Raw genomic sequence first — 57,671 nt, 5'->3', positions numbered from 1 at the left:
GCGGTAATATTGGTCGGGTCGGAAGCCGCCGTTTTGACGGTGATGCAGTCAAAGCCGTTTGTTACATCTAAGTGAGACGGGTTTATCTGAAAGACAACCAGTTTATGAGCAAGGGTAGCTGAAGTAGTGAAGGCTACTGCATCCGGTTGTCGAAGCAAGGCATCAGAAGAGGCGCAATCTTGATCTGCCCAAATAGGAACGGCAGTGGTTATGACTTTACTGCCGGTGCCTTCAACGTCAGTGGCTTGTTCAATTGTTATATCCACGGCTGTCGCGACTGCCTGATTAATATGGACCAGAACATAACAATCTTCAGCATCCCGCAGGGTTACATAGACTCCGGTAATAGCACCGCCAGCCTGTGGAGTGATAGCTTCAAGGGGTTTATCTTTTTCGGGAATACAACACATAAGTTTTTAACCTCCTGCTTCAATAAAAAATGATTAGCGTGTTTGCAATGCGACGAACGGTGATAGTGTGTTCGATCCACGTGCCGGAGTTAAAACTGTGTTCCACACAGGCTGTCCATCCACGCGGTAAATAAACCGGAAACAGTTCTCATCATACAAAAAACGAACATGGATGGAAGAGGCTGCGCTAAGACCACCCTTGTCGATGATCAGGTACTGCGACAAATCCGCCAGTACAATGTCACCGACAGTACCCAGCGTTTGGCACTGCTCCAAGGGAATGACTGGACGACCATACAGTGTGCTGTAAGGTGAACCGGAAATCCCTCCCGCTGGCATATAGACAGGAATACCGCCTGTCCCAACGGATAAAGCCATCGTGTAGAGCTGAGGTTCAATATCCTGATTAATGAACCATACGGCGTTTTGGCGAGATTGACCCCAACATCGTGACCACATTTTAACGATATTTTGAATGTTAATGGTACCTGAAGCTTGACTGTTTTCTTTGGGTACTGTTACTAAAGCTTTACTATTCATGATCCCCAAAGGCATCCCAGCTCCAGTCCCATTAATAATGCCATCGTCCATTTTAAAACCAAATTCTTCCGCAAACCCCTGAGAAATCACCGATTCCAAGGCAGTGGCATCCGTCAGTAGTTCATCCGTTGCATAACATAGTCCCGTCAGTTTATGAAGGTTCAGTTCCATTTGTCGGAACTTTGGTTTGCTGCCTAAAAGTTGGTCGGATTCACCTTCCCAGTAAGCTTGAATTCCACCCCAACGGGAACCGTTGGCTCGGCTGCTTTCATCAATGGCATTTATTTTTAGTCCCGTGGCATTGGTACTCAGCGGCACTTTATTACAGCGACTGGCCAAAATGCCTGTGTCATAAGCCCTCTTTAGGATCTCTTTCGAAAAGTCATCATCCACTAAGAACCCGCCATCGCTGCCCACGTTTTCATTGAGCCCAGCAGCGGCTTTGATGGATAACCGATTGTCCATAGAACCGCCCGGTCTTGCAGCTTCAATCACAGCACGCAGTTGCTCACCAAAGGATGCGAATTTCTCCTTTTTGGCTTTGGGTTCAGGATAGAGCGGCTGATTGACTGGGTTCGTCATTTCTTTCTGGCGAGCTTCCAATTCTGCAGCGGCTTTAATGGTATTTTCCAGATTTACAATCTCTGCTTGCAAAGTATCAAACTGGGTTTGCTGTTCAGCACTAAATCCTGTTCCACTGACCATCGCTGCATCAATGAGGGTTTGCTGGGCATCAAGTTTTTGTTTGAGTAGAGCTTTAAAATCCATAATCGAGTCTCCTTCTTGTTAAATTTAATTGTGCTTGGCAGAGGGAAACACCAAAGAGTCCAACGTCCTCATCGTCCTCTCCAAGATTCTCTTCCCCATTTGTTTCAGGGGCGTCCGTTCCCATTCCGTCGCCATCCATGCCCATGTCATCGCCGTCAGGTTGTTCGTCTGAGTTGTCCAGTTGACCTAAGACTTCAGCCAGACAATCCATGGCTTGGCGGATCAGAGCTTCGTTGGTGGAGGATATTGTTCGACCGGAGTTTCGTAACTCGGGCAAACGAATAGGCAGTGGTGCGGCTACTTTGCTTTCCACTGCCTGGTTATTTGGTTCTTCCTTCAGCTCTTCGTTTGGTTCTTCTAACGTAGGTATCCTTGGATCTTGGGGAACCTGGGGTTGATCTCCTTTGTTAACGAACTGCGGAGTCTTACGGAACCGGCTTAAGTCCATGGTTTGACCATTAACCATAAGCTGACCATCGGCAATGGATGCTGAAACTTGCTTGCTATCTTCAATCACATCAGCAAAACCAAGTTTTACGGCTTCATCGGCTGTCAGCCATGTTTCAGCATTAACCATTTCTGTAATAGTTTCGGGATCTAAGCCCGTTTTCGCTTGGTAGGTTGTAAGTATACTTTCGTCAATTTTGTCCATATCATCAGCCAATTTACGAAGATCGTTGGCGTTGCCAATGGCCATGGTCCAGGCTTTATGGATCATGAGCATGGCGTTTTTCGGCATAAAAACAACATCGCCAGCCATCGCGATAACAGAGGCGATGCTGGCGGCCAGACCATCAATATAGACATTTTTCTGTGCTGGGTGACGTTTGAGCATGGAATAGATCGCTTGACCCGCGAACACATCTCCGCCGCCACTGTTGATATAAATGTTAAGCTGTGAAATATCTCCGAGATTTTTAAGGTCCTGTGCAAATGCCACAGGGGTCACTTCATCACCCCACCAAGTGGTACTGGAGATATCCCCATAAAGCAAAAGTTCACCGATCAAGGGAGCTTCATTTTTTGCTTGAAATTTCCAAAAGGGTTTTATGGTCATCACCTCCTTGTCATCATCTTGTAAGTCTCTTCTGCCAAGGCTTCCGGCACCGCCGACTCCGTTGTAGAGGGTGCTTTTCCAGCTTCGGTAAAGTTCAGCGGCATCATATAAATATCTCCGTTAGGAATCGGCGGCATATTTTCAAGCTTTCGGATATCGTTCACGGATAACCAGCCCCACTGTCTACCTTGGGCATAAGCCATCGCCCGGCTTTGCATGTCACCCCGGAGAAGCGATGAAATATTAAACTCCAAATAAAACCCTGCTTTGCGTTCCAGAGGTGTCAAAAGCTGCATATTAACATTTTCCTCCCAGCGCTTAAACCAAGGCAACATCGTATACATGACAAATTCTAGACTTTGTTGTTCGATATTTGAAAATGTCGCTCCATCTAAGTTTTGGATCAAGTGAAGGGGTACGCGGTAAATACGGGCGATGTCTTCCAGCTGGAATTTCTTATTTTCAATGAGTTGGGCATCGGCAGGTTTAATAGCGAGCTGACTGAACTTCGCCCCGCCTTCTAAGATGATGGGCTTTCCGGTATTAGCCAGTCCCTGATAACTTTTAGCAAAGTCCTTCTTTAAACGCTCATAAGCCGTGTCAGCCAAGGCTCCGGGGTACTCAATCACTCCGGATGAGTTCGCTCCGTTTTTATAGAAATTAACCCCGAACCGTTCATAAGAAAGGCCCAAGCGAATGGCTGAGGAAAGATACTCAATGGGCGACACTCCCACTACTCCGTCCATACTCAAACCCGGAATGTGGAAAACCTGATCCCGTGCTAAATTCAGTTGTTTGCCGCCGTTAATATCCCGGATTTTATAGACTAACTTATTAGTGATTGGATCTCTGGTGATATCGACCTTGGGCCATTCATAGGGATAAAGCCCAACTAAATCGCCATATTTGTTGACCAACTTTTGGCTGACAGAATTACCTCCCAGGTTCAGAGAGACCATACACATTTCTTTGAAATTAAACGGCGACATTTCTACATTGGGTTGGTTATGCAAAATGTCGTAAACACTTAAGTCATTACGGACTTCACGTTCGCCGGTTTCTTTTTTGCGGTAAAGCATAATTGGAGTTCCGGCCAAGGCTTCAGCAAGGACCCGAACACACGAAAAAACTGCCGAATAGTTCATGGCTGTTTTGGCATCCATTTGACCGGGATAGTCTAAGTCGCTGACATCATCCCCGAGTAAGAAACGCTGGATATAGTCATCGAAGCCTTGGCCGAAGAAGAATTTGGCTCGTTGGAAGAGTTTAATACTGTCTCACCTCCCTCTTACAGACTGCGCATTCCTCGCTGGTTGTACACATCGCTTGAGTCATTGTTTTCATGGCGGAGCGCACGGTCTAAGGCCATAATTAAAGCGACGGCACCATCAATGCGCTCGGTGCTCTTTTCTTTGTCCGGTTTGATATTACCCGCCGGGTCAGTTTTAACGTAGATATTATCCATCATCCAGCGAAGTACCGGGTGGCCGGAGTGGGCCAGTTTTCCTTCCAAGGTCAGCTTCATGAGTTCTTTACTGGAAGGAGACATATCTTTATAGCCCTGACCAAAAGGAACCACGGTAAAGCCAAGGCCCTCAAGGTTCTGCGTCATCTGGACGGCTCCCCAGCGGTCGAAGGCGATTTCTTTAATGTTGTAATTCTTGCCAAGTTCTTCGATGAAGGTTTCTATAAATCCGTAGTGGACAACGTTCCCTTCTGTAGTCTTTAGGAAGCCTTGCTTTTCCCAAGTATCATAGGGAACGTGGTCACGGCGCACTCTTAGATCCAGATTATCTTCTGGCAGCCAAAAGAAAGGCACCACTTGGTATTTATCGCCTTCATATTCTGGCGGAAAAACCAAGACAAACGCTGTAATGTCCGTCGTGCTGGAGAGGTCTAGTCCTGCATAGCACTCCCGGCCTTTTAGGCTTTCCAAGTTAACTGGGAAGGCGCAATGGTCCCATTTCTCCATGGGCATCCAGCGAATAGATTGTTTGACCCACTGGTTTAATCTAAGTTGGCGAAATAAGTTTTCTTCGGCAGGGTTTTGCTTGGCATTTTCGCAAGCAATTTGTAATTTCTCAATATCAACGGTGATACCGAGTGACGGGTTCGCTTTGGCCCATACTTTAGGATCCGTCCAGTCATCATCATCGTCCGCACCATAAATCACTGGGTAAAAGGACGGATCGACTTTACGGCCCTGTAGAATGTCCTCAGCCTTTTGGTGAACCTCCCAGCAGATACTATGACGATCGGTTCCCGCAGTGGTAATCAGAAAATACAGCGGCTGCTTTCTGGCATCACCGGAACCGTGCGTCATGACATCATAAAGATCTCGGTTGGGCTGAATATGCAATTCATCAAAAACAACGCCATGAACATTCAAGCCATGTTTTGTATACGACTCCGCTGATAGCACCTGATAAAAACTATTAAGCGGTTTATAAACCAAACGTTTCTGAGAAAGTACGGGCTTAATCCGGCTCTTCAAGGCTTGGCACTGTTCAACCATTTCAACGGCAACATCAAAAACAATGGAGGCTTGTTGTCTGTCGGCTGCACAGCCGTAGATCTCACCGCCATGTTCAAAGTCGCCACAGGTCAGAAGTAAGGCAATACCTGCCGCCAGTTCACTTTTTCCCATCTTTTTAGGAATTTCAATGTATGCCGTATTATATTGCCGGTAACCATTCGCTTTCATGGTCCCAAAAATATCTTGGATAATGGTCTCCTGCCAAGGGATCAGGTTAAAGGGCTGCCCATACCATTCACCTTTGGTGTGTTTTAGCAGGTTGATGAATTGAATGGCATGTTCGGCTTTAGCCTTATCCAAGTACGGCTCGGTTTTCTTACCAATGGTAGCAGCCTCCTTTCATAGTAAATAGGGCAACCAAAAAAGGAACCTCTTACGAAGTTCCTTGGTAAAATTAATATTCTAATTAAAGTTAAACCTTAACGCGAATTACTATTGCGAAGTTTCTGTTCGATTAAATCACATAGTTCATTAAGCAAGAGACCGTCTTCAATCTTCTTGTCCGCTTTACGTAGATATTTTAATAACTCAATGGGGATACTTTCCTGCGAATTAACCTGACTTGTCATTAAGAATTCATGGATTACAACCTTAATTTCATCTTCGTCTTCTCGGTTAATTAACTGCATATCATTCTCCCCTAATGTCTTTTAGGCTAATTATACTACAATATTCTACAAATTTCTTACCGAGAATCTGGGTAACTTAAAACCTTATAAATCGACCCAATCTTTGTTGTTTTATTACATTACTAAATTATGGTAAAATATTTTTATATCAGTGATTGGAAAAGGAGGGTTAGATATGGCCAAACGAAAATGGACGGATGAGGAAGTTGACGATTTTCGAAGGACACATAACAACTCCCTAATTTACTATAACGAAGAAGATGGAAACTTGTTTGTCCCTAAAGCTTATATCCATGAAGCCTTCAGAATGTGGCCCATAGCAGGAAGGACTGTTAACTGGGCTCATCCAATCGCTCAGATTTTTTTGTTTGTCCTCTTAACCCTCATTATCCTCCCAGTGATTTTCAATATCCTATGGCGGCAATAAAGGAACATCTCTAGCCTGTTGTGCCTAGATTGTACGATAGGCAGCGTTTGGATTTTGATTTTTAAAAGAACTTTCCGGGCTGTCTTTTATTTTTGACCAATATTAGAACGGGTATTTCTCACCAGCAAACAGACCTGAGTAATTGTAGTTTCCGGCTTTGACTTGTTCGAGTTCGGCATCGGCAGCTTCCTGGTAGCGGGGATGGCTTTTTTCAGCTTCCGCGCAGTCCATACATACGATATCTATATTCATTTTCGACATTGTTCGGATCGTCAATGGACTGCCACAACGAGAACATCGTTCCTGACTCAAAATTTTGTCTTTTTCTCGTTGGTTAATCATTAACTCGCCTCCTGTTTTGTTTTACGCTTTGACTCCGCTGCCTGCTGTGCCTCAATCGTACGAAAAGCGGCGTTCCCATCTAATTTTTGAAGAAGAATCTTGCGCTCGGTTTTGAATTCTTCTGTAATAAATCCTAATTTTAAAAGGAAGCAGCGCATGGCGTATTTTTCATTAACAGCTTCTTTTTGCTTTGTTGAGCTAAACTTTTGCAGTTTCGATTGTACGCTGAGCTTATGGCAAAAGGTTATAAAAGCAAGAACTTCGTCAAATTCCAAGGTGGCATTCATGAAGCTAAAACTTACCGTTTGTTCTGCCAGGTCGAAATCCAAGTTGCTGTCGCCAATGATGGTTCCTTGGTCAATGCCATTGTTTACGACCTCGGCAAACTCTTCCATGGTATCAATCGGCACGGCGTTGATTACACCTACAAGACTTTCTGGTACCATGTCGGTCTGCCGATCAAAGGATTTTTTTAATAGACTCTGCTTACACCAAATAAGATTAATCGCGTTTCTCAAAGTGTTTCCAGAATGTCCATCGAGTGGAAGTGTGACGGTTCCGTCTCCTTCGGCAATTACCCCAACAGCTTTCAAAGCAGCAAGTATTTTCCGAAGATTGTCTTTATCATGGAGTGGTGTTTCTGGGGAAGTAATAACGCTGTCCCGGTCAATCGTCCAATCGCCAGCCCTGTAGAAAAAACTTGGAGCACCTGCGTAGCTAATATCCTGCCCGACAGCTTCACCAATAATACAGGCAATCTGCTTACGTTCTAGTCCTGTGACTTTAAATGTTAAGGTGAAGGTTTCGTTCGTCATGGCTCACCCCACCTTTCCGGCAGGAATGAGGTTTGCTGAGCAGGCAGTAATGCCAAGCCAATAATCGTTCGGTTTATAGCCCCAAAATCTGCAAGCCTGGCGTTTGGCTTCCGTTCCATTTTTAGCTGGAACAATCCGTTCGCGACCACCCACATGTCTGACTTTGTAGTTTCTGAGTTCGTTTACCATGAGTACACAACCTTTCATTTTTGGTTGTGTACATTCATCACTCTACCGGGCTGATAAATCAAGTTCTTTTTCTTTGCCGGAAAATAAAAATGACACCAGCTCGGGGGTCTTTGTTGTGAGATCATTTGGGCGAGCGAATTCGTCGAAATATTGCTCTGCGGAGTGATCGTATGCAATGGATGCTTTTTCTATTGTGGAATAGTATCCAAGATGAATATATCTACCATCAACTGTAATATAAGCCCTATATTTTTTACGACGCTTATCAAAATTGACACCTTTAGCCCCAGTACTGTTACTTTTCCGAAGTCCTTCATTTCGTCTATTTTCTTTATTAGTTGCAAGCCTTAGATTAGATTTTCGATTATCAACTTTTATATTATTGATATGATCCACCTGGAGATCGGCTGGAGCATTTATGAGAAACCGATGGAGTCTAATTCGCTGTCCATTAATCTTAGCCCATGCATAACCTTTCTCATTAAGAAACCAGTTGTACGATTTTACTCTTTTTCCTTCCTCAGAATCAATTAGAAGCTCAGTTCCATTCGAAAATGTCATTACCATGTGGTCACCGTCTTCTGATAATCTATAAGTTACCGAGTTACATTTACCACATGTCTTTGTATTTTTCGATGTTAACGCAGTTCCTCTGGCAATATGATCTCTGCCACAGTCACATAGACATAACCAAAGAACACGACCACCTTTATCTCGACCAACTTCAGCTTTTACTGTCAGATTTCCAAATTTTTGATTTCTTAAATCTCGCAGATGATCACATCCTTCATTTATTACGAAATAAAAAAGAGCGTTCAGCCGGACATATCCGTTTTACGCTCCTAAGTTATACTTGTTTTATATCCTTCCAGGCTACCTTCTCACCATTACGAATCAGATAAACATCATCGCTCCCGCCTTTATGCTCGATATACCTCGAAGCACATACATCCACATACTTGGGGTCCATTTCCATACCATAACAAATCCTATGAGTTTGTTCGCATGCTATCCCCGTTGAAAAACTCCCTGAAAAGGGATCGAGTACTAAATCTCCAGCCTTGCTAGAGTTTTCTATATAATATCCAACTAAGCCTAGGGGTTTAATTGTTGGATGAGTACTATTTCTATGAGGTTTATCAAATTCTACAACCGTTGTTTGCTTACGGTCTGAGTACCAACTATGGCTTGCTCCGTCTTTCCAGCCGTAGAGAATGGGCTCGTGCCTCCATTGATAGTCCTGGCGACCTAACACCATGGAGTTCTTTACCCACACTAGGCATTGACGCAAAGTATAACCTGCATGCTTAAAAGCAGCTCTGAAATTGTAACCTTCGCTATCGGCATGAAATACATAAATCGCAGCACCCTTTTTGGAATGCTCATACATCTGGGTAAATGCATCGGTTAGAAACGCTAGGAACTTATCGTCTTCCATCTTGTCATTTTGGATTTTCAACTTATCCTTGGTAGCCCCTTGGTAGTCGACATTATAGGGAGGATCTGTCAGAACAAGGTCACACTGCTGTCCGTCCATCAGTTTAGCCATATCTTCACTTAAGGTCGAATCCCCGCACATCAGTCTATGCTTACCCAATTGCCAAATATCCCCACGCTGGCTGATCGGAGTTTCAATTTTGGCAACAGCAGCATCCGTGTCAAAGTCGTCTTCTTCAACCTCTTGAGATCCTTCAGTGCCTGAGTTTCCAAACAACTCATCCAGTTCCTCTGCTTCAAAACCGGTTAAGGAAACCTCAAAGCCGGACTCATCTAGGTCCTTCAATAAATCCGTAAGTAGCGGCATATCCCATTCACCGGCTACCTTATTCAGTGCAATGTTTAAAGCCTTTTCATGCTGCTCATCCATATCAACCACAACACAGTCAATGTCTTTGACACCTTGTTCTGTCAATATTTTATAGCGTTGATGGCCTCCTACGATGTTGCCGGTTTGCTTGTTCCATATGACGGGTTCTACATAACCAAACTCTTCGATTGAGCGGCGAAGCTTTTCATAATCCGTATCACCCGGTTTTAAGTTTTTACGAGGGTTGTATTTCGCTGGATTTAGTTTTTCGGCAGGTATTTTCTGAATATCCATAGTTCCTCCCAATATGAAAAGCACGCTTGATCAGCGTGCAATATTTTTAAACTTTGATTGATTTACCTGCCACTTAATAATTTTTCCATGGCATCCTCATGAGGGCTATTCGCTCTAAATTCCTTCTGACTATTTTGACTGACCACATTCCAAATACGTGACCATGCTGAATCAGCGGCTTTCAAATAATCAATACTCATGCGAACATAAGGCGAGGCAATCGGTTGTCCGGAGGTGGGATGTTTGGCAAGTAGGCCGTGTTTAGCGTTCATGGCTTCACATTCCAACCATCGTGCTTTAAGCAAACTATATTCTGTAACATGTTCTGGCGGAATCAGATTAACGCAACCAGTTCTTTCTAACCACGTAGTGACATTCTCGAAAATAGTTTCAGCATTAGGACACCTGCCAACCCCTTTAGCCAGATCCACCAAAAACTCGGGTGGTGGTGGCAGAGCTTCTGCTTGGGTCACTGTCTCCGGAAAGGCCAAAACCGTCAATGGGCGTTTACCGGGATTACCTTCTAACAATTTTTCATCCAATGGCTTTTTAGGTCGTCCGGCATTTTTGCGTGCTCCTCCACGAGCCATATATCATTCCTTCTTTGATTTAAATTTGACTATTTAAAGGCCACACGTCAGTGCTCATGTGGCTTTTAGATTTCTTATTCCCCTTTTGAATTCGCGAAATTTCGCGTGTGACCAAGCACCCGGTAATATTTGCCAAGGCTGTAGAGATTATGACCGCCCCTACCCCTTGGATCACCATTCGTTTTCTATCCCCAACGTCCATCCTCTTTTGCCGTCTTTCTGTCATGACACCGTTTACATAAACTTTGCCAATTGGATTCATCCCAGAACTTAACCATATCTCCTTTATGAGGAATAACATGATCGACAACATTAGCTGGCGTGAGTTTGCCGGTCTTTAAGCACTCTACACACAAGGAATGCTCGCGCAAGTAACGCTTGCGGGTCGTAGCCCATCTTGAATCATAACCACGACTAGCTGCGGAACCTCGCCTTAAATCGTATTCTTTGGACACTTGTTTTTGATGCTGCTCACAGTATCGTCCTGCTGTTAGCCAGGGACAACCTGGATAAGAGCAGGGACGCTTTGGCTTGGTCGGCATCAGTCCATCACCTTCTCTTCTTGCTCCAATCCAGGTCCTCGCCATCATTCATCGCCCGAATCAACTCAACTTCCATTCCTTTGACGGAGGTCTCCTGAACACCAAACGCTTTAGCGAGCCCAGCTAATTGTTCTTTACTCAACCCATAAGCATGAATGAGATCTCGTAGTGTTTTAGCCATAAAGCTGCTTTGCCGCGGCGTAAATTTCTGCATTGCGGTGACCTCCGTCTATTCAAAGTCGCTCATCAGCGACATGTTTTAAAAAATGCGGCCCGAAGACCGCTTTATATAAAAAGAGAGGAGTGTATTAAAAAAAGGCACCCTTTCGGAAACGCCTTCTTTAATCATCATAGCGGACCATTAACCCCTTTGTTTTCCCGCATCAAGCGATTGTAGAATTTAAATTCTACGGTGTCCTCGTAACGATTAAAGAGTTGCAGTTCAATCTTACACTCGGTACCAGTCCAACGCTTACAGTTAGCGCAATTAACTCTGCATCCTAGTTTGTTGGGTGAAAAATATTGGCATTTATTCATATCCACTCCTAACTAAAAAAGGCCGCCGTATGGCAGCCATAATTCTCAAATGAGTGATGTAACCAAAAGAAAAAGACGCTCCCATCGGAACGTCTTCTCTTTCTGATACTAGTTTAGCACATCCAAAGTCAAAAAAGTATGCCATCTTTTTGCCACATTAAACGACTCTCATTGCATCAAGTCCAAAGTATCGGACGGCAAATTTTTTTATAGCTTGATCCTTAATACGATACACATTCCGTGAGGATGACTTAATAAGATCCGCTATTTTCTCCTTCGCTGTTCCGTAAATATACCACTCTTTTAAAAGTTGCCCGTAGTACTCACATCCCGGATCCTGACTCAATTCCTCGAGTATTCGGTCGATCTCCTTTAATTCTAATTCGGTCTTTTCCTTGTTTTCTACCATCGTCTTAAGTTTAAACATCATGTTATACGTGTCTTCGACCTTACTGGACCGAACACCCGTCTCCTCCAATTGGATCGCGTTGAGGGGACTCGGTGTTTGGTAACGGATCAATTTGGAAATTTCACGATTCAAATTCTCCACGCTCCGATAAAGATCGTTATAATATAAGAGCAAATTCTCGGCTTCCTCGATGTAATTCATTAGCTTCCTCCTTAGAATCCGAAATAGTTCCTTTCGTGAAGCAAGATTATCCACAAAAACTTACAGTTATTAACATACTTATCCACTTTTTACCTTTGTGGATATGCAGTGTTATTTTAAGGCTTCCACTGGCACAGTTTATTGCAACTTAAACATGGATCACTTTCTAATTCAGCAAGTTTATCCGCCGTGAGGACAGCGTACCGACACTGCAGGCATTTCAATTCATGGGCACTCATTTTTAAATCCAACCAAGGCCAGTGTTCCAGAGACTGAATAAACTTGATGGCCATAGCGCCAATCTGTACGGCTTCTTCCATCAACTTATCTTTGTCGGGATTCTTTTTCTTGATTTCTTCAAAGAGTTCATCCATCTCTTCTAACATCACGGCATAGCCTTCATGAGGAGAATGAAAGCTTGTCCCATAAATTTGGTTGGCTCGTTCGAGTTCTTCAAAAATGAAGGCCGCTCTAACGTTGTTGCTTCGAATCCTCATTACTAATCCCTCCCTTTCTCTACCGATTACTTTTGTTACTCGGTATGCAACTATTTCTACATCTTGGTAATAATAAGCAAAATCGAACGAAGGAGGGTTTGCTTATTATGGATTGTGATTTAGCCTTCTTTGGCAGTTGGATGATACTGTTACCTGTCACGATTGCTACGGCAATAAAATTCATATCTGGTCATACGTTTTAATGCATCTGATTCAATGACAACAAATGACACATAAATTACAGAAAAATTACAGATGATTTGCCCCTAAACGTCTAATCCCCATCTTCTTCCAATCACCAGAGCCCTTGATTTTAGCGGACTTTGAACGTGGCATGATACTTGCAAAGATGTATTATATTAATCTCTATACACTATAATTACTATCTAATGCGCGAGAGCACTCTTGTTTTCGTAAGTTTCCTATAATAAGAAAGCGAAACCCGTTGTCATTTTGTCATTTTAATTCCGAGTCCGTTGAACCATGCCCTTTTCAGAGATTACACATGTTCCTTATTTATTACGGGGATTTGTCATGACATAAACTCGGCTGCTTTCACCCTGGAGGGTGACGGTTTTACTTTTATACCCGTATTTAGCCAGTTCGCGACCGAACATAGGCCGACTTAAGGGTTTGAGATTACACTGACGGCACCATAGGTCGTATCGTAAATAAACATCTTTGACCAGTTCATTGTTGAGTTTCGGATGTTCTTCTAAAAACCCAAGTAACGGATTGTTCTCAAGTTCATAATGAGCTAATGCTTTTTTGACCACTGCCGGTTTGATAAAGTCCTTGGCTGCCAGTACGCGCTTGAGCCCAACAATCCCGATTCGCAGCAGATATTTCATGGCCTTCTCCGAGAGCAATTTATCGATAATAAAGGGATCGAAATCCGCATCACTGCTGCTAAACTTGGCATTGAACGGAATAATGACTAATCGACGTTTTAGTCCATCTGAAAGATCGTTTATCCGAGGCATATCATTGGCTGAGAAGATCAATTTGGCGTAACTTTCAAATTCATAGGGATCTTTTCCTTTTCTCTCCACATTAAGCGTTTCTCCGGTGACCAGTTTCTTTAGGATATCGGTTTCTTCGATATACTTACCGGAAATATCATCTCCCAAATTCGCGAGCTTTCCGAACACTTCTGCCGTTTTAAACCGTTGACCAAGTTCTCCAAGAGCTAAGGCTGAGTAGTTTTCCGGCTTGAGAAAATACTTGAGCATATCAATGAATGTGGATTTACCGTTGGATCCTGAACCTGTTAAAACAAAAAATTTCCCTAACTCGTTTCTGCGCAGTAACAAGTACCCGATGACTTCTTCTAAGTGGATCCTAAGTTCCGTATCTTGACAGCAGATATTACTTAGGGTCTTGTCCACGGTTTCATCATAGGTTTCCGGTTCATAATTAACGGAAATCCGGTTCTTGATCACAATCTCGGGACAGTATTCCCGAAGTTCGTCCATCTCTAGATCGTAGATGCCATTACCTAGGGCGATAAAATTAGGCGGTGACATTTCCACATGGTCTGCAACAAGTTCTAAATAGGTCAAGACTTCTCTTCGCCGAGATTGAGTGAGCTCTGGGATATGGCGGATCATCGCGATTTCTAGGTCTCGTTGCTTGTCAGAGTAAATTCCGTCCTTATAAATGTGCAACACGTTATTGATCCAGACAATGTGTTCTTCTCGCACCAGATACTTAGCAAAGTCTTGATGCTGAAATCCTTGTTTAGTAAAGAAGGATTTTTTCTTAAAGGCTTCATCTCTTAATATGGTGTCAATCTCACGCTGCTCCAAAGGTGCCTTGAGAACATATTTATTGATGATCCCGATCGTTTCAATGATCTCATTTTTATTAAATCCCTCGGATTGCAGAGTAAGGATGTAATTGAACAAGGCTTGGTTCCGTCCATCCCCTTCTTCCAAGATAGAGAAACTAATGCTACTCTTAACGGGCAGCAACCACTTTGGAAGTTCTGCCAATTCATCAGCTTTACGAAGAACAGGTCTTTTGACTCCATCAAACTTTAAAATGTGATAAGAGTTCCTTGAGCCAAGCTTGATATCTACGGTTATACCAATAGCAGTATTCGTGTGGGTCTTGTTAGTGGTCACATCGGTGTTATTAAATAAGAAGTGTTTTCCTCGGGTCGTTCCAATAACAAGGGTTTGGATACTAAGGTCATCGAGGATTCGTAAGACGATATCAGAACTTTCCATGTCGTCTATATCGATGAGAATGACTCCCTCAGCAAGCACTCCGGCATATTCGTCGAGTTTCCTAGCCCAGTCAAGAACTATAAAATTATTGCCGTCTTTAAACTCTTTAAGTGGTTTTTTATTTCTTGTAGGGATATACCCTTTGTAAAACTCCATTCTAACCTCCAATTTTTTGTCATTTGAGAAGCGATTTTCTGGAGGTTCAACCTCCACTTTTTAAGTGAATATCTACATATTTCGAAGGGTGATAAGTTTCAGTTGGAGGTTTTTCCTCCAGTTTTTAATCTAAATAGGGTTTATTTTGGGAGGAACCTCCACTAAGTTTAAATTCCGTACTGATATTTAATGACCAAAAAAATCTTCAATCCGTTTCTTCGCTAGATCGATATACCATCTCCGATCCAGTTTTCTTGGAATCTCGACATCGTTAATATCATGATTCATGATGAAACATCGCTCAGGCGTATTTGCTATCTTCTCAATCCTGAAATCATCCCTCACTTGCTTCCTTTTAAAAACTCCTGGGTCCGTCCTAACTTTTGACGCAAAAACTCTGAGCACTTTTTCCGGCCTTCGCTCATTTCCATGGGTGGCATACGTGTATTTCTCACTGACTTTAACGATTTTCTGAAAATCGATGAGTTTTTCCGCCGCCATTACGGTCTGCTCGACGGGAATGTTATGAATGAAATAGTTCACGATGGCTTTATTGACGATGGCAAGATCATAATCTAAAATGTCGAGTTTTTTGACGTAAGCGCCTTTGGATTTATAACTGCCGTTGTTTTGGATGACGATATAATTGTTAACGTCCTTCTGGAAAATTCGCTCAAACTCATCAAACTCCAAGACCATTCTCGTGCGCTGCTCCCATTCCGCACAAATGGCTCTAACTCGGTCAACGTCTCGCTCCCTCCGAACCTGAAGAAACAATCCATCGGTGTTTGATTGGATCAGCTTACAAGAACCTTCCAAATGCTCGATAAGATCCAACAGTAATAACTGTCCGCCAACACAGACGTTATTGGCCTGCCTAGGATCATAGAGCTGATTGTATTTATCCTTGGAGGCCCCAAACGTACTGTTCAAGACAATTTTCAAGGGGTTGGCCATGGGGTTTTTCTGAGCCTTAAGCCTTAAACGTTCATCCCGAATCTGACGATATTTGGTGGAGTCAGCCACATTGCGGGAAAGAAAATCGTACTCAATCATAATTGCCGGGTAAAATGAGGCCACATCGACATTCAGATAGATCCCTTCGCCCTGGTAGTTTGGTATCGCTCCATGCAGCCCACCCCAGCCAAAAACATGGGGGACTCCGGCTATATCTACCTCGAGCTGTTTCTCATAATCCCGATTTTCCGGTTTCATATACCAGTTTGTGATGTGCCGGTATTTTTGGATTTTCAGAGTGTCCGGCAGGACAATATCAAACTCTTCATTACGATCGACCTTTACGGCTTCTAAAACAGCGGCGGTTAATTGGGCTTTCGTTTTACTGATATAACTCAGTGGGAGTTTGAAGGATTTTATGAGGGCCATTTGAGACTCGAACTCTTCTATTCGGTTCAAAAATACTTCGATCGTTTGCTCAACATCGTGCCGACAGTATTGAATGACACTTTCCAGCTCTTCTGAACTGAGTTTACGGTCGATATCAAACGACACATCGGATTCCTGGATGTCGTTCCCCATAAACCCCTCAAGTTGCTTTAATCCGTGATAGCGAGTCGTCATGACATCAAAGGTATAAAACGGTAGTTTCCGAAAGGCTCCACTATACCCCCAGCCACCTTGTCTATTTGAAATAATCCACTGTGACACTTCATATGGATCAAAATCACAGAGGATCGCTTTAAAAATATACTGGTCATAATGTCGGCTGTTAAATCCGACCCAGACGTTATTATTGTATTGTTCGTAAAGTTGTTTGAGTTTCTCCGGGTCGTTCACGATGACAGTCGTTACTTGGGTATCTGTATTCATGAACACAAACAACCAATCGTAGCGGAAGACTTCGGCATCGAAGAAGATCATTTGGATTGCCTCGTTGGGACAGGCCTCGGTTGCCGTCTGTTTTGATCGATTATTCTCTCTAAAGCAAGGAATGCTGTAAGATCAAAATACCCCTCGTGATTTCGTTGATCAAAATGTTCTTCTCGATTTTTTTTAGAGGTTTTACTCAGCTTTTGTTGACTATTCACGATGCCTATACCCCCTATTATTTCTGTTATACCCCTGAGCGGTATTCTTCTCTTCGTATCTTTAGAAAAAGGGGACTCTTGCGAATCCCCTAATCATGTTGTTAAACTTCAAAGACTTCCTTAATCACGTAGGTGCCATAGCCTTTCTTGTCTTCCCCATAATCAACTTCATATTCGAATTTGTTCTCAATCACCTCTAAGATATTCAGAAGCAATTCATAAAACTGTTTGTAATTATCGAAGGTAACTTCAATACCACTATCTAAGGAACGCAGAAACTCAGTGGCCTTGTGAATGCCAAACCCAACATGAATAACTTGGTTGTAGAATATTAATTGTCCCTTGTACTCTCCACTCAGAATTTTCATCCAGCAGGCCACCATCGGCTTACTCGTTTTCGATTCGACAAGTTCCAGTTTTTCTATTTTCACTTCATAATGGCCCTTCGGAACATCCCGATATTCTTGCTTGTTTTCTTGTGCGGCTAACACGTCTTCCTTGAGTGCCTTTGTATCAATTGCTTTGTCGAATTTTTCCCATATTGTTGCCATGAATAATCCATCTCCTTTTATTGTTGTGTTCTGGTACGGCGGGATCGTTTCGGAGGTTCACTGAGCGAAGGTGTTTCTAGACCTTGGGTTGGCTCAACCTTCAGGCTGGGTTCATCAGATACGGTTTCCTCTGGTGTTTCAATAGTTGCTTGTTGGGTAACCTCTTCTTCCATTGCGTCCTTACTCTTCCGTTCTCGACGGGTCTTTGTCTCGCTGGCTGGAACCGAGTTCTGCACAGCCTCATATAGTTTGACAAATGATTCATATTCCAAGGGTATTTTTTTAGCAATGAGTGTAAGTCTACCACCACCAAACTCTACCTCACTGGTTTTAAAGGTTAAGAACCGTTCATCGTCTTCGTTGATTACTCGGGCCACGATATCCACCATCCCAGCGATTTTGTTGGCAGCTTTCTCTTGAATATTCGGAGCAATCCTTGTGATCTTGTCTCCCGTTCGTTTAGTCACGTCCTTAGACATATCTTCATGGGAAATAAGAACAATGTTATAGTCCAAGTTGATGAGGCGTTTGAGCGTGGATAAGAACTCTGTTCTGACCATATCCCAGGCTTTAAAGCTGTTATCCGATTCATGCTCAATGCCTAATTTGTCATACATAAAAAGTCGGCAATGCTCGTAAGTGTCTTCGAGTAAATCCAAAATAATGGTTTCAAACTCGTTCTGTTTCTTTTCTAATTCGGCAATGGCATCTTTGAAAATATCCCAGGCCAATCTTGTTTTAGTCAGCCGTCCCTCGACCGTTACTTCGTTTCTTATGGCGATATACGGTGCATCTACAAACCTGACATTTCCGTCAGTATTGAGCATCAAAGGACTTGGGAATTTATTAGCAAAGTAAGTCTTGCCGGTAAATGGAGCACCGTAAATCCAGATGACTTTCTTACTCACAGCATCAATTTGGCGACGTTCGGCACTTGGTAATAACATATAGTCAATCCCTTCTAGGCAATATTTCTGAAACTCACACCAGTTACACAGGTTCGTTTGGTTTTTAGGAAACTCGATTGTCTCACCAATCAAATCGCAAGAGTCCCAGAACTCTTTAACTTTTTGGAAATCGTAATCGAGGTAAACCACTTGCACTTCCATTGTGCTGAGGGTTTCTATGAGTCTCTTTCTGAACTGATAAAGATCTTCCGTTTTCTTTTGACGGATAGAGGTTTTGGGGATGAAGATGAACCCGATTCGCTGAACGTTAAACCCTTCCCGTTCGAGATAGAATTTATAGAGATGAAGCTGTTTGGAATCGAGATAGTTATTTACATGATTGGAATACTTAAAGTCGTAGACATCAACGGTTCTATCTGGATTAGTCACGATCAAGTCCACAAAACCTTTAAACTCGGGCCGTTCAAGTTTATATTCCTGCCTAAATTGGCCGGAGATACTGCCAAGATGGTTCTTAAGCTTTCGTAAAAGGGCGGTCAGTTTCATAGTTTCGTTGATGTGCAAATCATCAATCACGGTATAGTTGGAGAAGTAAAACTCCAACATCGCTCGTTCGTCCTTCTCAGCACCCAGATGGAGGGCGTTACCAACAACCAGTGCATCATCGGCTAAGGAGTCGGAGATCGTGGTGAGTTTGTCCAGGTAGCGGAGTTTAAACTGATAGGGACATTTTTCGAAGGTATTGACTCGGCTGTGGCTGAATTGCAGTTTGTTCACTTCCCTTCGATGAACTCTTTAAAGGCTTTGAATCCGCTTGGACGGAGAACAAAAGCTTGTCCACCCGATTCTTGGATTTTAGTGAGATTGTATTCTTGAAGTTTTGATACTCTGCCCGTTTCCGTTTTTAACTCAATGCCGACAAACCAACCGTTGACACAGCATAGAAGATCGGGGACTCCTGCTTTGGTAAACCGTCCTCCACCCCAATACTTCACATACCAAACCCCTTGGCGGCGGAGGAATTCTTGGACTTGTTTTTGGAACTCTGCTTCAGTCATGGTCCACTTCCTTAAATAGCCGATCCGTGAAGTCTTTACGTTGTTGCAGGGTTTCTAAGATTTTTGGTTCAATGGTTCCTTTTGTGAGCAGATAATAATAGAAGCACGTTTGGGTCTGTCCGATCCGGTGAATTCGCTTTTTAGATTGCATCCATAATTCACTGGATAATGGGAGTGAGAAATAGATGATTTTATTGGCTAGCTGTAAGTTTAAACCCATGGCTCCCGCCTGATATTGAACCAGCGTTACCGAATCGGAGTGTTCTTCGTAGGCTTTTAAATCCTTAAGCTTCCCATTGACCACAGAGACTTGCTTACCCGTTTTCTCACAAAGATTCCTAATAACCCCATATTCAAGGTCAAAATTATAGAACACGATCAAGCGATCCCCTGTTGATTGAATTAAATCTGTCAAACGCTCAATCTTGTTCTCGTTGTACATTCCGGCTAACTGCCGGAGATATAAGAGCTGGGTCAGTGGTGTGTCTCCTACCAGCGTTTTACCGTTGATATCGATTACCCGGTCCTTTTTGAAGCGACGGTACTCCTTCGTGATAGCGATATTAACAATTTGATCCATGGTTTTCGGAAGATCCAGAACCTCTTCGGTTTTCATGAAGACAGCACCATAGTCACGAAGCTTGGCTTTTAAACGATCCACATTTTTATACCCAGTAACAACCTTGATGGGACAGCCTCCGACCTCCAATATTTTCGTTTTAACAAACTGCTGCCAATAAAGGCGCTTTGAAATGGCCCAGCCAAGCAGCTGGCATTGACTCCAGAGTTCCTCATATTTCCCCCCGGTGGGAGTACCAGAAAGCAAGATGGCATTGTCCGCTTTCAGTTTGAGGATAAACTTTGATCGTCGCCGTGTCTCATTTTTGATACAAGAGGATTCGTCCAGGATCAGCGTATAGTTGGATAGTTTTAATAACTCCGATCTCCGCCAGGCGAGATCATAATTGATAACGAGCACAGAGTGTTCCGGAATTTCCGAGATAAATTGTTTGTTGAAACTATAAACGTTATAGTCGTAATGCTCTCGAAAATGAGCTGCCCAATCATCAATTTTAGATTTTTGGCAGATCACCAAAGTAAAAGGCGTTTTGAGTTGGTGCATCTTTTCTGAACCAACAAAACTCTTGCCTAAGCCCATATCCAAATAATAGGCGACTCGGTGAAAGGCTTTTGTTTGTTCAAGAACCGATTGCTGATGTGGGAGGAGTTTAATCATCGCGCGTTATTGATATCCACTTCAACCGTGGGTTCACTTCTTCTGATGTCTCCTTCTTTTTTCGCAAACAGATTTATAAAATACGTCTGCCCTTTTACCGTAACCATTGGAGTTTTGGAGATCCGAACGTCCCCATTGGGAAAGGTAAACACATCTTCTTTAACGTCAAAGAGACCCATTTCTATAGACCGCTGAATCGGTGTATTTTTACTGAATCCCGTCATTAGATAACCATTCTGCCTCAGCCACTCAAATAACCGCGCTTGCCCAATATCCGTACCGTTTTTCTTAAGAAGTTTAGCCAAGTCCCCTACATAGATGGTATCGTTTGTTGCTTCAATCGCCTTGGCAAAAGCGACTTTGGACTTGTCCTCTTCGATTTTTTGTTCTAGCCTAGAAATTGTCTCTCGTTCTAATTTAATTTCGTTAAGGAGCCTTATACCAAAATCAGGACTGGTGAGCATGTTTTCTAATGCGGTATCTGTTACATATAGACCGTGCCTCCGAATATCTTTAAGAATCTGCTTAACTTGCCTCTTAAATTCTTTAGCGTTGGGTTTTCGACTCTGAAGGAGAACTTCATAGAGTCCATCTTCGGTGAGGAACCACATTTTGCGTCCCTGACCTGACCACGAAATTGTCTCGGTCAGCTTTTCGTTGTCATCAACCATAGCAACCATCTCATTGACCTTACTGGGATCGTAGTCAATCCACTCCGCTACATCTTTGGCCAGAAACAATGGATTTTCCATGTCTCCGTATATCCTAAAATCATTTCCCAGAAGGTCTCTTTGCTCGATAACCTTTAAATCATCGCTCATGAAGGTTTTTTCTCTCCTTTTCTAACCGATATGGATTCGTTCATGTTCCCGTGGTATACTCTTACTGGTTATATTTTGTATCGGGTCCGTTGGGTGTTGCTGCACCGACGGGCCTTTTTGCTGTGCGCATAAGCTGGATCACCTCCTTTCAATGGGCTCATCTTCATACTGCCACCTGCCTTTTGGTAAGACTCATAGCACTTTCTCCTGGGAATTCCCTGAGCAAAGCGGATAGAATCTTCCTCCCAACCCCACGTTTACCGGATAGCGCATTGGATAATGAACCCGGTCGAATATTTAGGGCGCGAGCAAGTTCGTTCTGAGTGAGTCCCCGTTGTTGAATAAGATAGGTTATCTTTTCCTTACTCAAGTTCATGGCTTATTCACCTCCTTTCAAAATTCTCCTTTGGCACTTATCACTGTAGAACACGACTGGAATTCCCAATTGTTCGGCAGCTTCGATCTCGGACATCATTCCTGCTGAAATCTTATCTCCGAAAGCCCAAAGCTCCTGGCATATGCTCAACAGCTCCTGGCATATGCTCAACAGCTCCAGGCCCATTGCCATACCATTTCTGCGTTGTTCCTCGACAGTGTCCTCTAAAATCGAAGTGTAAAAAACATGCGGAGCAATCGGCAAACAGTTCTGTTTAATCGCGAACAAGCAATATTCTCGTGCCTTCGCAATGTTTCTTTCGATGTCGCCTTTGCATGGCGAACAAATATACACAAGTTTCGTAAACGTTCACCTCCTAACTAAAAATAGCCTCCTCGGTGATGCCAAGGAGACTATTTTGCATAAATCGTCTAAGACTGGTAACGATAACATTGTAAGATAACAATACTACTCATGTTTGTTAAATTAACCACTCTTTACCTTTGTTATATTAACAAGCTTGTGAAGTTATCTGATATGAATTAATATAGCAGACAGTTATTTACATGTCAGCTTGTATATTATGGTAATAAACTAGCGAAACGTGGGTGATATGTTGGAGGACGAGAAACATCAGCAGCTAATAAGACAATATGACACTGGCCAATATCTTCATTCCCTTCGTACTCAGAAAGGTTTAACGCAGCCAGTCGTGGGTAAGGCATTAGGTATAAGCCCTTCATATTTATCTGAAATCGAAAAGGGCGTCAGAATGCCTTCTGATGAACTCATTGAAGAATTTGCCAGTTATTATAGCGTCAAAGATAACGATTTGTTCCAAAGGTACGGAAAAATACCCGTTATAGTTAGGCATGAAATATTAGAACATCCATATCTTCAAGATACTTTGGCAGAATTAAGACGATTACGAAAAAAAGGTAAAATAACGGATGAGCAATCCGATAAACTTCTTCGTGAAATAACAACCATCTATAAAAAACACATCGATGAGATTAACAAAGGGGAATGATTTTTGATGTGGGTCAATTTCACAAATTTAGTTAGCCAGGGATGGCATTACTTAGAAGAAAGGTACGGTTACCATGAAGTATTGAGGGCTAAAGAATGGATTGGGGCTTTTAGCTTCTTACTTACTGGAATGATCCTAATGCATTTCATTAACTACTGGTTCTTTTTTCAACATCACAATGATGAAACGATAGACGGCTTATCTGCGATGAGAATTGGTGGCAAAACGTTTACTAACCCCCGTACGCATACGGAATTACTTGATTCAAACATTGGTATTATTTACCTCAAACTTTTTCCACATAGAAGAAATCGTCCTAAGTATCCAAAATTTGCTAGGAATATTATTTACCTCATCATTTTCCTTCTTATTGTTTTTACTATAGTAGGTATCATTACCGCCGACATAGTCACTCTTCCTTATGGGGACTTAAAGAATGTCTATTAATTAATGTATTGGATGCCGAAAAATTGATCCTCTGTTTGTTGTAAGATAAAAAATCCTCGCTCCAGATGTCAGAAATGACAGTAATCTAAGGGGACGAACCTAATGCCTGGTAAATTAAAGATTGAGATTATCGAAAATGACATCGTACTTGAGATTTATGAATCAGAACCAGGAAAACTTTCATTCGTGATGTATCCTGATGACCCTAAGAATGAGACTTATCTTGAGCTTGTGACGGATACCTCCAAGTTCTCTGGATTACTTAAACGATTGCTTGATAACAAGACACCGAGAGATTTGACGCAACTGATAAGTATTCTCAATAATTAGTTTAATAAACCGCTTTGCTTACTAAATTCTATTTGCATATTTATACATCGGATTAAATTTCCAAGAATTAAAAGAACCTCTAAAGTAACAAAAAAGCGACCTTAGATTTTTCACTAAAGCCGCCGTTCACACTTTTATATTAATTCATCCAACCACCGATAATACTCGTTTTCCAACTGTCCTATTGTAAACTTATTTCTTGCATCCATTAATTCGGGGTTAATTTCAAATTTATCTCCGTCACGAAGTAGGATTATTCGAAATGGGTGTATCTACAGTGTTCCATAAAGTATTGACTTATTTAACCTCTAAGTCGACTTGAAACATTCGAGAAAACAAAATCAATATCCTTAACTATTGTTTGATCCAAGCGTCCATATTCCACCATATCCTTTAAAATTACCATAGCTTCCTTATGATCCATTGATTTCCTATAGGGTCTTTCTTCCCTTAGCGCCTGATATATGTCTAAACAGGTGATTAACCGCGAATTAAAATCGAGATCTTTAGCTTTTAACCCTTGCGGATACCCTGATCCATCTAATTTTTCATGATGATTCGAGGCCCATTGAGTAATCTCTTCAAATCCTCTGATACTTTGTAAACATTGCCTAGTAATGCTGGGATGCTTTTGAATTTCTTCATATTCCTCATTCGATAACTTTCCGGGTTTATCTAATATCCGATTACTTATAGCCAACTTACCTAGATCATGCAAATCCGTTGAAATAAGTAATTTCAAGGTCATAATCGAGTCAAATCCGTAGAACTCCGCCATGGTTTCCATCTTTCCGGAAAGTCCTGATGAATGAGTTTGAGTGTATTGAGATTTGGCATCAATTATTTTAGACAAAGTCTTTGTAATTGTGTGAATTTCAAGATAATCGAGTTTATAACTATATTTAGGAATCACCTTTATAAGGCCAACATCAATGTTCTCGTCCGATAAAGCTTGCCAAACGTTATCTAGGTCAGAAATCTTATTAAAGACATTTACTATCCAGGGAGAAAAAAATGTATTTTTGTGTTGATTAACGAATATCCTTATAACCTCTTTATTAACCGTATTTCTTAAATCAAAAGCCAAGTCTAAAGTATCAGCCAGCGCAATAATTTGTGACATCATAGGAATCTCATCTTTAGATAAACCGAAAAAACCTGAACCGTCATTTCTCTCGTGATGATATTTTATGACATTTTGAGGTTGCGTTAAGAAAGGGAAATCTCGGAGATTATCCTCCCCGATGATACAATGTTCTTTTCTGCTTTCTAACATATTAATTTTTTCTTTAGGAGTACCTTTCAAAGAATCATGTAAAATTTTCATACTCGCTCCATTGTCATGCAACATAGCAAGGGAAGCCAGATCAAATGTTTCAGCATTCGTCAATCGAAGTTCATGGGCTATTATTACAGATATATAGGCGAGCCTTTTTGAATGATTGGTCGCTACGCCAAATATATCCTTTTCAATGATGTCTAGTGTATTTGCGACCGCTCCTAAAAATTCATTCAGGTTAAAATCCATCACAAACATCTCCCCACGAAGCAATAAACAGATTTTGTTAAGTTGTTGAGGACTTGTCAAGGAGTCTATTGTTAGTTTTCAACATGTTTGCCGAATATTCCTCCTAGGATGACAATATTTGATAACCCCATAGCCATTCTATTTTGATTACCTTTTTGACGTTCAAAATCAGAGCTATATAAACGCCATGACATGCACCTCGTTCTCCAAATAGAATCTCAGTTAAATTTATGGGAAGAGAAGAAATATCAATTACCAATGTAGTTTTCATTAGACTAAAGCCGGCCGAAGTCACTTAAACACCATCAAGAACCGAATATTCTCTTTCATCAAATCCAGACTTCACCAAAGCCTTCTCCTTAACCGCTTTCATATCACAGGCTTCATTTCCACTCATTCGGTGATTTATACATGCCCAAACAATTTGCTCCTTCTTCCCTTAGCCCCATGACTTCTAAATACGAGCTTGACGTTTAGCATAATAATTCACTCTATCTCGGATAAACTATAAACACTTAAGAAACCTATTAATAGTAAGGAGACTAACCATGGAAAAACCGATTGTTGCTCAAAAAAGCCCGATCCCTGTTGATCTTAAATCAGGACAAACGTATTATTGGTGCACATGTGGAAAAAGCTCAAATCAACCTTTCTGTAATGGAGCACATCAAGGGACTTCCTTTGAACCCTTGGCGTTTACTGCTCAAAAGGACGAAACTGCGTATCTCTGTGCCTGCAAACAAACGAAAAATCCGCCCTACTGCGATGGAACTCACAACTCACTTTGACAATGATCCTAAGCTTTAAGTTATTGTCGAAGAGTATGATGAGCTGTTCAACTCTTTCAAAATATATTATTTTTACAGACTAGTTCCTCGGAAAGAGAAGGGGGCAATTAAACAAACTGCTGATCAAAAAATTATAGAGCGCGGCATGGAGATTGTAGATTCTTTGCCGCAATAATTCAAAAAAAACGACCTTAGCTTTTAAACTAAGGCCGCTGTTTACATTTTATTTTAATTCATCCAACCACTGATAATACTCATTTTCTAATTCTATTACAGTAAACTTATTTCTTGCATCCCATAGCTGCTCATTAATGCTACATTTGTCTCCGTCACGAAGCAGGATAATCCTCATTGGTGCGTCCATAGAGACTCACTCCTTTAATGTTCTAAATCGGCTCTTGCGCTATAAAGTATAGTTTACCAAACGGGATGAGATTGGGTATTGTGATACAAGTTAAGTAAAGAATCAATAATTTGACTAAGTTTAATTACCTCCGGATCAATCAGAGATCTTTGGACCGCTATTCTGTTTAATTTTTCGCGCATCTCCTCAATCAAATATAATAGTTCATCTAAACTCATTCACTTCACCCCCAAAATATACATAATGTTACATACATTTTGTAATTATTAGAGCATTCGCCACATATATAAATATTCCTTCTTTGTAATTATAGTAATTTTTTCAAGTCCTACAATTTATAGTCTGAGATAGTTATTCATAATTATTCAAATAACAGTAAAAAACCCCACCGAAAGTGAGAGCATGCTTTTATATAACTATTCTCAACTTAAGCGACATCTCTCATGCTATAGTATACATTTAATAATAAATCGAGCCTCTGGCTAAGTTGAATAACTTCAGGGTCGACAAGTGGTTTATTTAACCCCAAAATATTTAATTTTCCTCGTAAAATCTCAATAGAATTCAGTATTTCTACAGCACTCATTCATCGTCTCACTCCCAATGGTATATTTTGGACATTATCTCAACACGATTGCTATTATATTCCGGGTGTTGATTCGTGTTGGTGACGGTGATGGGGTGGCATGTGACCTAGATTAGTAACATATCGTGATCCTGTATGACGTCGTTGATGGAATGCCACACGTTCTCTATTGTCGTTTGGAATTTTCTATCGTTGTTGCTGTGACTCTAAGGGGCACCAGCTGTTTATACAAGCCATGGGGCACCGAATAATGGAATCCATCGTATTCGACATGGTAGTTTGCTGGCGTTCTGCGCACGATGTAATCTGCATACTCAAATTGAGTGTAAGGTAATGATCGTAAAGCTGGTTTATCTAATGCCTCAAAAACACTTTGACGGTTGCCCTTACGTTTTTGAAAAGGCCGTTTGACCAATTCCTTTATACGATTTTGTATTTATATTTAAAGCCTCAAATCCAAAGAAACGTTTTCCACGTAGCCACTCTAAAAGCCAGATTTCCAACCAGCCTACGCTACTTTCTACCGGAGCCTTATCTTGAGGCTCACGAACCCTTGCTGGCAATATTGCCACTTCGTAGTGTTTAGCAAATTCCCAGTAAGACCGATTAATGGCCGGATCATAGTAACTGGGTTTTGTCGTGGCTGTTTTGCAATTATCCGGCACAATAACTCGTGGAATGCCGCCTAGATATCTGAGTGTATTGACATGCGCTAGAAGCCATTTATCTAATTTTTCATCAGGGAAGGCTTCAACGTATGGATAGGAACTGTCTCCAAGGGTTGCTACAAAGAAATGGGCTGTATGGGTTTCTCTGGTGGCGCTGTCAACAACACAATTCAAGGTGTCGCCCATCCAATCTACAAACAATTCTTTGCCTGGTTCGCGATTCTGCGCCATGATTACGTTTTTACCAGATTCATTCTTCCAGCTAAGATAACGTTGACAAAAGCGACTATAGCTTAATCCATTGGTATTTTCCGCTTTGTAATCTTCCCAGAGATATTGCAAATTCAGACGTTTATTCGCTTGCAATCGTTCATGGATACTGCGCCAATCTGGATCCTCTTTAAGGGAATGGCCATAACTGTCTGGATAGAGTAAGAGCTTGATTTCATCATTGGTCATTTTTTCAGCCACATCGTATCGAAGTTTACAATTTCGGCAGCGTTTCTGAATTTCTCCAACCGTGGATTTATCACATTTAACACTTTGAGCGATTTCTCTTTGAGAATAGCCATCTTCTATTAGTCTTAAGATTTCTAGAACTTTCACTGGTCCTTCACACCTCATTTTCTTCCTCCCGTAAACGTGCTAAAACACATTGTACAGGAGTTCAATATCGAGGTGCCGGTTTATTGGCTGGATGTTACAAGAACAGTGGCCGGATGCCGCAAGAATACTCACCGCCCTTGCTGTGGGTGGCTTTTAACCGTGCCACTCTATTTTAATACTACTGAAAGGAAAAACTCATATCGGGCTTGGATTATTCAAAAAAGCCCCCCCCGAGGTTCGGGAGGGAACTTTTCATTCTTGACTGGAATGTTTTAAGTATAAAATAGTTTTCATTTAGGTTTCTTTTCATTTGCTTATTTATAAGTTACAATAAATGTTATTTAGATAATTCACAAATGATTTCCATACCGATTATTTCCTATTGAAGATAATATCGACACAAATAATACTATAGAGTTTTAGCTATGGTATTTAGTTCTCCTGACATAGACGTTATTTCTTCGATACTCGCTGTAATCTCTTCCGAGGCAGCCGCTTGTCCTTGGCTAGCATCTAATGACCTATTGCTTTTCTCGCTAGCCTCTTCGACTTTCTGTTTGATTGTATCTGTTAGTTGCTTAATCTTTGGAACCGTACTTTTTGATTGTGCCGAAAGCTTCCTTATTTCTTCTGCCACTACTCCGAAACCCCGACCTGCATCACCTGCTCTTGCTGCTTCAATAGCAGCATTTAAACCCAACATCTTTGTTTCATCCGCAATTTCTTTTATAAAGTCGGATACTTCATTTATTTTTTCTGACACATTAATAATCTCTTTAATATCCGAGTTAAGATCTTCCTCATTTGAATGAATTTCCATAGCCGACGCCGATAGTTCTTCTATAGCAGCAGCAATACCAGTTAAACTGTTTTCGAGGTTCTCAGACATTTCACGTAATGTTCCAGCTGTTTTCTTTGGTGTAACAATCCCTATTGTGGCTACAATATCCCCATCCTCAACCAATGGATAATTGGCTACATTAAGCGGAACACCAACCCTTGAAGCATCAACGTCTTCGATTATTGGTTGTTTTGACTTAATAACTCGATAAGCTACATCTGCTTCGCTTAAATCCTTTCCAACTGTAATTGTCGGCATATCAAATTTCCGGGAAGGTTGAGTATAGGCAAACTTTGTTAGATCTGACATATATAAAAATGCTCCTTCATGGAACATTTCTGCTAAGATTGGAGCAAAATCGTTGAAAGCTGCTGCAACGGGATGGAGTTTAGGGAAAGCAATTGAAAAAGCCCCTACAGTATCGCCATTGTCATCAATTACTGGAATTGATACAATGGATACTCGTTTTCCGTAGACTGTTCGAGGAATATTTTGCGTTAATACCTTTTTTTCATGTATCGCTTGCATTGTAGTTGTATCGTCATTGAGCTTGTTTCCAACTGTAAAGATGTCCATTGCGAACGAATCAGATGCTTTTACCCATACAAAGGTGTCCTTCTCTACCAAGCCAAACACAACCCCACCGGGTATTAAATTAACCAAAAATTCAGCTAAAGTCTTACACGACTCAATACCTGCTAACGCTATCATAATTTTTTACCCCTATTCGTTGCTATTTGTTAGTACCTCTGTTTTAAATTTTAGGCCATCCAATAAAAGGATTAATCGGTCATCAATACGAGCTATTCCTTGAATACGATTACCGCCAAGACTCAATAACTCAGAACTAAGTTTTTCAATGGTTTCATCCTCTATTTTTATAACTTCTGAGACATCATCGACAATAATTCCTATCAATGAATTCTCTAAATCAAGGACGAGAAGACGGCTATCGGTACTTCTTTCTGTATGTGTAAACCCAAACCTCATTTTCAAATCGATGATTGGGACCACTTTACCTCTTAAATCGAATACACCTTCTACGTAGGAAGGCATATCAGGAATTATAGTGATCTGCTTAGGAATACGGATAATTTCTTGTGTGTGACCTATTTCAATGCCATATTCTTCTTCACCAAGTTTAAATACAACCAATTGTACAGAGCCCATCTTTATCACCTCCTTATAACTCTATTCCTTAATATAAAAGTCGCCAAACCAAAAAAGCTTGACAGCAAAAACATCACATAAACTATATTACAGGTAACTCAGCTATCTTCAATTCAATAGAAGACCCGTGGCTTTGCCTCCTGGTTTACACAAAGTTTGCCTTTGTCATTTTATTAGATGGCATTAAGCAATTATTGGGTTGAAATACCATTATTTTAAATTCTAACTAGCTCATTATCACTTGATATAGAACAGAGTATACTTTACACTTACGGTACTAAGTTGACTTTGAGTTGATTCTAGTACCAAAATAGTATATTGTCAATAAAAAGATAAATATGACGAATAAGAAAGAAGTGTTTCATATTAGTGCCGAAATACACGAAAGAATTTTAAAGATTGCGAAAGACATAATTGATACTGAAGGAATCAAATTCTTAACCATTTCAAGAATCGTAAGTAAATGTGAAATCAGCAGGAGAACATTTTATGAATCATTTACCTCTAAAGAAGATTTAATCAACGAACTTAAGGAAATCACCAATCGTTATGAATTTCCGTCCAATATCAGAAACGAACTAATTCTAAAGGCATTAGTTCTCTTCTCTCAAAATGGATATATAAATACCGATATGGAAACGATAGCTACATCTGTTGGTATCAAAAGAACCAGCATATATGCCTATTTCGAAAGTAAAGAAGATCTTCTTGAAAACTGCATTTTATATGAATTAGAAAAGAGAATGGCGTTTACAAAGGAGATTATCGAAAAATACAGCAACAACCCAATACATATTCTGAGAGAATACATCAGATACAATTGCAGGTATTCAAATAGCCCTACTTCTATATTAACTAGTCTAGCTAGAAGTTTTGCTCTGAATAATAAACGAATTGAAAAAGCTTATAACAACTTTATTGACTTCAGAATCAATAAAATTGTTGACCTCATAGAGGCCGGAATGAGCAAGGGGTTATTCAATAATAATCTTAACTCAATAAAAGCCGCCAAAGTCTATGTAACAATGTTCAATGGTTTAAGCCAAGGACCTTCTATTGACCTCATGTCTATTGAAGAACAATTATTTAAGATGTACTATACCTTTCTAATGAGTAGTTAAAATATAGATTACCAAATGCAACCAGTCTATTAGTTCCAATAGAAAACAAGGACACAAATTGTAATTTTTTACCTTACTTTTGTATTAATTTGTCCAACTATTAGAAATATTCATTTTCCAACATAATTTCGCATTTATCGGCATCACGAAGTAAGATTATTCACTCAGGTGCGTCCATATGTATTTCTACCCCGAGATTATGGCCAAGTCATTCTCTTGTTCGGCAAACGATTTTATCAAAGTCAGGTTCGACCAACATTTTGGGCCTAGCCCCTTATGCTTTTGTTTTCCTTCATTACTATCCTCTCCAAGAATGGATTTTTCAAAATTATAAGTTTTAAGGCACATAGAAAATGAACCACATGTTATGCATTCAAGCTTCTGTATATTAAAAAACAACTAATATTAATTGTAATTTAGAGATCATGGTAAAGACTTTCAATAAAATAGTATCCCAAAATATGGTAAATAATCATTAAATTCTATTAAGCGGCTTTTTTGAATTCTCACATTAGCTACATTAGGATTTGCATATAAAAATATAGATCGATGCACATTATATTAATCGATCGTGTTAAAAGGAGGTGATATTTCTAAATGCCAAAAGACAGATTTATTGCAGGAGGTATCGCGGGGCTTGTGGCAAGCGTTACCTGTGACATTGTGGGGATTATCTATAAATCATTAGGATGGACCGATAGAACTTTTAACGATTACGCGACAATTATACTTACGTATCAAGTTTATTCCAATGAAGGATTCTTTGGTCTAATCCTTTCAATAATTAGCCATGTAGCAGTATGTATGATCCTTGGGGTAATATTTGCTTACCTGATAAAGTTTACATCCAGTAATTATTTATATATCAAAGGATTAGGTTATAGTTTAGTAATTTGGTTATTACTTAACACATTTGGAACATTACTTAATCTTCCTCTATTTCGGAAAATGCCTTTGAACGTCGCATATGCAACACTATCTACAGCTCTAATATACGGGTTGATGGTTGCCTTGACTTTAAAGCTTATTGATAAAAAGATGCATTTACTATAGTACTGAAAGGAAACAACAACATATGCCTACATACTTTGTATATCCGATTTATACAATTGTTATATTTATACTTACCTATTCGATTGTTCCTAGACAGGAAATACGTTATCTAATACGTTTTGGCATTGTTTTTGGCACTATCCCCGATGCCGTGATGATTATCCTGTTTACAAAGATAATAGGCTTAGGTGGTTACATCAATTTTGGCCCTTTTGCTTTCAAAGGAATCCCTATCTTTCCTCTAATTGCTTGGGCCATATATTACGTTTTGTATTTATATTTATTACCTAGAGAAAAACCATGGATTGATATTTTTCCAATTACAGCAGCCTTTTTCAGTGTCCTCTTTTCAAACATCCTACAGAACCTTGGAATCTTTAAGTGGAACTGGGGAACTTTTATTGTCCCCTCAATTATTTATCTTTTTTGGCATATAACTGTTACGTGGATATACATTAAAACTCGTTCAAAAAGTTAAAAGCATATCTGCCCTTATGAAACTGCTTCATACTTTATTTCAGAAATGGACTATGCCCCCACCGAAAGTGAGAGCATGCTTTTATATAACTATTCTCAACTTAAGCAACATCTCTCATGCTATAGTATACATTTAATAATAAATCGAGCCTCTGGCTAAGTTGAACAACTTCAGGGTCTACAAGTGACTTAATTGACCCTAAAGTATTTAATTTTCCTCGTAAAATCTCAATAGAATTCAGTATTTCTACAGCACTCATTCATCGTCTCACTCCCAATGGTTGGTTTAGACATTATCTTAACGCAATTGATATTATATTCAGGGTAATGATTAGAATCAATGTATCCGACAATATCTGTCATCTTATTATATTCATGAAACGATAATAACATTTAATCGTTTTTGTGCTGAAAGTCATCCCATAAAACCTTTGATGCGAAAGATCCCTGTAAAACCCAAAACCGAATCTTTTACTCTCTCAAGAGAAAGGATTTCAGAATTTTATGAACAATATTCTTAATATTATGTATAATATGCCACTTATTCCCTAAATCATAATACTGATTAGAAAGAAACGACTCCAATAAGGACAATCTAAGAAATCTTTTGTCAAGAACATGATAAAAACGAAAGAGAGATGGATTCCTGTTGAAACAGAGTTCTTTGCTAGTGGTTGATGACAATATGGGAATTCGAATACTTTTAGAAGACCTCTTTTCCTCTAAAGGTTACAAAGTAGGCACAGCTGCTTCGGGACTCGAAGCCTTAGAATTGGCAAAAAAACTGTTACCCGATCTAATCATATTAGACCTCAGAATGCCGGGAATTAGCGGCATCGAGCTTCGGGCGAGACTACTTAGTTCCAATCCTAAGATGAAGGTCATCTTAATGTCTGCTTATGCAGACAAGCAAGAAATGGATGAATTAGCCCGTCATTACGAAATCGATTACATGTTGGATAAACCGTTTGATTTGGAACATTTAAACGGTGTTGTCGATGGCCTCATAGATGAGAAGAATACTGTTGGCATCGAGGCAAAATAAAACAACCAATGCGATTAATAATTATTATGCCGCCCTTGCCGGGCGGCTTTTGATTTGTGGTGGATCAATTTAAGTATTTTAAATGTTATGTTTACTTACCTAATTTTCGTTTAAAACTGTTCATAATTTGCCAAAACAACTTTGTTTCGTCCTGTTCTTTTTGCTTGATACAATGCAGAATCGGCTTGCTCTACTAGCATTTCTATATTCTTTACGGTATATGGATAGATTGCTACCCCTATTGAAATGGTAATGTTTATTGTTTTATTATCCAGAAGAGAAAACTTATGATCCTGGACTGCTTTTCGGATTCTTTCAGCCACTTCTAAAACTATATTCTGAGGACATTCAATTAGAATTACCGAAAATTCTTCACCGCCATTGCGCGATACAATGTCTGTAGAACTTGTAGAGCTGAGCAGTATTTTTCCTATATCTTCTAAAACCTTGTCTCCGTTTTGATGCCCGTATACATCATTAACCTTTTTAAAATAATCAATATCAAGAAATAGCATAGAAATTATGCTGTAGGTACTTAAATTATCAATTAACTTGTTGAATTCTTTATCAAATTGTCGAACGCTCAAAAGTCCGGTTCGATGGTCTCTGAATGATTCTTCTCTATATCTCTGATAGGTAAATCTTAACAAGTCAATATAGTGTAAATAGATATAGACAACAATAGAAACAATAATTGTGCTAATCCAATAAAAAATCACTGTTTGTATTAGTAATATTTTATTATTAATTGTGTGAATAAAAGTTAAGGTAGGGAATATAAGTGTGTAGATACTCATTACTACCCACTGCAGCCTTCTTCTAGTCATGTATTTTGCAGTCAATGCACAGCAAACAGTAATCGTGAGAATATTTAAAGCCGCTAAGAAAGAGTCCATTGTTTGGCCTTGAAATAATAATCGAAATAAACTCAAAATAATACCGGTTATCATCGCGGACAGAAAACCACAATATGTGGCAGATAGCATTACGGCTATATTTCTCAAATCCATAATAACACTTGGAGTAATTATAATGCTATAAAGCATCAGAATAATACCTAACAATGCCGAACACAAGCCAAAAAAAATCTGCAATTTATACGGAGAAAATGGAGTTATTTTCTTATTTATAAGAATTTGATTGCCAATACTGATTGTTGCAATTATTATAGCGATATTAATAATTAATTCCCTAATCATTCTTCAACCTCAATCTCATTTAACGCAATTTTAATATATATGATGAAAATTAGGGTAATTTATTTCTCATAATATTTATATTCCCCATAAAGCCTCGGGAAAAAGCTCGATAGAGGGAATAGCTTATAACTCCCAGATCAAATTTTAAGGAACTGAATGTTTTGGAATCACCACTAATATCCAATTATCTAAGCTTCAATCGCATCAATTTGCCATGATACCAAACAAAAGGAATAAAAGCAATTCAAAACCGTATCGAGTCTATGGCTTGCTAATACAACTTCAGGGTGCGTCAATGGTTTGTCTTTTGCAACCAAATGCAGTTCTTTCCTTAACTCTTCTATTAAAGTCAAATGTGTTTGTAATTCGACCAACTTAGACACTCCTATTCGTTCTTTTTAACAACTCTTATAGTCTATCAAATTCAATTCTTAGCTCAATAGATTCGACAGTATTTACCAAAAACTTGTTATTTTCACCGGCGCCATTTAAATTAAAGCTTAAAAGTGCCACAGCTTTTTCAAATTCTTCTTACAACATAGCTGATTCTTCCCTATATACGCAAGGAAAATTTTATTGTATTTCAAAGGCGTTGAAAGCAGGATTATGGGCAAAATAAGTCGAAAATAATCGCAAATTGCAAATTCATTTTACAAGAGTATTGGGGGGGCATTATATGTCAATTATTGACGGATTAGTAAATGGTGCTGATTTCATTAAACAACTTTTAGGAGGAAATTATACATTACTTATTTCTGATTTAGCATCGTATAAATTCTATGCTCCTGGTACTGTAGATTTTGGTTTTAAAATTGGCAATAACTTAATCCCTGGAACATTAATGCACAAAGCAATTCAAGAAAAACGGAAGATTGTACAAAAGGTTGAAAGGCAAAATAGTAAATTTGGCTTTCCCTACATAGGGATAGCGATTCCTATTATAGAAGGTAATCAAATAGTGGGAGCCCTGGCTCTTGCTCAAGATACTGAGCTACAAAATAAGATTATAGATATGTCAGGAGGGTTAGCAGCGACTAGTCAAGAGTTAAGCGCAGTCATCGAAAACTTAGCAAGTGGGTCTGAAGAGTTAGCCAACGTTACGCAAAATATATCCCTAGATGCTCAAGCGATTCAAAGTAATATCGAAAACACGGATAGTATCTTAAATGTTATAAACCGTATTACAAATTCAACTAATATGTTAGGCTTAAATGCTGCCATCGAAGCGGCGAGAGCTGGAGAGAGTGGTAGGGGGTTCGCTGTTGTTGCTGAAGAGATTAGAAAGCTTGCTTTAAATACAAAAGAATCCCAAATGGACATTCAAAATAATCTTAAGAATATAAAAGAGACGGTCTTAAAACTTAATCAAGAAATTGAAAAAATCGCAGCATTATCCGAAGAACAGGCCGCGTCGACCGAACAAACCTCTGCATCTATTCAAGAATTATCTATGACAGCAAACAATTTGAGTATGATTGCAGACGAGTTGGTTTCGGGAATATAAAATTTTGGGCTTAATTTGAAATAAGGTGCGTCCGAATATTCCTTCTACTGTACTTACATTACCATGTACTTACATTACCAATCGATTTATTGAGGGCGGAAATGCGGAAATGCTTAGAAGCCATGATGTAATTACGGAAGCCATTTTGGAAAAGGTGATTGATGAAATTTATCTGCCACTTGTCCGTAATTGAGAATTGGTACGCGGGATTGCTTCGCTCTATCAAAAAGCTGCCCAAACTAGCATCAGTAGATAAAGAAATTGTTGCCGAACTCTCCGATGAACAAAACCTCCACCTGACTGGCCGCACGAAAGATTTAATACCCTTGTTGGAAAACCTTTTAAAATTACTTAATCTTGACATGGATTAACTATAGTCTCTTCCACAAAACCTACAACACGCCCAGAACATTCCTTAACTACCCCAGTTCTTCTTTATCAAGCCGGGACACCCTTCCCCTTATCTTGGAATGACTTGGGCGGCTGGATAGGAAATGGAGGAGTTTTGGCACCTTTACCTCAAAATCAACACACACCATTATCTTATTTCTATTTCTTACTAATTTTTACTTTTGCCATAAATTCGTACCCATTTGGTGCGATATCTTGATCGAAATTATAACTTACCTTTTTACCTTGATGATCAACTGAGAGCCATAAATGAAAAAGTGCAATACCAATATCAATCTGATTCATCTTCTCATACACCTGAGCTTTGAGAAGATTCAACTTTTTCCGACTTACTGTAATAACGTCTAAATCTCCACTAAAAAACCACGTCTGTGTGTTGGACGCCGATGGAGCGAAACGGACTGGCTCTAGCAATGCTTCTGCACCAGCTACATTAGATATTTCAGACAAATTTTTACGCTTGAATTCAGATGTATCCACTCTGTGAATTGTCTCCGTGGTATTCCCGAAAGCGAGCATAATTACAAACTCCAATCCGTTTATAAGCATAGGCACACCTTTTGCGGGCTTTGCCATCCCTAACCAGCAACTGGCGAGATTGTTATAGGAAAGGTACAAATCAATCTGCTGGAGCAAAAACCCCGCGTTCATTAAATAGTTTCCCTTTTTCTCAGAATACAAGCAAATATAGTGCGGTGCTTTGATAGGAAGGAGATTCTTTACATCAGCGGAACCTAGGTAGTCAATCTCATAACGAATACCTTCGTCAAGTGGTTTGACGTTATACGTGTATTCTTGCAACTTTTCAATTGTGTCGACGGGGAGTGGCGTCATGTCATATTTTCGGATGGACCTCCGGTGAAATATTGCGTTATATAGCTGAGAATTTGTCATTACGTTACCTCCAAATAAATGGCTTTTTCAATTGTTCATATAGTTATATCCGTATGTAATCGGTCACGTCCTTTGCATTATTATAAATTCAACCGCCCAGCACATCCCTTAAATCCAACTGTACCTCTTTAACAAGCCGGGGCTCCCTCCCCCTTCTGGGAATAGATGAGCGAGCATTACAATTGGCCCGTCATAGTAAATACCAGCCCCGCCAAACATCTTTTTGACCGTTACAAAACCCAACTTTCCAAGTTGGTCTACTACATATTCTTTGAAGCTTTCGCTAACTGGGCCTGTGGCTAAAAAACATAATAGGAAAGCCCTAATCTGTGATATGTCAGATGAGTACAACCAAATTATAAAGAATAGGCTGGGCATAGCAAGATCAGGTATTTTAACCTCGATTCAAAGGATATTGGGTATGGAAAAATCAATAAAATTACAGCTGGATAAGGCAACGCCAAAAAGTGCGGCTGTGGGAAATGTCCATCTCATTAATTCCAATTCTCTTAAAAATAACAAAAACCAATTCAGTTTCAGTGTTATTTATTTAACGTCCATTCTAGGTCAGCTTTTTTTCTTAACTCATTCGTTTCATTGCAATTGTAAAGTATATATTTCTCGTTAGAATTCATATAATTTTCTATCATTTTCTTATCAAATTCAATTAATTGCTCATCATTGTTTTCATGAGAGTATTTGATACTAAACCACTTTATTAGCAAGTTATCAAAAAGCATACTTAAACTCACTTTATTATTCACGTTAATGCAATTATCTGCTATTTCTTCTATTTTATGAGCAATATCAAAATCCATGTTTATTTTTTCTGTAGGTTCACTAGTCTTCCTTACGTTAATTATTAAATCTGTCTTCGGTGTTTCCTTTAGTAACATTTGTGTTATATTCGGGGCAGAAGCTTCCATAGGAATGATATTAACAAGTCTAAACCCTGAATTTTTAAAAGCCCTTATTATTGAATTCCAGATCTTCAAATCTTTGTTAGCGAAAGTTACTGTCATCCAGGCCCCATCTTTTAGAACTCTATATGCTTCCTTAAATACTTCTGTAAGCTTTGTCTCATAATGTTTTTCATCAAAATTACCTTCTCGATATGGATTAAAGACAACCTCATTTTCCCAGTCAATCCTCTCCCCAAAATATCTTAACCAGGAATTCCATATATAACTAAGCTCTAAGTATTGAATTCCCTCACCACCGTAAGGAGGGTCAGTAAAAATGTAGTCTATTGAATTATCCTTAATCACATTTGTAAGGTTACACGATGATTTTAAGATGAAGTTATAATTTTTTTTATCTCCGACTAACTCATTTGTTTCAAGTTTTCCTTTCAGCATTTTCTTATATCGATTCTCAAAGTAGTGCCAAGCATTTAATTCCTGCCAATTCTGTGGTAACCAGTAAGTATTAATTTTCCATGATGGCCCTCCTGAGTTTCCTTTATAGTTAGCAATCATTTTTGATGCCTGAGCTATCATTGAAGTAAATACAACAACAAATGCCTCTCTAATTGATTCATTCTCAATGTTAGCAATATAATGGAATATGGCACTCAAAGCATGAAGATTTCTTTTGGTATATATATCACTAAAATTCACTATACCCGCTCTCTCAAGCTTTTTTGTTTCCCAGCCTTTAAAGATCTCGTCATTCGGATACCAGTATTTTATTCTAGTATTATTGATTTCCTCAATCGTGATTAGATCTGAATTATCCACGGGTTTTATACCTTTACCTTTACAATGTTCGCATAAATATTTTATTTCAACTGGTTTAGCATTTTCCCATACAGTTGAAACTATTTTACTGGCTTCATTACAATTCGGGCAAGTGGTGCTATACAACCATTTCATCTCATTATTTAGAGCTATCTCCATCTTTTTATATTCATTTTTAAATTCCTGTAAATCAATGTGATTAAGCATTGATTCACAGATATATTTCGATATTGGATTAATATCAACGCCAATGCCGACTCTATTATTAATCACAGCTTCTATAACCGTAACTCCAAATCCGGAAAATACATCTAAAACAGTATCATTTTCATTTGTAAAGTAGTTAATATATTCAGAAATTACGTTTGAGGGCTTCTTACCCCAATATTTATGTACATCATATCTTTTGGGCCAAGTATCTGGCTCAATTATATGACTTATAGGAAAGTCAATAGGTTTCAATCATTTCAACTCCTTATCATTGTAAATCCCCTAAAAATAAATGACGAGGTTTTTCCTCGTCATAGTATATACTATATTTTGATTTTGTTTAACTCATTTCAACAAATTTTTATTTGTTGAAAAAGTCTCTTAAAAATTCATATGCATTTTCTTTTTCTTCTGTTGGGATTGCCTGAAGAATAGCCTTAATATTTAGCTTACCAGTCTTACTATCCCAAAAATTCTTCTTAACTACTTGGTGTCGACCACAAAGTGCTTGCCAATCATCGGGATTATTGATATCTACCTTTTGTCCAAAAGAATGCGGTTGTAGATGATCAGCCGTTAGCTTAACTTTTCCACCACCAATAGGATCTACATCACCATCTTTTAAGCCACATATTTGTCCACCTTCTGACCATTCACAACTATTATTTGCTCTTTGTAAAACCTTCTTCCAGCACTCCTTTGAGGGGTAGACTCTTTTATTTATCTTTGCTCTTTTCTCGGTCGATAACATTAAATATTCCCCAAGCTTTAAATCATTTCTATCTCTTTGACTTAATATAGTATAACCGTCATCAGTTCGTAATTCAGATAATCGTTGATGCCAATTCTCGGGTTCCTTTCCTGTTATCGGATCTTTTGCAACCTCTACTAATTGATTATTTGTAATAATTTTCCCTATGTTATTCAAAAACAAGGCTTCTATTCTTTTCTTGATCGACTTTTGATTATAAAATTCTCTTTCGATTGAAGCATATTCCAAATGTTCCACAATTTTCACCTCTAGTACTTTATTATACTAAAGGCTTACATTTTATACAACCTATCGTCATTTTTAATCTAGCCTTTTAGGGGGGGGTAAGATAATTCATTTTCATGTTTAACAAGCATTTTTGTTCGATGCCCCCCACCAGTATCAACGCACACGCCTTTTTCGATCCCGGCAGTGATATACTTTGCAACCTCCCCTGAAAAGGGCCTTCTTTTGGAAAACGGAGAATACTATTTTTAAATTAAATTCAATCATCAAAAATAGCGAAGCAAGAGAGCATATGTATTACTTTAGGAAACTTACTGCCATAAACTGTTCAATCCTCCCATTCTAATAAGTCAAATAAGTACTCTCTTCCCCCTAATATCTCGTCCTCCTTTTCTATCAAAGGATCAATCCAATCTGCTTTATCACGCGCCCATTTAATAAAGCTTAGAACCTGTTTTCTCTTCTCCGCATCAGTTATTTCCTCACATTTTAACTCGATTCGCTTAGCAAACCTGCGGATTTTCTCAGCCCTATCTGAGTCACTAGCTAGTTCTTCAAAGGTTTCAAGGAGTTCTGTCTCATGCTTTTCAATTTTCTCTTTGCGATCCCGTTCAAGCTTCTCTTCAAGTTTTCGTTTTGCTTCTAATTCACTCTCTTCTCGCTTTGTCTTAACTACCTGAACAGCTTCCATTAGCCAAATTATTATTTCACCTATCTGATTTTCAATTTTACGATTATCAGTATCATGCCAACGTTTTCGTTTACAATGATACTCATCAATCTCAAATGTAAAAATACCTGTACTTACATAATCATATGGTGGAATATAGAACGGACCCTTCCTTTGCTTAGCTATTTCTTCTTTTGTAGGCTCGTGCTGTATCTTTAACTGTTTCTCTCTGAATTTTATTGGAACACAATCTCGTTCCAAATTAATATACGTTATATTATCACATAAACGCGGCTCGTAATTCCGGTAATGTTGAGCATTCGGAGCTTTAATTTGAACTGAATAGCCAAAATGTCCAATAGAAACAAACAGAGTATTTAAGATCCTATATGCTCTTTCTTTTTGCTCATCAGTAATATCAAAATTCATAACCCTGCTTGTTGAAGGTCTTGTAGATTCTTTACGCGACTTGAAATATTGTATCGTATCTTTAATTAATTCATGTGGATTTATCAATTTGTCCGGAACAGTAACAGTTGATATAAATTCCATAACGGTTTGCCTCTGTTCCTTAGATAAAAACAATAGAATTTCAGATTTTATTAACTTACATGAAATATTCAGCTTTTCTTCTACAACAATTTTATCGATGCCTCTCGACCTAGGAAGAGGTGGTATTTTCGTTTTTTGACCGGCTTGAACTTTTGCCCAATAACCATTAGGAGGCGTTGGTATATTAAGCTTCTTACAATTCTTTCGAAGTGCTACATCAGAAATCCCGTATCGTTTAGCAACTTTAGTCATGGGCTCAGCCCAAATTTCTTTGTAAAGTTTTTCACGCTCATAGGTTCTGGTCTCCATATAACACCTCACTTACTATGGGTTAAAGGTTACGTTCTTGGCAATTAGTTCCTAATGCTGCCAACATGTTAGCCATCTATTTCTAATATCTGATTCAAATTTAATTATACCACTGTGCCTGGACAAATAGTTGCGGAAGGCATCAACGCCTCCTGTTATTGTCTAAATTAGTAAAATCCAGAGCATTTAGTCGCCCTGGATTATCATCTTTTTAATTCCCGGCAAAGCCGTTTAGACTATTTGGTTTTTAACCACGCTCTCGCAGGGGAGCAACTTAAGTTTTCCTATGGCATTGGGGGCCTGACCTAATCAGTATGTTTATTAAATCCCTGAAATTTATAATAGGATCAAAACCAAATCAAATCTTCGTACATCGAAGGTTTGAGTAAAAAGGCTGCACCTAAAACCCTGAAATTAGGTACAGCCTTTTCTTGAAAAAATACTAAAGGAATAACTTAATAATGTATGGATTAAACACTGTAATAAGCCATGCACCCACTGGTGGGACAATGTATAAAACTATTGGAATAGCCCCTTCCTGTTCTCCAATACATTGAAGAGTAGACATAGTACTTGCGGGCATTCCCAAACTAAAACCAATTAGTCCTGAAGCAACATAGGCGGCCAATGCGTTCTTTTTATAAAACCGGAAGACATAATAATAGCTCAAAAACATAAGTAAGCATGCTTGAAGTGCAAAGATCATTATAGCGGCAAAATTAAGTTTCGTCATCGCGTTCAGATCCATTGACATAAACGATAGGACTAAGAGCATGGAAAGAGAAAAGTTCCCAATAATATTTACTTGTGGTGACTGAATAAGGGATTTATGCTTAAATTCGAACAGTTGCCGCAAGATGAGCCCTGCGAGAAAAGAACCTCCTGCCGGATTAATCCACCTACCAAACCCAAATTGTGTAGGCAGCAAACCCAGACATATAGTCAATAAAAAAATCAAAAAATGTTGTAAGAATTCGTAAGGCTTAAATCCGATGGCTGTTATTTTAGACTCTTCCAATTGGGTTCGCTTCTTCAACAAAATAAAAAGACAGCCCCCTAAGATCGTACCAAGAATATTTCCAAATACTGAATAGCCATTAAACAGTCCAAGATAAGCATGCCCTTTTGATATTAGACTGGGAACTCCCTGAAGCACAGAAGCATCCCCCATCAAGCCCATCGAGCCAAATATGACCATTTGAAAAGGATTGTAGCCTGCAGCCTTGGCAATCAATAAGCTGACTACATTCTGAAATAATGCCACAAAAATAACTATCCCCAAAAATAGGAATTGACCTTTATAACCTTTTTTTAAAAAAGCACGATCTGTTCTTAGTCCTATTGAAGCAAAGAATCCAGCAACAAACATCGGAAGCATAGAATAATCCAAATTCCACTTGACGTGTCCAATGCTTTTTAAACAAAGAAAAAGAACAGAAGCCAAAATACCTCCAATGAAGGGAGCTGGGATATATAACTTCTTTAACCAAATTGCCTTATGTTGAAGGTAATAACCAATTAGTAAAAATATTCCAGCTAATGTTATCGTTTGTAACGCGATAAAATGCATAAATTTAAACTCCTATATGTTAACAGATTTAATTGTTCTTATAAGCTCTTCATCATCCAACAATTTGTCTGTTACCCAAGCCGCAACTTCTCCGGTTATTTTCACACAGTGAGCTTTGCGTTCAGGTGAATCAAAGACTAAATCTTTTGTAATGACTCGGCAGCAAGTACTTCTATATAACTTTTTGATATGATCATGAAGTTCTGCAGCAATAGGTAACATTTTACCATTCATTGCGTTGCCATAATCTCTGCCGTAAGCCATACCTAACGCCATTACACCGCCACTTATGGCTCCACAAACACAACCCGATTTTCCGATCCCAATCGGAAAACCTGAAGCCAATCTGGTAATTGAACGATCAAGAGGCCAGCCAAGCAATTCATTGAGAGTATGGATCACCGATTCAGAACAAAAAAACTCACCTCTTTGGAAGTAACCTTCCGCCTTTTTCCTTGCATCATTAATAACCTTTTCTCTTTCCATATGTTCCTCCATTAATAATCAATTGGTTATATATACAAATCACTTTTATATTATATATATGTTGTCTCCATAACTCAATTACTTCTTAATAAAAAACACCTCTGTTGTCACTTTTATCGTGATGCAGAGGTTCTAATTGAACGAAAGCTTAAAATTTTATAAATTATTTCCCATATTATACCGAATCTCAAAGATATTTATTCTCCCGAACCACCTTAACCAAAATTCGAAAAAGGCATTCTTTATCGTCCTTATTTATTATAATTACGAAAATGAGGCAGCCAATGATGACCGCCTCATTTTCATTCAATGTATAAACTCAGAGTGTTTTTCATCATTATTATCTATACTATACATATTTGGTTTTGAATTTTGCATCATTTTTTCCTGTTCTGCTGTTGTTGGAGTGGTTGGTTGAATGTAGTTGTTGGCTGGCGGAGCATCCCAAAGAGATTCATCACCAAGTACTGCAGCGGTATAAGTAGTACCTAACCCAAAAATAGTGTTACTGATTACGTACGAAAGATTACTCTTTGAATCTTTTGGTTTTACTTTATTTGTATTAAACCCACTAAGCATTGCTGTAATCGTGGCTCCAAAAGTTACTCCGAAAAATGCACCTTTAGTAAAAAGATTATTCTTTCCTGTCTTAGAAAGTATTTGAACCTGAGCAACTGAACCAACCATACCCAATCCCAAATCCATAATAGTACCTAAAAGCTGCCCATATAGGTTCTTCGCTTGCCTTCGCGAAGAAACCCAAACCCCTGATGCGGTTTCTCTAAATGAACGTTGAGAAATCTTTGTTCTAAGAAAAACTTCATCTGTGGCTATTTTTAAAATAGTTCCAACTAGTCCAGAAACGATTCCGAGTGTCATTCTATCCTTTATCTTTTTCATGTTTTTATGTCCTTTCTCAATTACTATTATTAGTTTCTTCATTTCTTGAGAATTTAGGACTTTTAAAATGTCCAAATTAAAGTATCATCGGAAAAAACTGTTATAAAGCACACTTTCCTCTTACCAAAACAAAAAGATGCTAATTAAGCTTCTTTTGTAAATAAACACATAACATCTTGGTTGCGACACGACATAAACGTGCGCCCTTTACTTAATAATTGGCTCTATCAAGTCATCTCAGAAGAGGTCCTCCAAATTTGACTGACATATATTTTATCCCCCTATAAGAGCAGCAATGCTTTTACCCCTTCTCAATGCATGACTATACGTATTTGCAGTGGTTGATGGGGTTTGTCCTAAAGTTGCAGCAACAAGTGTTACAGGATGGCCTTGGTCAATTAGTATTGAGGCAACACCATGTCGAAGATCGTGTAATCTAATATGGTGTAAACCACTTTTAGCTAAAACCCGGTTTTTAGTATTCATCACTGCACCATATCGCAATGGTCTGCCATCACCGTTTTGGAATATAAGATCATTCGAACTAACTTTTGAGCTAATACTTTTAAATAGTTTGGATAGTTCTTCTATGCTTTCTTCATCAAGCTCTATTACCCGTTTGCTATTCTCAGTTTTTGTATCTTTGAGCTTTCGATGTTTTGTATCAGCCGCTCGAACTATTGTTATTGTCCTTTTCTCAAAATCAACATCACGCCATTTAAGACCAAGGGCCTCGCCAGTTCTCATTCCCGTGAGGGCCAGAATTCTTATAATTAAATAATGCTTGTAATCTTTTGCGATCTTCAGAAATACCGCCAATTCCTTTAGATCAAGAACATTCCTATCTTTACGTACAACCTTCGGTGATCTAATTCCTCTCATCAAATCTGAACCAATTAGTTCCAGAGAGGATGCGTAGTTTAGAGCCGTCCTCATTGTTGCGTAAAGGTCTTTTACTGTTCGTTCTGATAGACCCTCGATTTTTTTAAGCCGTTCTCTAATCTCTAACGGACCTAAATTAAAAACTTCTAAGTCCCCAATGACCGGAATTAATCGTTTAACGTGCCAAGCATATTTTTCGTAAGTACGCTCAGTTACCACATTTCTTGTATCATCTAGCCACAATTCTAGCAATTGTTCAACATTTTTTGGAACTTTCCGTGATCCGTTTCTGTTACGTCTCATCGTTTGCTTCACACACTTGAATTTAACCTCTAATTCTCTTGCTCTGTCCTTGGCCTCCGATTTAATGCCATAAAATGTCTCATAGTGAAACTTCTTCTTATCACTACTATCTAGCCCTAAATATATTGAGATTTGATAGACCTTATCGCCCCGTTTTCTAATGCTCGCCATATTTATCCCCTTTCTAACAGAGAAGTTAATGTAACGAACGATCACCACTACCCTTAGGAAATAAATATGCTTTTGTTATTGGTTATTATTACCATAATACTAAAGATCTTAGCTCAGAAGAGTCTCCCTTCAGTTATCCGTGAAAAAATAGAAACTTTAACTTTATGGTTTGAATACAGATAATAGGTTAAGGGCATAACAACTCTTGGAAACGGGAGGGATATTATGCCACGATATTCTTATAGAAAGTTCAACGCAACCAGAAAACGCTATGGTGTCCGATTCAACAGCAAACAAGGCCACCAATTCCTCATAATTCTTGCTATCCTTGTCATTGGCTATTTCATTAATCATCCCTATCTTTTTCTGGGCATCGGGAGCTTAGTGCTTTTTATTTACTTCTACGAGAAATGGTCCGTCCGGCAAGCAATCCGGAAATCGGGCATTGAGCAAATTGACCTTATGGGAGGCACGGATTTTGAAAAACGGCTTCAAGTTTTATTTAACGATTTAGGTTATAGGGCAAAGCTAACACCCAAAAATGATTTTGGAGCAGACGTTATCGTTGAAAAATATAACGGTGGCCGTACAGTAGTCCAAGCTAAACGTTATAGCCGTCCGGTGGGCTTAAAAGCTGTTCAGGAAGTTATTGGTGCAATGGCCTACTATGATGCAATTAATGCCATTGTCATTACGAATCAGAACTTTACTCAACAAGCAGAAAGATTAGCCCTGAAAAATAAGGTTGAGTTGTGGGATCGGCAAAAGTTAATTTATATGATTAACTCAGCCTTGAAAAATAAGGTCCTTCCAGCGAGATTAAAACCTTCTTAAACCTTCAAAATTTCAAAAGCAGCCTTTGATATGCTGCTCTTTTCTTTGTTATCCGTCTTTTTCTTCATGTTTCCATATTGTACGAAGGTCTTCTATGTAGGATAGTTTTCCAAGATTCATTAATATCACCCCGTTATAAGAAATAAGCTCCACAAAGAATAAATTTTCTAACTATAGCTAAAATTCAAATCAGTATAATTTAGATTTTGTATACCATAGTCTCAATACCGCTTAAATATCCGGAATATTCTTCCATAAACTTGTTGTAAAAACCGCCATCTGTAAATATTAGTATTCTACGTTGACAATTTGCTATCGTCAACCAATAACACTTTTCAAATATTGCAGATCGCTGCCCTGCTTTTAGTTTTCCGTCTTGTAATTCATTATTACATACGAATAAACAAATTGATTTATCCGCAGATACTCCATGAAATTTCCTACTCTCTTTTGAGTTTAAAATGTTACCTTCATAGAAAGTTGTATTAAACTGATAGGATAAGCTCTTTACTATTTCTCTAATATCTTTTTTAATTTGAGAAGTATCCGCCATATTTTTCTCCTTTTTAGAAAACATACTATTCTTATGAAATGATATAAAGTTCCAAAACATTCATTCTATATCAAGGCATTTCGGAAGTTACCCGATGATCTGTTTAACATATCTTAACCTTTACATAAAGTTCAAGCCACGAAGAAAAATCACATTGTTGTTAACATTTCAGGATAACATATTTTGAAAGTTTAATCCCATTACTTATTTCAGTAACATATGACGGTTTCAGACCAGAAGCATTTATTATTTCTTTGAGGTTAATATCATTCTCAAGCAAAATTGACGCATACTTAACTCCAAACAAATGAACGTTTGCGACTTTGTCACCAGCAGGAGCATTATCATACATTTCTCGTAAAATTTTACCCAATTCATTTTCAGTCATTTTAACCACTCCATTCCGCCCAGAACATCTGTCAAATTCTTTAGTTCCTCTTTTGTTAATCGTTTACCCCCTTCCCCATCATGGAATGATCCAGCGACCATTCCCGAATATCATACTTCGGATCTTTATCGTTCTAAAAGGTCATTCCTTTAAGCCAATTAACCAGATCGGACAATCCAGCCCAATTGCCGGTAATGTCCTCTTTGCAATATCAAAATAGGCCATTCCTGAGACAGCACCTTTTCGATGGGCAAAGTACTTGCTTGGTTCAGACATTACTATCTCTATACCAAGTGCCAACCTTCGTTCAAAATACGCTATCCTAAAACCGCAGAAATCCTTAAACATTGATTCTACCTTACCAAATTGTACTTCTAGCTGTACCAGACCACTGGGGTACATTTTGCAAAATCGGAATGCCAAGATGCATTGAGTGTGGTAGAAGTCAAGCATAATTGTCTCTTGTTATTTTTCTCAGCGGCAGCATTTCATCAAAGTTACTCTCGGTCAATGGTAGCTTGCCTAACCCCTGTGGAATGGTATCATAAGCCCAAGAATTTTGGGTAAGTAAACGAAAGAAATCCGCATTTATTTCAGCTTGCACATCTCTCTTTGGTAACTTGTAGATTATGCTTTCAAGCTCATATAACAAAGTCGGACTTATAAGTTCAATATATTCCCTAGTGCAATTATAAAAAAAGTGTTCGCTACGCAGATGTATCCTCCTTGTAATTGTGAAAAATGATCTCTGCGAAAAGAATTCTTTATTGTTTCTTAATTTCCTCTAAATTTGTTATATAATGTTACCAAAAGTCACAAACTACTTCATTTGGAGTGAAAGTTATGGGCAATGATAATATTCCTATAAAACATCACTATATTCCACAATTTTATCTAACTAACTTTTCTGAAGATGGAACTAAGAATTCAAAAATATGGGTTACAGATCAAAAACTATGTAAACAGTGGAAGCTTCAACCTCCGCTATCGCTTATCAGAATAAATTATATTCGTTAGAAGATAACCCTGATCATCAAAACATTCAAACAGATGCTTTAGAAAAAGCTTTTAGCCAAGTAGAAGGTATGGCAGCTTCTGTGATTAAAGAAATTCAAAATAGAGACCTTATGTCTAATCACTATGATTATGATACAATTTAGCATTAATCGAATTCCGCTAAATTGTTTGATTAACGTAAATAGTTTAGGCTTTCCGCTAAAAGGTTTGAACACTTTAGATTTCATTTTGTCAAGGTGGGCAAAGTTTTACGTTTACGTAGTTTATGATATCTGCCTTTCAAAATAGCTTTCTTGACAGGCAGAATTTAGGAGTTATATGATTTAGTTGGGAAAAGAAAATTCCCATCAATAACACAAGTGTGTTTATGGGGATTTTGTGCACAAGCGTAAAAGCACAGTACGATAATGGAAAATCTGCTGCATAAATACAAAAAAGGGAAACAGGGAAAAAGCCCACGCACAAAAGCAAGAGTGTGGTTGCCCTTCCCTGCAACCGTCCCTTCTCAGCCACACTCTTGCTTTTTTTTACCACCGCATCGGCTTCGTTGATAGTGTTGAGCAACTTGAAAGTTTATAAATAAATCAATTAACCTTCGAATTAAAAATGGATTACAAAAAATAAGGAGTATTTTTGAAAAATGGCAATGAACGAACAAGAAACCCGCTATCACTTAATAGACCCAGTATTAAGAGCTAAAGGGTACGATGACATTACGAAACTAAAGTGCGAGACACCTGCTCCTGTTGAGCCGACTGGTCCGAAAGGACGCAGAAAAAAAGGTTCAGGACGGACTGACTATTTGCTTTGTGTTAAGGCGGGAACAATGCCTAAACCATTGCCTGTTGCTGTATTGGAAGCAAAAAAAGAAGATGAAGAACCCTTGAAGGGTATGCAACAAGCAAAAAAATATTCTGAATGTGAAAGGTTTGAAGTAAAATACGTTTTCGCTAGTAACGGACATCTTTATGGCGAGTACGACCACTTTACCAAAATGCAAGCTGGCACTTTTCCTCTAAAGGACTTCATTACTCACAAAGACCTCACAGCCCGCTATGCAAAGGATACAGGCATTGACCTTGGCACTCCCGAAGCGCAAATTTTATTCATGCCCGACAGTCCGCCATGGAATAAATATCGTTACTATCAGGATGCTGCAATTCGTGCAGCGTTTGAAAAAATACTTCTTAAAATCCAGAATGGTGAGGACCCACGAGTTTTGCTTTCATTGGCAACAGGTGCAGGTAAAACTATTATTGCAACAAATCTTTTATGGCGTTTAAACGAAGCTGGACAATTACCAAAGCCCGCTTTGTTCATTTGCGACAGAGACGAATTGAGAACACAGGCTTATGAAAAGCTGAGTGCTGCTTTTGGTGACAATGTTAGAATTGTTAAAACAGAAAAAGGCGAAAATGCTGCAAAAAATGCTCGTATTCATATTGCGACCTATCAAACTTTAGGATTAGATGATGAAACGCCTGATGACAAAATTGCAAGTTTTTTAACTGAACATTATCCTGAAAATGCTTTCAGCATAATCATTATTGACGAATGCCATCGTTCCGCTTGGGGCAAATGGTCTGAAGTATTAAAACGCAATCCAAAAGCTATTCATATAGGACTTACCGCCACACCTCGCAAGCTGGTTACAAGTAAAGAATTACCAACAGAAGAATTAGAAATTTCTGCTAATAACTTTAATTACTTTGGCGAACCTGTTTATGAATACACTTTGGCTCAGGCACAGGAAGACGGTTATCTTGCAGCTTGTGAAATTGTAAAACGAAAAGCTGACATTGACAACCGAGTATTTACCAAACAGGAAATACTTGATGCAAAAGTGACCAATATAAAAACTGGACAACTTTTAACAGAAGCTGATTTAACAAAAGATAAATACACAGGAAAAGATTTTGATGATGAGGTTTTCATTGAAATGCGAACCCCTGCAATGTGTGCTGATTTGTTTCAGCAATTGATTGAAAACGGAGGTCCCGAACAAAAAGTTATCATATTTTGTAACCGTGAAATTCATGCCGACCGTGTTGTAATGTACATGAATAACCTATACACAAAATGGTGTAAGCAAAATAACCAAACCATCAAAGACGATTATGCCTTTAAGTGTATGGGAGGTACTAACAACGGCGCTGACAAAATAGAGCCTATGCGGGGTTCAGGACAAAGAGCCTTTATCGCCTGCACGGTAGATTTGTTGGAAGCAGGTGTGGACATTGAACGATTAAATGCTATTGTGTTTTTTCGTTATCTGAAATCAGCTATTAAATTTTACCAAATGGTAGGGCGTGGCACACGTATACACGAGGAAACCGAAAAGTATAAATTCTGGTTGTACGATTACACTGGAGTATCCGATTTATTTGGAACTAAATTCATTTCTAAACCACCAAGACCAGGTGGAGGCGGAAATGGTGGTGGCGGTGATGATGGTGGCAATACAGGCGGGGGTGAAGGCGAAGCTCCTGCCATTGGTGAAGTGCGTGGACATGCTGTAAAGATTACACCGCAAGGGCGTTTTATTTTGGGCAACCGTGACGGTAAAGAAATTGCCATACCTGTTGACGAATACCGTAAAGAAATAATCCAACGTGTGGTGGGCGAAGCGCATAATCTTGACGAATTCAGACAGCTTTGGATTGAAACCCAAAAAAGGCAGTCCTTGATTAATCATATTTTGGAAGCAAACTTTTCTCCCGAAGTAATTAAGGAAATTGATAAAATGAATGATTACGATATGTTTGATTTCTTTGGGCATGTAGGCTATAAAGCCAAAGCCTATAAAAGAACAGAAAGAGGCTCACATTACATAGCCGAAAACCAAACCTGGTTTGCTGGTATGGATAAAAATGCAGCAATAGTTTTAAAAGCCTTTGGTTACCAGTTCTCATTAGATGGCACTGATGCATTGGAAACCCCTGCACTTTGGCAAGTACCCGAAATAAAAGCCGCTGGCGGAATTAATGCTCTGAAAACATTTGGATCGCCAAATAATATAATTATTGAAGCAAAAGGAAGGTTGTTTAGCGCATGAGTTACACAGTGAAGCGTCTGGGAGAAATCTGTAGGTTTGAATATGGAAAAAACCTTACTGAAAAGGATAGAGTTGCAGGCAATATTAATGTTTATGGGTCTAATGGCATTGTGGGAACCCATACTACAGCTTTTACTTCTGGAAAAACTATCATTATTGGAAGAAAAGGGTCCATTGGGAAGGTTTTGATTTCAGAACAACCATGTTGGGCGATTGATACAACATATTATATTGACGAAACATGCACTGAATGTGATTTAGATTGGCTTTCATTTATTTTAAGAAGTTTAAACTTAGAGAAGCTAAATAAAGCAAGTGGTGTACCTGGACTTAATCGGGATGATGCTTATGAAAAGAATATAGCCGTTCCCAACTTAAAGAGCCATCAGCAACTAATTGCTTTAAATTTAAAATCGCAGTTTAATGAAATTGAAAAAGCAAGAGAATCGACAGAATTTATTAATCAGGATTTGAAGCGATTAAAACATTTAGTATTAAACGATTTTCTTTCTGAATTCCACGAAGCAGAAAAATTTAAACTTGGTGAAAAAGCTATAACAACTAGTGGTAGCACACCATCAAGAGGACGGAAAGATTATTGGCAACCCGCAGAAATTCCTTGGATTAAGACAGGTGAGATTGCATTTGCGCCAATTACAAAGTCAGAAGAATATGTTTCTGTCAAAGCATTAAAAGAGTGTTCTCTAAAATTACTCCCGGAAAATACAGTTTTAATTGCCATGTATGGTCAGGGCAAAACAAGAGGACAATCCGCAATCCTAAAAGTACCTGCGACTATTAATCAGGCATGTTTTGCCATTCAGCCAAATGAAACATGGGACCCTGAATTTTTGCAATTGTGGTTAATGTATTCTTATCAGGACATGAGAAATATGTCTGAAAACCGAGGCGGTAATCAAGCGAATTTGAATGGGGGCTTACTCAATTCTTTTGAAGTACCAGCACCTTCATTACAAGTTCAGCAAGAAGCAGTTTCAAAAATAAATTCTGCCTTAACTGAACTGGATGTCATGAAAGCAAGCTGGCGAGAAACAGCAGAGGAAATTAACGGATTACCAAATCGCTTGCTTGCACAAGCATTTAAGGAGATTGAAAATGGCTAAGACAAAAGATAAAGTAGAGAAAACTCAAAAAGCAAAAAAACAAACGAAGGCTATCGGCTCAATACAGTCTTTATCATCGTATGTAAAAACAATATGTGATGTAATGCGCAGATCAAACTGTGCCAGTGCATTGCAGTATGTACCCGAACTCACTTGGATTTTGTTTTTACGCATTCTCGATGCACAAGAACAAAGAGAAAGAGAAGAAGCCGAAGCATTAGGTAACAGTTATAACCCTGCCTTGGTAAGTCCTTTTCGTTGGCAGGATTGGGCAGCACCTTACAGCGATAAACCAGACCACCCCAAAACATCTGACGGCAAACCGCAAGGTTGGAAACGGCAAGAACTTTTTGCCAAAGGCGACAAGAAACTGTTTGACTTCATCAATAATGAATTGTTGCCTCATTTGCACAGCTTGGATATTGATAAAACAACAGAACAACCCAATCCAAATGCAAGTCGCAAGCAACGCATCATAGGTCGCATAATGACAGCAGTTGAAAGAGTACGTGTGGATAGCGAAACCAATCTCCGTGATATTTTGGACAAAGTTCATCAACTCCACGCCGATCATGTTGATGACACTCAGTTTTTCACACTTTCGCAAGTTTATGAAGATTTGCTTCTGAAAATGGGTGAAAAAAACAGCGATGGCGGTCAGTTTTTTACTCCTCGTGAAGTAATCAGGGCAATGGTACTCACTATAAATCCTGTGCATGGAAAAACCATCTTTGACCCTTGTTGCGGAACAGGTGGCTTTTTAGCGATTGGGTACGAATACCTTCATCATAAATTAGGTAAAGACATTTCCAGTACCGATATAGATGGGCTAAAACATGATACTTTCTTCGGAAAAGAAAAAGAAAACTTAGTCTTTCCAATCGCTTTAGCAAATCTTGTCCTTCATGGCATTGACCAGCCGAATATCTGGCACGGTAATACATTAACTAACCGCGCCACATACGGCGCATTATTTGAAAATGCACCAAATACTTTTGATTATATTTTTACCAATCCACCCTTTGGCGGTAAAGAAGGGAAAGACGCACAGAAAAGATATGCTTTTGAAACAAGTTCAACCCAAGTGCTTTTTGTGCAGGACATCATTTCTCATTTATCACACGATGGAACTTGTGCTATTGTATTGGATGAAGGTTTGTTATTCCGCACCAATGAAAGTGCATTTGTGGAAACCAAGAGAAAGCTGGTTGATGAATGTAGTGTGTGGGCAATTATAAGTATGCCGGGCGGTGTATTTTCAACAGCAGGTGCAGGCGTAAAAACCAACTTGGTATTTTTCACCAAAGGCAAAAAGACAGAAAAGATTTGGTATTATGACCTTACACATGTTAAGGTGGGTAAGAAAACACCCATGACACTTGCTCATTTCGGTTATGACAAAGATGGAAACATCATTGATGATAGCAAACTCCCTGCAACACTTACAGAAGAATGGTTAGAAGATGAAAATGTAAAAGATGAGCAGTTCCCAACCTACGCAAAAATGATAGCGACCAAAGGCGAAAGCCGCTACTCATGGTCAATTGACTTTGCAGCGCGCAGAGTAGAAGCATGGGAAAAGATGCAGCCATACAAAGAGAAAGTTACTGAACTCCGAGAGGAAAATATTCCGTTAAAGGAGCAACTGAAAGTTTTTAAGAAAGATAAAAAAGACAAAGCAGAAATTGAAGCACTTGAAGAAAAAATAGTCAGCATTGAAAAAGAAATCAAAGAACAGGAAGCCATCATTTCTGACATAGACGCTAAAGTTTTCGACCTTAAAGCTGTCAATCCAAATGCAGTTGTAAAGGTTGACACACGGACAACATTAGAAGTAATCGAAAACATTGAAACGCAAAGTAAGATTGTAGAGGAAGCAATGAGTAGATTAAAATTACTGCTTAATCAAACAGTTAATACTAAAGATTTAATTGATAATTGATAAGCCATAGCACACAAACGCTCCCTTCCCTTCGCTGTAAGGCACATTGGTAAAACACACAAAGTCCAAACTGCAACCATATTTTTTCAAAGGACATTCCAGCCCATCCCCCTCCAACACACGGTGGACAAGACAGTGCAGCAAACTTGACAGATAATAATAACGATAGATAAAAAAACGCCAGTGTACAACAAGCGTTATAAAAGGGGTGCATAAAATAACGATACCGGGTTCATAATTAACAATTTATACCCGCATTACAGTTCGTTTTATCCCCAATACAAACGCAAATATCCCCCAAACCGCTTAATTCCAGTGCAAAATAAAAGATCGCCATTGTATCAACGACAGTCTTTTGATTTGGTGGAGACGAGGGGGTCGTTTTCCGTTAATTCCATAGATAAATACGCAAAAACCACATTCTTTTCGCGTTAAGCTTTATTTTTCATTAAAGTGCGCCCCCCTAAACCAAAAAGTTCCCTCAAACATACGTCCAAGGGAACATAAAACACACTATCAAATTAAGCCCAAACTCCCGAAACCACTGATACCAGGCTACTTCCGCTCTATCACCACGACCGTCTCAACGTGCTTTGTCCACGGAAAAATACATATACAGTTTGATCCCACGCAGGCTAGAAGCGCCACCTCCGTTGACCACACGCCAGACTCAGCTCTTGACCGCTGGTTAGCCTTTAAATCCAGGCGGCTTCTTGAACTTGGCGAGGTGGGGCAATGTGGTGGTAGGGAGTAAAATAAGCATTTTTCTTTCCAAGCCTCTAAAATACCTAATTAGACAATTATATCCATACTGTCCTTGCTCAGTAATATCCCAACAACGATGCAAATACAAACAATTACTGAAACCCCATAAGCAATATCTCCTACAAAGCCGTTTATAATACCCAATACAGCATAGAGTAAAAAATATATCGATAACAATATACTAGAAGCCACTGTAAAAGCTGCTTTATATTTTGGAAGGCAATAAAAAAAACATGCAATAAAACTAATAACACTTGCCATCATAACTACAGACCTAATTACTTCATTTTGATAAGTCCACCCGAGTATATTGTGTATGGTAAAACTCAATAGATATTGAATTACCAAGAATACAAATATGGCTACTGGTAGAGACAAAATCCATCTCAGCCAGTTTGGTAATTTTGCAAATATCCAATCATTGCTTTTTAATTCTCCATCATTAAGATGGATGAAAACTATACTCTTGTCCTTACCATGTTCAAGGTTTATTTGTTTATAAAGAAATATAGAAAGTCCAAATAATACTAGAGCAATGACAACCAGTGTTGGATAAGAAAACAAATTGTACCCGATTATGGTCTTAGTGTTCGTCAAAACTCCGTCCTCCTTCTACAGTTCATATCCAAGTAATCTTGCGAAAAATTGCTTGGAAAATCCAATAATCATTTTAAATCCCGCCACATATTCAATAAACTCCAACCTTCGAAAGTTACCTTCTTTTGGATGACTCCATGTGACGCATCCCTCCACCTTTCCGGTTCAGTTATCCGGTAGGTAAGGACATCCAACCTGCGGGATTGAAGGAGTGCGGTAGTTTGACGGGTAGCATGGGGTTATTTGGGATAGTGGGGGTGCTGGGGTAGTTCAAAAAAGAAAAATATGATGCCGGGTACACAGGGTAAAAATTATCCTAACCTTTTAATTTTTTAACCCTAATGCTAATAAGAGCCTTTTCATCGTCACTATGTCTTTATCTAAGTTTACTGTTTCTATCCAAACATTATATGCTAAATTTAATTGTCCAATTGGAAATATTGCGTAATATTCATTCCAAGTTCTTGGATTCTTTGACGCAGCTGGCATCTCACGTTCCAGTAAATACATTTTCCCATTTCCCAAACCTGATTTAACATCTTCGGTTTTTATAACTGAACTGTGATTTG

Annotated in this window: 66 protein-coding genes and 1 riboswitch (2 of these 67 running past the window's edge); of the genes, 16 read left to right on the top strand and 50 right to left on the bottom strand. The window is 39.0% G+C overall.

Annotated elements, in window-relative coordinates:
* The 6 genes from DESACI_RS06270 to DESACI_RS06245 form a co-directional block, all read right to left on the bottom strand.
* Positions 1-410: the 5' portion of a hypothetical protein gene (locus DESACI_RS06270; protein WP_014826335.1), read on the bottom strand. It extends 67 nt beyond the left edge of the window; the window shows 410 of its 477 coding nt (coding positions 1-410); it begins with the start codon at positions 408-410; its stop codon lies off the left edge, out of view.
* Between the two features lie 33 nt (positions 411-443).
* A complete protein-coding gene (locus DESACI_RS06265) occupies positions 444-1,718 on the bottom strand; it encodes a phage major capsid protein (protein WP_014826334.1) in 1,275 nt (424 codons plus the stop codon).
* Positions 1,708-2,775 (bottom strand): head maturation protease, ClpP-related, encoded by a 1,068-nt coding sequence (locus DESACI_RS06260; protein ID WP_014826333.1) that lies wholly within the window; start codon positions 2,773-2,775, stop codon positions 1,708-1,710. The genes DESACI_RS06265 and DESACI_RS06260 overlap by 11 nt, the downstream gene beginning before the upstream one ends.
* On the bottom strand, positions 2,775-3,938 hold the full coding sequence (locus DESACI_RS06255) for a phage portal protein (RefSeq protein ID WP_014826332.1): 1,164 nt from the start codon (positions 3,936-3,938) through the stop codon (positions 2,775-2,777). Before DESACI_RS06255 ends, DESACI_RS06260 begins: the two co-directional genes overlap by 1 nt.
* Positions 3,939-4,063: 125 nt before the next feature.
* Entirely contained in the window at positions 4,064-5,611 is a 1,548-nt protein-coding gene (locus DESACI_RS06250) for a terminase large subunit (protein WP_014826331.1), read from the bottom strand.
* 119 nt (positions 5,612-5,730) lie between these two features.
* Positions 5,731-5,940, bottom strand: coding sequence for a hypothetical protein (locus DESACI_RS06245; RefSeq protein ID WP_014826330.1), 210 nt, complete (start codon positions 5,938-5,940; stop codon positions 5,731-5,733).
* A gap of 175 nt (positions 5,941-6,115) precedes the next feature.
* Between DESACI_RS06245 and DESACI_RS06240 the strand changes: the two genes are divergently transcribed.
* On the top strand, positions 6,116-6,367 hold the full coding sequence (locus DESACI_RS06240) for a hypothetical protein (protein WP_014826329.1): 252 nt from the start codon (positions 6,116-6,118) through the stop codon (positions 6,365-6,367).
* Positions 6,368-6,469: 102 nt separating this feature from the next.
* On the opposite strand, the gene DESACI_RS06235 is transcribed toward DESACI_RS06240, so the two are convergent.
* The 19 genes from DESACI_RS06235 to DESACI_RS06145 all read right to left on the bottom strand — a co-directional run bounded on the left by DESACI_RS06235 (position 6,470) and on the right by DESACI_RS06145 (position 22,330).
* The gene (locus tag DESACI_RS06235) at positions 6,470-6,709 is read right to left on the bottom strand and encodes a hypothetical protein (protein ID WP_014826328.1); all 240 of its coding nucleotides are present in this window, start codon (positions 6,707-6,709) and stop codon (positions 6,470-6,472) included.
* Entirely contained in the window at positions 6,709-7,524 is an 816-nt protein-coding gene (locus DESACI_RS22990) for a hypothetical protein (RefSeq protein WP_014826327.1), read from the bottom strand. The genes DESACI_RS06235 and DESACI_RS22990 overlap by 1 nt, the downstream gene beginning before the upstream one ends.
* Positions 7,525-7,527: 3 nt before the next feature.
* Positions 7,528-7,731 (bottom strand): hypothetical protein, encoded by a 204-nt coding sequence (locus tag DESACI_RS06225; RefSeq protein WP_148271272.1) that lies wholly within the window; start codon positions 7,729-7,731, stop codon positions 7,528-7,530.
* 24 nt (positions 7,732-7,755) lie between these two features.
* Entirely contained in the window at positions 7,756-8,280 is a 525-nt protein-coding gene (locus tag DESACI_RS22985; RefSeq protein ID WP_014826325.1) for an HNH endonuclease, read from the bottom strand.
* Positions 8,281-8,560: 280 nt separating this feature from the next.
* Complete coding sequence (locus DESACI_RS06215; RefSeq protein WP_014826324.1) at positions 8,561-9,814, bottom strand: site-specific DNA-methyltransferase; 1,254 nt, start codon at positions 9,812-9,814, stop codon at positions 8,561-8,563.
* 62 nt (positions 9,815-9,876) lie between these two features.
* Positions 9,877-10,404, bottom strand: a complete 528-nt coding sequence (locus tag DESACI_RS06210; RefSeq protein WP_014826323.1) for a hypothetical protein — start codon at positions 10,402-10,404, stop codon at positions 9,877-9,879.
* A gap of 185 nt (positions 10,405-10,589) precedes the next feature.
* Positions 10,590-10,946 carry an HNH endonuclease gene (locus DESACI_RS06205; RefSeq protein ID WP_014826322.1) on the bottom strand — a complete coding sequence of 119 codons (357 nt, stop codon included), beginning with the start codon at positions 10,944-10,946 and terminating at the stop codon, positions 10,590-10,592.
* A gap of 7 nt (positions 10,947-10,953) precedes the next feature.
* Positions 10,954-11,160, bottom strand: a complete 207-nt coding sequence (locus tag DESACI_RS06200) for a hypothetical protein (protein ID WP_014826321.1) — start codon at positions 11,158-11,160, stop codon at positions 10,954-10,956.
* A 480-nt stretch (positions 11,161-11,640) separates the two neighbouring features.
* Positions 11,641-12,093, bottom strand: coding sequence for a hypothetical protein (locus tag DESACI_RS06195; protein WP_014826319.1), 453 nt, complete (start codon positions 12,091-12,093; stop codon positions 11,641-11,643).
* Positions 12,094-12,209: 116 nt separating this feature from the next.
* Positions 12,210-12,590 carry a hypothetical protein gene (locus DESACI_RS06190; protein WP_014826318.1) on the bottom strand — a complete coding sequence of 127 codons (381 nt, stop codon included), beginning with the start codon at positions 12,588-12,590 and terminating at the stop codon, positions 12,210-12,212.
* Between the two features lie 512 nt (positions 12,591-13,102).
* Positions 13,103-14,977: a DNA primase family protein gene (locus tag DESACI_RS06185; RefSeq protein ID WP_014826317.1), complete on the bottom strand. Its 1,875-nt coding sequence runs from the start codon at positions 14,975-14,977 to the stop codon at positions 13,103-13,105.
* Between the two features lie 186 nt (positions 14,978-15,163).
* Positions 15,164-16,858, bottom strand: a complete 1,695-nt coding sequence (locus DESACI_RS06180) for a hypothetical protein (RefSeq protein ID WP_014826316.1) — start codon at positions 16,856-16,858, stop codon at positions 15,164-15,166.
* Between the two features lie 268 nt (positions 16,859-17,126).
* The gene (locus DESACI_RS06175) at positions 17,127-17,576 is read right to left on the bottom strand and encodes a DUF669 domain-containing protein (RefSeq protein WP_014826314.1); all 450 of its coding nucleotides are present in this window, start codon (positions 17,574-17,576) and stop codon (positions 17,127-17,129) included.
* Positions 17,577-17,593: 17 nt separating this feature from the next.
* Positions 17,594-19,261 (bottom strand): AAA family ATPase, encoded by a 1,668-nt coding sequence (locus DESACI_RS06170; RefSeq protein ID WP_014826313.1) that lies wholly within the window; start codon positions 19,259-19,261, stop codon positions 17,594-17,596.
* Positions 19,258-19,542 (bottom strand): VRR-NUC domain-containing protein, encoded by a 285-nt coding sequence (locus DESACI_RS06165; protein ID WP_014826312.1) that lies wholly within the window; start codon positions 19,540-19,542, stop codon positions 19,258-19,260. The genes DESACI_RS06170 and DESACI_RS06165 overlap by 4 nt, the downstream gene beginning before the upstream one ends.
* Positions 19,535-20,779 carry an SNF2-related protein gene (locus DESACI_RS06160; protein ID WP_014826311.1) on the bottom strand — a complete coding sequence of 415 codons (1,245 nt, stop codon included), beginning with the start codon at positions 20,777-20,779 and terminating at the stop codon, positions 19,535-19,537. Before DESACI_RS06160 ends, DESACI_RS06165 begins: the two co-directional genes overlap by 8 nt.
* Complete coding sequence (locus DESACI_RS06155; RefSeq protein WP_014826310.1) at positions 20,776-21,600, bottom strand: phage antirepressor; 825 nt, start codon at positions 21,598-21,600, stop codon at positions 20,776-20,778. Before DESACI_RS06155 ends, DESACI_RS06160 begins: the two co-directional genes overlap by 4 nt.
* 163 nt (positions 21,601-21,763) lie before the next feature.
* Complete coding sequence (locus DESACI_RS06150) at positions 21,764-21,976, bottom strand: helix-turn-helix domain-containing protein (RefSeq protein ID WP_014826309.1); 213 nt, start codon at positions 21,974-21,976, stop codon at positions 21,764-21,766.
* Positions 21,977-21,979: 3 nt separating this feature from the next.
* Entirely contained in the window at positions 21,980-22,330 is a 351-nt protein-coding gene (locus DESACI_RS06145; protein ID WP_041275984.1) for a DUF7768 domain-containing protein, read from the bottom strand.
* A gap of 259 nt (positions 22,331-22,589) precedes the next feature.
* Between DESACI_RS06145 and DESACI_RS06140 the strand changes: the two genes are divergently transcribed.
* From DESACI_RS06140 to DESACI_RS06130, 3 genes are all read left to right on the top strand, one after another.
* The gene (locus tag DESACI_RS06140; RefSeq protein WP_014826308.1) at positions 22,590-23,006 is read left to right on the top strand and encodes a helix-turn-helix domain-containing protein; all 417 of its coding nucleotides are present in this window, start codon (positions 22,590-22,592) and stop codon (positions 23,004-23,006) included.
* Between the two features lie 3 nt (positions 23,007-23,009).
* The gene (locus DESACI_RS06135) at positions 23,010-23,453 is read left to right on the top strand and encodes a hypothetical protein (RefSeq protein WP_148271271.1); all 444 of its coding nucleotides are present in this window, start codon (positions 23,010-23,012) and stop codon (positions 23,451-23,453) included.
* 102 nt (positions 23,454-23,555) lie between these two features.
* Entirely contained in the window at positions 23,556-23,783 is a 228-nt protein-coding gene (locus tag DESACI_RS06130; protein ID WP_014826306.1) for a hypothetical protein, read from the top strand.
* 301 nt (positions 23,784-24,084) lie between these two features.
* Here DESACI_RS06130 and DESACI_RS06125 read toward each other — a convergent pair whose 3' ends face one another.
* Positions 24,085-25,311 carry an HD-GYP domain-containing protein gene (locus DESACI_RS06125; protein WP_014826305.1) on the bottom strand — a complete coding sequence of 409 codons (1,227 nt, stop codon included), beginning with the start codon at positions 25,309-25,311 and terminating at the stop codon, positions 24,085-24,087.
* Positions 25,312-25,382: 71 nt separating this feature from the next.
* Positions 25,383-25,505, bottom strand: a complete 123-nt coding sequence (locus tag DESACI_RS25385; protein ID WP_014826304.1) for a hypothetical protein — start codon at positions 25,503-25,505, stop codon at positions 25,383-25,385.
* Positions 25,506-25,859: 354 nt separating this feature from the next.
* Here DESACI_RS25385 and DESACI_RS06120 point away from each other — a divergent pair, with 354 nt between their 5' ends.
* Entirely contained in the window at positions 25,860-26,099 is a 240-nt protein-coding gene (locus DESACI_RS06120) for a CDGSH iron-sulfur domain-containing protein (protein ID WP_014826303.1), read from the top strand.
* A 223-nt stretch (positions 26,100-26,322) separates the two neighbouring features.
* On the opposite strand, the gene DESACI_RS24755 is transcribed toward DESACI_RS06120, so the two are convergent.
* The 7 genes from DESACI_RS24755 to DESACI_RS06105 form a co-directional block, all read right to left on the bottom strand.
* Positions 26,323-26,463 (bottom strand): hypothetical protein, encoded by a 141-nt coding sequence (locus DESACI_RS24755; RefSeq protein ID WP_014826302.1) that lies wholly within the window; start codon positions 26,461-26,463, stop codon positions 26,323-26,325.
* A 53-nt stretch (positions 26,464-26,516) separates the two neighbouring features.
* On the bottom strand, positions 26,517-26,681 hold the full coding sequence (locus DESACI_RS23490) for an aspartyl-phosphate phosphatase Spo0E family protein (protein ID WP_014826301.1): 165 nt from the start codon (positions 26,679-26,681) through the stop codon (positions 26,517-26,519).
* Between the two features lie 209 nt (positions 26,682-26,890).
* The gene (locus tag DESACI_RS23485) at positions 26,891-27,049 is read right to left on the bottom strand and encodes an aspartyl-phosphate phosphatase Spo0E family protein (RefSeq protein ID WP_014826300.1); all 159 of its coding nucleotides are present in this window, start codon (positions 27,047-27,049) and stop codon (positions 26,891-26,893) included.
* Between the two features lie 166 nt (positions 27,050-27,215).
* Positions 27,216-27,464 (bottom strand): Mu transposase domain-containing protein, encoded by a 249-nt coding sequence (locus DESACI_RS25730; RefSeq protein WP_427846737.1) that lies wholly within the window; start codon positions 27,462-27,464, stop codon positions 27,216-27,218.
* Complete coding sequence (istA, locus tag DESACI_RS06115) at positions 27,436-28,341, bottom strand: IS21 family transposase (protein ID WP_041275982.1); 906 nt, start codon at positions 28,339-28,341, stop codon at positions 27,436-27,438. The genes DESACI_RS25730 and istA overlap by 29 nt, the downstream gene beginning before the upstream one ends.
* A 391-nt stretch (positions 28,342-28,732) precedes the next feature.
* Positions 28,733-29,875, bottom strand: coding sequence for a methyl-accepting chemotaxis protein (locus tag DESACI_RS06110; RefSeq protein WP_014826299.1), 1,143 nt, complete (start codon positions 29,873-29,875; stop codon positions 28,733-28,735).
* A gap of 12 nt (positions 29,876-29,887) precedes the next feature.
* Positions 29,888-30,334 (bottom strand): chemotaxis protein CheW, encoded by a 447-nt coding sequence (locus DESACI_RS06105; RefSeq protein ID WP_014826298.1) that lies wholly within the window; start codon positions 30,332-30,334, stop codon positions 29,888-29,890.
* 89 nt (positions 30,335-30,423) lie between these two features.
* Positions 30,424-30,505: riboswitch (cyclic di-GMP riboswitch) on the bottom strand.
* Between the two features lie 167 nt (positions 30,506-30,672).
* Between DESACI_RS06105 and DESACI_RS22980 the strand changes: the two genes are divergently transcribed.
* Both DESACI_RS22980 and DESACI_RS06095 read left to right on the top strand, forming a co-directional pair.
* Positions 30,673-31,455 carry a TetR/AcrR family transcriptional regulator gene (locus DESACI_RS22980; protein ID WP_014826297.1) on the top strand — a complete coding sequence of 261 codons (783 nt, stop codon included), beginning with the start codon at positions 30,673-30,675 and terminating at the stop codon, positions 31,453-31,455.
* Positions 31,456-32,052: 597 nt separating this feature from the next.
* The gene (locus DESACI_RS06095) at positions 32,053-32,508 is read left to right on the top strand and encodes a hypothetical protein (RefSeq protein WP_014826296.1); all 456 of its coding nucleotides are present in this window, start codon (positions 32,053-32,055) and stop codon (positions 32,506-32,508) included.
* Between the two features lie 578 nt (positions 32,509-33,086).
* Here DESACI_RS06095 and DESACI_RS23480 read toward each other — a convergent pair.
* Complete coding sequence (locus DESACI_RS23480; RefSeq protein WP_014826294.1) at positions 33,087-33,245, bottom strand: aspartyl-phosphate phosphatase Spo0E family protein; 159 nt, start codon at positions 33,243-33,245, stop codon at positions 33,087-33,089.
* Between the two features lie 389 nt (positions 33,246-33,634).
* Between DESACI_RS23480 and DESACI_RS06085 the strand changes: the two genes are divergently transcribed.
* Positions 33,635-34,030 (top strand): response regulator, encoded by a 396-nt coding sequence (locus DESACI_RS06085; RefSeq protein ID WP_014826293.1) that lies wholly within the window; start codon positions 33,635-33,637, stop codon positions 34,028-34,030.
* Positions 34,031-34,140: 110 nt separating this feature from the next.
* Here DESACI_RS06085 and DESACI_RS06080 read toward each other — a convergent pair whose 3' ends face one another.
* A complete protein-coding gene (locus DESACI_RS06080) occupies positions 34,141-35,229 on the bottom strand; it encodes a GGDEF domain-containing protein (protein WP_014826292.1) in 1,089 nt (362 codons plus the stop codon).
* Between the two features lie 188 nt (positions 35,230-35,417).
* The gene (locus DESACI_RS06075; protein WP_014826291.1) at positions 35,418-35,603 is read right to left on the bottom strand and encodes an aspartyl-phosphate phosphatase Spo0E family protein; all 186 of its coding nucleotides are present in this window, start codon (positions 35,601-35,603) and stop codon (positions 35,418-35,420) included.
* Positions 35,604-35,905: 302 nt separating this feature from the next.
* Here DESACI_RS06075 and DESACI_RS06070 point away from each other — a divergent pair, with 302 nt between their 5' ends.
* Both DESACI_RS06070 and DESACI_RS06065 read left to right on the top strand, forming a co-directional pair.
* Entirely contained in the window at positions 35,906-36,733 is an 828-nt protein-coding gene (locus DESACI_RS06070) for a methyl-accepting chemotaxis protein (protein WP_014826290.1), read from the top strand.
* A 158-nt stretch (positions 36,734-36,891) separates the two neighbouring features.
* Positions 36,892-37,104: a hypothetical protein gene (locus tag DESACI_RS06065; RefSeq protein WP_207643913.1), complete on the top strand. Its 213-nt coding sequence runs from the start codon at positions 36,892-36,894 to the stop codon at positions 37,102-37,104.
* 178 nt (positions 37,105-37,282) lie between these two features.
* Here the strand turns inward: DESACI_RS06065 and DESACI_RS06060 are convergent, their stop codons facing one another.
* The 8 genes from DESACI_RS06060 to DESACI_RS06025 form a co-directional block, all read right to left on the bottom strand.
* Entirely contained in the window at positions 37,283-38,038 is a 756-nt protein-coding gene (locus tag DESACI_RS06060) for a nitroreductase family protein (protein ID WP_014826288.1), read from the bottom strand.
* Between the two features lie 542 nt (positions 38,039-38,580).
* A complete protein-coding gene (locus DESACI_RS06055; protein WP_014826287.1) occupies positions 38,581-40,239 on the bottom strand; it encodes a DNA methyltransferase in 1,659 nt (552 codons plus the stop codon).
* Between the two features lie 109 nt (positions 40,240-40,348).
* Complete coding sequence (locus DESACI_RS06050; RefSeq protein WP_014826286.1) at positions 40,349-40,996, bottom strand: HNH endonuclease; 648 nt, start codon at positions 40,994-40,996, stop codon at positions 40,349-40,351.
* A gap of 316 nt (positions 40,997-41,312) precedes the next feature.
* The gene (locus tag DESACI_RS06045; RefSeq protein ID WP_148271268.1) at positions 41,313-42,458 is read right to left on the bottom strand and encodes a hypothetical protein; all 1,146 of its coding nucleotides are present in this window, start codon (positions 42,456-42,458) and stop codon (positions 41,313-41,315) included.
* A gap of 499 nt (positions 42,459-42,957) precedes the next feature.
* Positions 42,958-44,085, bottom strand: a complete 1,128-nt coding sequence (locus DESACI_RS06040) for a sodium/glutamate symporter (protein WP_014826284.1) — start codon at positions 44,083-44,085, stop codon at positions 42,958-42,960.
* 12 nt (positions 44,086-44,097) lie between these two features.
* Positions 44,098-44,571 (bottom strand): C-GCAxxG-C-C family protein, encoded by a 474-nt coding sequence (locus DESACI_RS06035; RefSeq protein ID WP_014826283.1) that lies wholly within the window; start codon positions 44,569-44,571, stop codon positions 44,098-44,100.
* Between the two features lie 306 nt (positions 44,572-44,877).
* A complete protein-coding gene (locus DESACI_RS06030; protein WP_207643912.1) occupies positions 44,878-45,546 on the bottom strand; it encodes a hypothetical protein in 669 nt (222 codons plus the stop codon).
* A gap of 198 nt (positions 45,547-45,744) precedes the next feature.
* Positions 45,745-46,827, bottom strand: a complete 1,083-nt coding sequence (locus DESACI_RS06025; RefSeq protein WP_041275981.1) for a site-specific integrase — start codon at positions 46,825-46,827, stop codon at positions 45,745-45,747.
* Between the two features lie 225 nt (positions 46,828-47,052).
* Here DESACI_RS06025 and DESACI_RS06020 point away from each other — a divergent pair, with 225 nt between their 5' ends.
* Positions 47,053-47,661: a restriction endonuclease gene (locus tag DESACI_RS06020; RefSeq protein ID WP_014826280.1), complete on the top strand. Its 609-nt coding sequence runs from the start codon at positions 47,053-47,055 to the stop codon at positions 47,659-47,661.
* Positions 47,662-47,860: 199 nt separating this feature from the next.
* Here DESACI_RS06020 and DESACI_RS06015 read toward each other — a convergent pair whose 3' ends face one another.
* The 3 genes from DESACI_RS06015 to DESACI_RS25865 all read right to left on the bottom strand — a co-directional run bounded on the left by DESACI_RS06015 (position 47,861) and on the right by DESACI_RS25865 (position 49,004).
* On the bottom strand, positions 47,861-48,214 hold the full coding sequence (locus DESACI_RS06015; RefSeq protein ID WP_014826279.1) for a hypothetical protein: 354 nt from the start codon (positions 48,212-48,214) through the stop codon (positions 47,861-47,863).
* 160 nt (positions 48,215-48,374) lie between these two features.
* Positions 48,375-48,602, bottom strand: coding sequence for an HTH-like domain-containing protein (locus DESACI_RS06010; RefSeq protein ID WP_014826278.1), 228 nt, complete (start codon positions 48,600-48,602; stop codon positions 48,375-48,377).
* A 141-nt stretch (positions 48,603-48,743) separates the two neighbouring features.
* Complete coding sequence (locus tag DESACI_RS25865; protein ID WP_207643911.1) at positions 48,744-49,004, bottom strand: BglII/BstYI family type II restriction endonuclease; 261 nt, start codon at positions 49,002-49,004, stop codon at positions 48,744-48,746.
* Positions 49,005-49,445: 441 nt separating this feature from the next.
* Here DESACI_RS25865 and DESACI_RS25725 point away from each other — a divergent pair, with 441 nt between their 5' ends.
* From DESACI_RS25725 to DESACI_RS05980, 5 genes are all read left to right on the top strand, one after another.
* Positions 49,446-49,619 carry a DUF4238 domain-containing protein gene (locus tag DESACI_RS25725; RefSeq protein ID WP_014826277.1) on the top strand — a complete coding sequence of 58 codons (174 nt, stop codon included), beginning with the start codon at positions 49,446-49,448 and terminating at the stop codon, positions 49,617-49,619.
* Positions 49,568-49,762, top strand: a complete 195-nt coding sequence (locus DESACI_RS25375; RefSeq protein ID WP_014826276.1) for a DUF4238 domain-containing protein — start codon at positions 49,568-49,570, stop codon at positions 49,760-49,762. The genes DESACI_RS25725 and DESACI_RS25375 overlap by 52 nt, the downstream gene beginning before the upstream one ends.
* A gap of 497 nt (positions 49,763-50,259) precedes the next feature.
* Positions 50,260-52,674: a DEAD/DEAH box helicase family protein gene (locus DESACI_RS05990; RefSeq protein WP_014826275.1), complete on the top strand. Its 2,415-nt coding sequence runs from the start codon at positions 50,260-50,262 to the stop codon at positions 52,672-52,674.
* Positions 52,675-52,682: 8 nt separating this feature from the next.
* Positions 52,683-53,798, top strand: coding sequence for a restriction endonuclease subunit S (locus DESACI_RS05985; RefSeq protein WP_158310148.1), 1,116 nt, complete (start codon positions 52,683-52,685; stop codon positions 53,796-53,798).
* Positions 53,791-55,740 carry an N-6 DNA methylase gene (locus tag DESACI_RS05980; RefSeq protein ID WP_014826273.1) on the top strand — a complete coding sequence of 650 codons (1,950 nt, stop codon included), beginning with the start codon at positions 53,791-53,793 and terminating at the stop codon, positions 55,738-55,740. The genes DESACI_RS05985 and DESACI_RS05980 overlap by 8 nt, the downstream gene beginning before the upstream one ends.
* Positions 55,741-56,532: 792 nt before the next feature.
* Here DESACI_RS05980 and DESACI_RS05975 read toward each other — a convergent pair.
* Together DESACI_RS05975 and DESACI_RS05970 are read right to left on the bottom strand one after the other, a co-directional pair.
* Positions 56,533-57,102: a hypothetical protein gene (locus DESACI_RS05975; protein ID WP_014826272.1), complete on the bottom strand. Its 570-nt coding sequence runs from the start codon at positions 57,100-57,102 to the stop codon at positions 56,533-56,535.
* Between the two features lie 324 nt (positions 57,103-57,426).
* A protein-coding gene (locus DESACI_RS05970; RefSeq protein WP_014826271.1) for a hypothetical protein crosses the window boundary here: on the bottom strand, positions 57,427-57,671 show its 3' end. Its footprint extends 334 nt past the window's final position; only the last 245 of its 579 coding nucleotides appear in the window; its start codon lies off the right edge, out of view; it ends in the stop codon at positions 57,427-57,429.

Origin of the sequence: Desulfosporosinus acidiphilus SJ4 (assembly GCF_000255115.2) — a bacterium.
Classification (GTDB): domain Bacteria; phylum Bacillota; class Desulfitobacteriia; order Desulfitobacteriales; family Desulfitobacteriaceae; genus Desulfosporosinus; species Desulfosporosinus acidiphilus.
Note: the sequence above shows the minus strand (reverse complement) of the source record. Positions and strands in the feature narration are given on the sequence as shown.

Bases quoted from the DNA above. Each gene is read 5' to 3' on its own strand.
- DESACI_RS06265 (WP_014826334.1), bottom strand. From the start codon at position 1,718: ATGGATTTTAAAGCTCTACTCAAACAAAAACTTGATGCCCAGCAAACC.
- DESACI_RS06260 (WP_014826333.1), bottom strand. From the start codon at position 2,775: ATGACCATAAAACCCTTTTGGAAATTTCAAGCAAAAAATGAAGCTCCC.
- DESACI_RS06255 (WP_014826332.1), bottom strand. From the start codon at position 3,938: ATGGATGCCAAAACAGCCATGAACTATTCGGCAGTTTTTTCGTGTGTT.
- DESACI_RS06245 (WP_014826330.1), bottom strand. From the start codon at position 5,940: ATGCAGTTAATTAACCGAGAAGACGAAGATGAAATTAAGGTTGTAATC.
- DESACI_RS06240 (WP_014826329.1), top strand. From the start codon at position 6,116: ATGGCCAAACGAAAATGGACGGATGAGGAAGTTGACGATTTTCGAAGG.
- DESACI_RS06235 (WP_014826328.1), bottom strand. From the start codon at position 6,709: ATGATTAACCAACGAGAAAAAGACAAAATTTTGAGTCAGGAACGATGT.
- DESACI_RS22990 (WP_014826327.1), bottom strand. From the start codon at position 7,524: ATGACGAACGAAACCTTCACCTTAACATTTAAAGTCACAGGACTAGAA.
- DESACI_RS06225 (WP_148271272.1), bottom strand. From the start codon at position 7,731: ATGAAAGGTTGTGTACTCATGGTAAACGAACTCAGAAACTACAAAGTC.
- DESACI_RS22985 (WP_014826325.1), bottom strand. From the start codon at position 8,280: ATGGTAATGACATTTTCGAATGGAACTGAGCTTCTAATTGATTCTGAG.
- DESACI_RS06215 (WP_014826324.1), bottom strand. From the start codon at position 9,814: ATGGATATTCAGAAAATACCTGCCGAAAAACTAAATCCAGCGAAATAC.
- DESACI_RS06210 (WP_014826323.1), bottom strand. From the start codon at position 10,404: ATGGCTCGTGGAGGAGCACGCAAAAATGCCGGACGACCTAAAAAGCCA.
- DESACI_RS06205 (WP_014826322.1), bottom strand. From the start codon at position 10,946: ATGCCGACCAAGCCAAAGCGTCCCTGCTCTTATCCAGGTTGTCCCTGG.
- DESACI_RS06200 (WP_014826321.1), bottom strand. From the start codon at position 11,160: ATGCAGAAATTTACGCCGCGGCAAAGCAGCTTTATGGCTAAAACACTA.
- DESACI_RS06195 (WP_014826319.1), bottom strand. From the start codon at position 12,093: ATGAATTACATCGAGGAAGCCGAGAATTTGCTCTTATATTATAACGAT.
- DESACI_RS06190 (WP_014826318.1), bottom strand. From the start codon at position 12,590: ATGAGGATTCGAAGCAACAACGTTAGAGCGGCCTTCATTTTTGAAGAA.
- DESACI_RS06185 (WP_014826317.1), bottom strand. From the start codon at position 14,977: ATGGAGTTTTACAAAGGGTATATCCCTACAAGAAATAAAAAACCACTT.
- DESACI_RS06180 (WP_014826316.1), bottom strand. From the start codon at position 16,858: ATGATCTTCTTCGATGCCGAAGTCTTCCGCTACGATTGGTTGTTTGTG.
- DESACI_RS06175 (WP_014826314.1), bottom strand. From the start codon at position 17,576: ATGGCAACAATATGGGAAAAATTCGACAAAGCAATTGATACAAAGGCA.
- DESACI_RS06165 (WP_014826312.1), bottom strand. From the start codon at position 19,542: ATGACTGAAGCAGAGTTCCAAAAACAAGTCCAAGAATTCCTCCGCCGC.
- DESACI_RS06160 (WP_014826311.1), bottom strand. From the start codon at position 20,779: ATGATTAAACTCCTCCCACATCAGCAATCGGTTCTTGAACAAACAAAA.
- DESACI_RS06155 (WP_014826310.1), bottom strand. From the start codon at position 21,600: ATGAGCGATGATTTAAAGGTTATCGAGCAAAGAGACCTTCTGGGAAAT.
- DESACI_RS06150 (WP_014826309.1), bottom strand. From the start codon at position 21,976: ATGAACTTGAGTAAGGAAAAGATAACCTATCTTATTCAACAACGGGGA.
- DESACI_RS06140 (WP_014826308.1), top strand. From the start codon at position 22,590: ATGTTGGAGGACGAGAAACATCAGCAGCTAATAAGACAATATGACACT.
- DESACI_RS06130 (WP_014826306.1), top strand. From the start codon at position 23,556: ATGCCTGGTAAATTAAAGATTGAGATTATCGAAAATGACATCGTACTT.
- DESACI_RS06125 (WP_014826305.1), bottom strand. From the start codon at position 25,311: ATGGATTTTAACCTGAATGAATTTTTAGGAGCGGTCGCAAATACACTA.
- DESACI_RS25385 (WP_014826304.1), bottom strand. From the start codon at position 25,505: ATGTCATGGCGTTTATATAGCTCTGATTTTGAACGTCAAAAAGGTAAT.
- DESACI_RS06120 (WP_014826303.1), top strand. From the start codon at position 25,860: ATGGAAAAACCGATTGTTGCTCAAAAAAGCCCGATCCCTGTTGATCTT.
- DESACI_RS24755 (WP_014826302.1), bottom strand. From the start codon at position 26,463: ATGGACGCACCAATGAGGATTATCCTGCTTCGTGACGGAGACAAATGT.
- DESACI_RS23490 (WP_014826301.1), bottom strand. From the start codon at position 26,681: ATGAGTTTAGATGAACTATTATATTTGATTGAGGAGATGCGCGAAAAA.
- DESACI_RS23485 (WP_014826300.1), bottom strand. From the start codon at position 27,049: ATGAGTGCTGTAGAAATACTGAATTCTATTGAGATTTTACGAGGAAAA.
- istA (WP_041275982.1), bottom strand. From the start codon at position 28,341: ATGAGGTGTGAAGGACCAGTGAAAGTTCTAGAAATCTTAAGACTAATA.
- DESACI_RS06110 (WP_014826299.1), bottom strand. From the start codon at position 29,875: ATGATAGCGTTAGCAGGTATTGAGTCGTGTAAGACTTTAGCTGAATTT.
- DESACI_RS06105 (WP_014826298.1), bottom strand. From the start codon at position 30,334: ATGGGCTCTGTACAATTGGTTGTATTTAAACTTGGTGAAGAAGAATAT.
- DESACI_RS22980 (WP_014826297.1), top strand. From the start codon at position 30,673: ATGACGAATAAGAAAGAAGTGTTTCATATTAGTGCCGAAATACACGAA.
- DESACI_RS06095 (WP_014826296.1), top strand. From the start codon at position 32,053: ATGCCAAAAGACAGATTTATTGCAGGAGGTATCGCGGGGCTTGTGGCA.
- DESACI_RS23480 (WP_014826294.1), bottom strand. From the start codon at position 33,245: ATGAGTGCTGTAGAAATACTGAATTCTATTGAGATTTTACGAGGAAAA.
- DESACI_RS06080 (WP_014826292.1), bottom strand. From the start codon at position 35,229: ATGATTAGGGAATTAATTATTAATATCGCTATAATAATTGCAACAATC.
- DESACI_RS06070 (WP_014826290.1), top strand. From the start codon at position 35,906: ATGTCAATTATTGACGGATTAGTAAATGGTGCTGATTTCATTAAACAA.
- DESACI_RS06060 (WP_014826288.1), bottom strand. From the start codon at position 38,038: ATGACAAATTCTCAGCTATATAACGCAATATTTCACCGGAGGTCCATC.
- DESACI_RS06045 (WP_148271268.1), bottom strand. From the start codon at position 42,458: ATGACTAAAGTTGCTAAACGATACGGGATTTCTGATGTAGCACTTCGA.
- DESACI_RS06040 (WP_014826284.1), bottom strand. From the start codon at position 44,085: ATGCATTTTATCGCGTTACAAACGATAACATTAGCTGGAATATTTTTA.
- DESACI_RS06035 (WP_014826283.1), bottom strand. From the start codon at position 44,571: ATGGAAAGAGAAAAGGTTATTAATGATGCAAGGAAAAAGGCGGAAGGT.
- DESACI_RS06025 (WP_041275981.1), bottom strand. From the start codon at position 46,827: ATGGCGAGCATTAGAAAACGGGGCGATAAGGTCTATCAAATCTCAATA.
- DESACI_RS06020 (WP_014826280.1), top strand. From the start codon at position 47,053: ATGCCACGATATTCTTATAGAAAGTTCAACGCAACCAGAAAACGCTAT.
- DESACI_RS06015 (WP_014826279.1), bottom strand. From the start codon at position 48,214: ATGGCGGATACTTCTCAAATTAAAAAAGATATTAGAGAAATAGTAAAG.
- DESACI_RS06010 (WP_014826278.1), bottom strand. From the start codon at position 48,602: ATGACTGAAAATGAATTGGGTAAAATTTTACGAGAAATGTATGATAAT.
- DESACI_RS25865 (WP_207643911.1), bottom strand. From the start codon at position 49,004: ATGTACCCCAGTGGTCTGGTACAGCTAGAAGTACAATTTGGTAAGGTA.
- DESACI_RS25725 (WP_014826277.1), top strand. From the start codon at position 49,446: ATGGGCAATGATAATATTCCTATAAAACATCACTATATTCCACAATTT.
- DESACI_RS05990 (WP_014826275.1), top strand. From the start codon at position 50,260: ATGGCAATGAACGAACAAGAAACCCGCTATCACTTAATAGACCCAGTA.
- DESACI_RS05980 (WP_014826273.1), top strand. From the start codon at position 53,791: ATGGCTAAGACAAAAGATAAAGTAGAGAAAACTCAAAAAGCAAAAAAA.